Source organism: Paenibacillus solanacearum (genome assembly GCF_910593845.1).
GTDB lineage: Bacteria > Bacillota > Bacilli > Paenibacillales > NBRC-103111 > Paenibacillus_G > Paenibacillus_G solanacearum.
Genome location: NZ_CAJVAS010000046.1, coordinates 1 through 46,411, shown reverse-complemented (window position 1 = coordinate 46,411; position 46,411 = coordinate 1). Strand labels below are relative to the sequence as shown.

Genomic DNA, 46,411 nt, shown 5'->3' with positions numbered 1-46,411 from the left:
TCGACACTCTCACTTTACCAAAGGAAGCGGTGTTTTTCTATTTTTCAATCAAGGTATCTTATCGATCACAAATCCAGTACGCACACGGACTTAGGCTGATTTATTAGATGCGAAAGTTGAGACCATAAGATTTGGTGGGTGGAAGGAATGCGCAAAGCAACGTTAACAGCAAGTATACGAAAATTCAACGTGTATTCGAAATAATCGTACGGGTCAAATGTATTCATTCCCAGGCTGAAGCAGGAGATGTGCCATGACGTTCGAAGAATTGAAAGAACAAATCGTTGCGTGCGAGGCGTGCAAAGCGAAGTTCGGGTTTACACCAACTCCGATTTTCCATGGGAAGGAACAGTCCAAAATTTTTCAAATAAGTCAGGCGCCTTCCCATAACGTGCATCTCACGAAGAAGCCGTTCAACGACCAGACTGGAGCGAAGCTGAAGTATAAATGGTATAACATCACGGACGACGTCTTTTACGACGAAGACAACTTTTATATTACCGCGTTATCGCATTGTTTTCCCGGCAAAAACGCAAGGGGCGGCGACAATTCTCCCCCATTAAGCTGCGCTAAAAAGTGGCTCGTGAAAGAATTGGAAATGGTAAACAATCGATTGTTTGTGATTATCGGGGCGAAGGCTGCCCAGTTTTTGTTTCCGCAGGATCGGTTTGAAGATTTGGTGTTCAAAAACAGTACGCTGCACCAAAAACCCGCGATCGTACTGCCGCATCCTTCGCCGCTGAATGTGAAATGGTTCAAGGACCACCCGCAGTTCGAAGAGAAACGGCTGCCGGAAATTAGGGAGATGATCTGGAGCGTACTGGAGCTTGCCTAAGCCCCGCGATAATGCAGCATTCGAAACTCACTCTGTTTTCATTGACAATGATGCCACAGTGAATTAATCTAATTGTATTAGATTAATTTCAAGAAAATGGAGTGTGACGAATTTTGCGGCTAAATCATTTGAACTTATGCGTCTCGAATATCATCGAAGCGCGCGATTTTTTTCGAGACATATTCGACTTCCGATTAGTGGAGCAGAAGGGGGAGGCGATCGCCGTCATGAACGACGGTCACGGGTTCACGCTCGTGTTAAGCGGGCCGCGGACGAACGGCGATGCGGTTGCGGCGTACCCGCAAGACTTCCATGTCGGGTTTTACGTGGACACGAGGGAAGAGGTTGACCGGTTCTGCGATCGGCTTGTGGCGGCCGACGTTGCGGTAGACCATAGGCCGAGGGAAATTCGGGGCGGTTACACGCTGTATTTTACCGCGCTGGGCGGAATCATGTTCGAGGTCACGAGCTTCGCCTGAGGAATGAAGCAGCTCCTGGCGCCTCGCAGTCGCAACGGCCGAAGGGGGACATGCGCTACCGCTGCTGCCCCGCGCCCCCGGCGTCCTTCACGTATTCCATCGGCGCTCGGCCGACTATCGCCTTAAAGTCTTTAATAAAATGCGCCTGATCGTAGTATCCCAGCTGCTGCGACAAGGCGGACCAATCGGCTAACTCGCCTTTTTCGATCAGCTCTGCCGCTTCCTGGAGACGGTAGCGTTTAATGACCCATTTCGGGCTGACGCCGACGTAACGGCTGAACAGCCGCTGCAGCGTTCGTTTGTTGATGCCAAGCAGTGATACAACGTCTTCCACCTTCGTAATTTCCCGGTTGTCGATCACGGTTTGCACGATCCGGTTCAGCAGCGCGACGTTGTCATCTGGCGCCGGGAGCCTTTCGAGCAGAAACCGTTCAACGAGCTGAACCCCTTTCTCCGCATCGTCCAGTTCAAAGATCTCATGCTGCAGCGCCGTCCCGTCTTCACCGAATATATCACCGACGCTTAAGATTCGCCCGGTGATGGAGGAGATCGGCTGTTTCCAGAAAGGATAAAAGCCCCCAGGCTGAAATTTGACGCCTACGACGACGCCGGTTTCTTGCAGGTGGCGGGTGTAGGGCTCTGACGGCACGCCGTACACGCCTGCAAACATGCCGTGATGCTCTTTCTCGAACGCCATATGGACGCTCGGATAAGATAATACGACCTGGCGATAGGGGGCTTGTCCTCTTAAGTCCCACTGCACGACCCAGTAATACTCAACCAGTTGGGCCAGCGTCTGGGTAGGCTCATAGCGCGCAAGGGAGAAATTTTGCTTGCCCGCTTCCGCCTTCAGGATGCCTCTGTCGGATTGCTTCGCGCTTGGTTTCATGAACACACCTCCCCGAATCAAGTTGTCGCGTTTTTACAATACTTGTGAATCGATTTTATTTATAATGGGGCTAGCTATTGGAAATAAATGAAACTAAATAACGCGGAAAGCTTATCGAATGGAGGACATGATGATGGATCTCAACTATGTTACGTATATTGGAGCGAAGCCGGAGGACGTATGGCATGCGCTCGTATCGCCGGAAGGAACGAGAGCGATCTTTTTCGGATCGACGCTCGAATCGACCTTTGAAGTCGGCGCGCCTTACAAGTACGTTGGGCCGGGCAACGACGGAGACGAGACGGTGCATGTCTATGGCACGATTCTCACCTTCGAGCCGTACCGGCTCATGAGCTATACGGAACATCCGGGGCCGTCTTACCGCGAGAATCATGCCGAGCTGGAAACGCGGGTGACGCTTACGCTGGAGGTCGTGGGCGGCAGCACGAAGCTTACGCTCGTGAACGACCGCTGGCCGGAGGGCCATCCTTCGTATGAGAATACGAAGGATGGCTGGCCGATGATTTTAAGCAATATCAAGTCTTACGTGGAAACCGGGAAAACGTTGGATTTCGGCTGGTAACGGTAATCATAGCGAATATCCGTCGGCTCGGTGAAACAGCCTTTTACGACAAGAGGCTGTTTCACCAGTCCGGCGCACGGCGCACGAGGGCCGGGAATCTCAATCGGGATTCTCGGCCTTCGTGATGCTCCCCGCATCTTCATCTTCGCCGGCAGCGTCAACGTCTACCGTTTCGGTCCAATCCTCGAGCAGCAAGATGACAGGGCAGTGGTCGCTGCCTGTAATCTCCGAGTCGATCCGGGCGTCGATCAACAGCGGATTCAGCCGTGTAGACACGAGAAAATAGTCGATGCGCCAGCCAATATTCCGCTCTCTAACCTTCGGCATATAAGACCACCAAGTATAGGCATCCGTCCGCTCGGGGTACATATGGCGGAACGTATCGGTGAAGCCTGCTTCCAGCAGCAGGGTCATCTTCTCCCGTTCTTCCTCGGTAAAGCCGGAGTTGTTGCGGTTCGATTTCGGGTTCTTGAGGTCGATTTCCTGATGGGCCACGTTCAAGTCGCCGCAGACGATAACCGGCTTGCGGCTGTCCAGCTCCAGGAGATAGCTGCGGAACCGCTCTTCCCATTCCAGCCGGAACGGCAGCCGGGATAAATCCCGACGCGCGTTCGGCGTATACACGTTGACGAGATAGAAGCCTTCAAACTCCAGCGTAAGGATGCGGCCTTCGGGCTCGTCATCCGCTTCCAGGCCGTATCGGACGGAAAGCGGCTTGATCCTCGTAAAAACCGCCGTCCCCGAATACCCTTTCTTCTCCGCGTAGTTCCAGTACGTATCGTATGCCTCGTCCTGTTCCCACTCGAGCTGTCCTTCCTGCAGCTTTGTCTCCTGCAGGCAAAAAATATCCGCATCCGCTTCCTTGAAATAGTCGGAAAAGCCTTTATTGATACAAGCCCTCAGGCCGTTTACATTCCACGATACAAGCTTCATCATTGTCTCTCCTTGCCGTATTGCCGTTAGTTCGGCTTCCTTCATCGGAAGCGTCTCTCATCTAAACGATAGTGTACCATAGATCGTCCTGCACGGCGGCGGTTTCGCGAAAAATATGCCATTCCGCCCATAGATCCACATGAAAAAACTCCCCCGGCCAATCGCTGCCAGGGAAGCCTTCGGATTACGCAGGACGTGCGTCGGCTATACCGCTAGGCGGCCGATGGCGCTGCCGACTGTTCCTCCGTCATCTTGTCATTGGTGAGCATCAGCATGAAACAGATCACGAGCACGGTCGGAATGAGCGCCCATAGAAAGGTGTAGCTGATCGATCCGGACAGTACACCGGTTATTTTCTCCAGCAGCGGTGAAGGGATGGCGGCTCGGCCTTCGGGCGAAAGCAGGACGCGCGGGTCGCTCGAGACACCGCCGGCCGGCTGCCCGCTGCTGCTCAGCGCGTCGGCTAACCCTGAGGCAAAATGGTTCCGCTGCACAATGCCGTACACTGTAATGCCAATGGCCATCCCCAGCTCGCGGACGAAGCTGATCGTTGCATTCGCCGACCCGCGCTGCATCGGGCTCAAATGTTGAATGGCCGCCATGCTCAGGACGGAGAACGAGGCGCCTATGCCGAGTCCCGTGACGATCATGTAGAGGGTGACGAGCCATTTCGGCGTGGAGGCCGTCAAGGTGCCAAGCAAACCGATGCCGAGCAGGAAAATAAAGCCGAAGATGAGCATGACGCTGCGATAGCCGTGTTTGGTGCACAGCATTGCGCCCATTTGGCTGGAGGCGACGACGCCGAGCATCATCGGCAGCAGCAGCAGGCCGGAGCTTGTGGCTGTACCGCCCATGACGCCCTGCACGAAGATCGGGATGTACACCGTCGCCACAATAAAGGCGATTCCGTAAAACAAGCCGATCAGCGCGCTCGCCCGGAACAGACGGTTGCGGAACATGCGGTACGAGACGATCGGCTCTTTCGCCCGGGCTTCCGCCCAAAGGAAGGCGAGCAGTAGGATGGCGAACCCGGCAAACAAGCCTGCGATTTGCGGGGAGCTCCAAGCAAAGGTGTGGCCGCCCAGCTCCAGCCCGAACATCAGGCAGAGGGTTGCGCCGACAAGGGTGACCGCCCCGATCCAATCGATTTTTTGACTGGACTGGCCGACGGACGGCTTATAGTGAAGCAGGATGAACAGGAGAGACAGCAGGCCGATCGGCAGGTTGATGTAAAAGATCCACCGCCAATCGATATAGTCCGTAATGTAGGAGCCGAGCAGCGGTCCGAAAATGCTGGACAAGCCGAAGGTGGCCCCGAACAATCCCATCGTTTTGCCGCGCTGCTCCGGCGGGACGACGTCGTAAATGATCGTGAATGCAATCGGCACGAGTGCGCCGCCGCCGATGCCTTGAATCGCGCGGTACAAGCTGAGCTGTACGATGCTTTGCGCCGTTCCGCACAGGATCGAGCCGAGCAGGAAGACGATCATGCCGAAGAGAAAGAACCGCTTCCTGCCGTACATGTCGGATAGCTTCCCGAAGATCGGCATGCCGGCCATGCTGGCGATCATGTAAGCGGAGGTAACCCAGATGAATTTGTCGAAGCCGCCGAGCTTGCCTACGATCGTGCCCATCGCTGTCGCGACGATCGTGTTGTCCATCGACGCCATGAGAATCGCGAGCAGCAAGCCGGCGAGGATGTAGCCGATCGGCCCGTTATTTGTTTTTGTTCCCATTCGTAAAACCGCTCCTTCTTGTTCTTGTCTTATGGTTTCTTACTTATGGCACTACTATAGAGCTCTTTCGCTGACAGCTGTATGTCAGTGTTTTGGTAAGAACGGCAGTTCATTTTTTGCCGGCGTCATGCTTCACTTTTATGGAAAAGGGCGAATAACGGAGCATGGTCAAGCTTTCATTTTCAGAAAAAGCCGACGGCCCTTTTCAAGACGGGAGAAGCGTAGACACGAACATTTGTTTTTGCGGTTTGACCTTCGGAAAGCACGGCTGTTACAGTAGGTCTACTTACAAATGGTGGAAAGGGGCAGGGGTGAATGCCGGAGTGGCTGTTATTTTTTGCGAAACAATTGGCTCGTTCGCGGGGCGCGCTTTTGGTCGTCGCCTTACTGACTGTAACGGCTTCCTTGTGCGGAGCGGCGGCTCCGCTGCTGATCGGCCGGTTAATGGATGCTGTTATGCTTCGAGGCGGAGAAGGCATGGAGCTGACCGCTCTGCTGCTGCTGGGCGTGATGCTCCTGAGCGAACTATGCATCGCGGCGAGGGTGTACGTGTCGTCGAAGACGATGATTCATCTTTCCTACGCCCTTACGGAGGAAACGTTAGCCGCGGTCATGAGAACTTCGTCCGACTTCATGACGAAGACGGCGCGGGGGGAGCTGCTGCAGCGATGTACGAAGGATACGAAGGTGATTCAGCAGTTCGGGCTGGCGACACTGCCAAGCTTCGTGCAAGAGCTGCTGCTTGCGTGCATGGCGGTCGCCGTCATCTCCCGATGGAACGGGGTGCTTGCAGTCGTTCTGTTGGCGGCGTATATCATATTGTTTATCCCCGTGCATGGGTACGGGCGAAGGCGAGGGCTTGTGCGCAAGCATCTGGCGCAGCATGATTCCCGCATCCGGCAAAGCGTGCTGGAAAAGCTGGAGACAATGAAGCAAATCAAACTGTACGGTACGGAGCGGAAGGAATTTGCGGACGTGTCGCAGGAGCAGGAGCAGTGGGCCGCCATGAAGGTTCAGGAGGGAATCGTCGACAGCGTGTACCGGACGTTCCCCCGCATACCGGATTCCTTGGCTCCCGTTCTCGTGTTCCTGTTTGCCGGGTGGCAGATGATGAACGGGGAAGCGTCCATCGGGCAACTGGTCACGATTCTGGCCTATATTCCTGCCGTTAACGCGCCGGTGCGTTCATTCTTCGGGCTGTATGCCGGCTTTACCGATATCAAGGCGCGGATCCATGGCATTATGGATTACCTGCGCTTGCCGGTGGAGCCGGGAAGGCAGGACGGACTGCTGCGTCCGGAGCATGTCCGCGGGCTGCCGATTGTGTTTGACGGCGTTACGGTAGCGGGAGACCAAGGCGATCTGCTGCACGACATACGTTTGACGGTGCAGCCGGGGGAGCATGTGGCGATCGTCGGGCCGAGCGGCGCGGGGAAAAGCACGCTGCTCAAGCTGCTGCTTCGCCTGCAGGAGCCGGCGGAAGGGGAGATTCGCATCGGCGATTACCCGCTGCGTCAGCTGGATGCGACGCATGTGCGCGGCCGGATCGGCTACGTGATGCAGGAAGCCGTGCTGTTCCGCGGCACGCTGCTGCATAACTTGACGTACTTGGCGGAAGCGGACCGGCAGCATGCGGCTTCGTGGTTGAACGCCTTTGCAGCGCAGGATATTGTGGCCTCGCTGCCGCTTGGTTACGAGACCGAGATCGGCGCGAACGGAGAAGCGCTGTCCGGGGGGCAGCGGCAGCTTGTCGGGCTCGTGCGCACGATGCTGAAGCAGCCGGACATTTTGCTGTTGGATGAGGCGACTTCGTCGCTGGACCAGACGAGCGAGAATGCGGTGTATGCCGCGCTGGCCGCCCGGGCCGCGGGGATCACGAGAATTAACGTGACCCATCGTTTGAAAGGGGCCGCCTTGGCCGATCGCATTGCGGTGATCGACAAAGGGCGGTTGGTGGAGGAAGGCACGCACGGGGAGCTGCTGGCGCTTCAAGGATTGTATGCGCGCATGTGGCACGAAGAGCTTGAACGGTCTCCGGAAAGCACGGAATATGGAATTCGGGAAGGAGAGGAACGCAGTGAACGGCGAATTGCCCTCGGCAGCCGGTAATCGAAAGGCTGTAACATCGTATGCCAAGCGGCAATTGCTGCCTTATTGGCTGAATTTCGTACTCATCGCGATGAAGAATATCGTGGGCAGCTTGCTCTACATGGTGCCGCCGTTTATGTCCAAGTACATTTTGGAGACTGTATTGCCCGAGCGCAGCTGGAGTTTGCTCGTGATCGTCTCCATTTGTATGGTGGCCGCACCGATAACGGGAAGCTTGATGATTATTTTGGAGGTTCACTGGGGGCGGTTTATGGAGCAATTGGCGGGCCGCGGGCGGGCTGCTCTGTATAACGGTGTCCAGCATCAATCGTGGGATTGGCAGTCGCGGCAGCGGGCCGGCGATTTGATGACGCGGATGCTGGACGACACCCGTTTTATCTCCGACAAGGTGAACGGACAAGTCGGGTTCACGCTGTTTCATATCGTGACGCTTGTCGTCGGCGCGGCGATTTTGCTCACGCTTCATGGGGGGCTCGCGGCCTTTGTGCTGCTGCTGTGGGCGGGACAAACCGCCCTGATGGCAGTGCTCGGGCGGCATGTCAAGCGCCGGGCGGAGGAGACGGCGGAGCGCAACTCGCGCGTCGCCGAGACCGTGCGGGAAATCGTATCCGCCGCGGCTTTTATCAAAGCGAGCGGCAAAGAAACGGCTGCCCTTGACACCGTCCGCCGCGGCCTTCGGCAGGAGTGGGAACAGACGAAGCGAGGGATCGTACTGGACCATAAGGTCCGGCTGTTGAACGGAACGCTGAACGCTTGCTTTCTCGTGCTGATGTATACGGCTGGAGGATGGTTCGTGCTCCAGCAGAGCATGACCATCGGCGCCCTTGTCGCCTTTGTCGCCGTATACAACTGGCTGCGGCCGTTCGGCATGCAGCTGATCGAGCTGCTGCTGTCGATCGTGAAGATCATCCCTTCGGTCAACCGGGTAACCGACGTTGCTTTTGCCGTTAACGAGGAGGGCCGTGGAATCGTCCCCGCGGAGCCGGTGACATTGGAGGCGGACGGCTTGTCGTTCCGCTATGAAGCCCGGAGCGTGCTTCGCGATATCCGCTTCTGCGTCCCGTCGGGATCGGTTGTATCTGTCGTCGGTTATCGCGGATCGGGCAAATCGACGCTTGTCGATCTGCTGCTGGGACTGAGAGAACCGGATGCGGGCCATATTCGCATAAGCGGAGTGCCGCTAGGCCAAGTTGACCGCGGCTGGCTGCGCGGGCATGTGCTGTGCGTGACGCAGGAGGTGATGCTGCGCAGCGGGACGATTCTCGATAATATCGCATTCGGGTTGGAGGCGTCTATGGAGGACGTGGAGGCGGCGGTCCGCATTGCGCAGTTGAGCGAGTGGGTGGCACATCTCCCGGACGGTATTTACACGCAGGTAGGGGAGCGGGGATATGCGGTTTCCGGCGGCGAGCGTCAACGAATCAGCATTGCGCGGGCGCTGCTGCGAAGGCCGTCTGTGCTTCTGTTGGACGAAGCGACTTCCGCGCTGGATCAGCGAACGGAGCGAAGGCTGTTGGAAGGACTGCTTGCAGAGCGGAATGACATGATTGTAATCTTTATCACCCATCGCCTTGACGTCGCGCGGCGGTCGGACCTTGTGCTCGTGCTGGACGAGGGCCTAATTGCGCAGCGCGGCGCCCATGACGAGCTGCTGGCGCAGCCGGGTCTGTACCGGGAGCTCTGGACCGCTCAAGCCGCGCGCCGCTAGACGCCGGCTGCGGAAGTTCGCCCATAGGAATCCCGGGGCTGAACAGACCGACCGTTTCGTGGAGCCGAGAAGGCGTAACACAGGCTGGTCGCGTCCGCCGGAGCTGTAGCAATGAATGATCCCGCAGGCCGGCGGTTCCATTGCTGGCGCTGCGCGCTTGTAGCCCTGCCTTCCGCGCCATAGCTTCGAATACAGCAAAACACCGATGTGGGCGTTTATGCAGCCCTCACCGGTGTTTGTATGGTATACCTTATATGCTACAGCTTGAATTTGGACAGCTGGTCGAGCAGCTCCTGCACCATCGAGCTGAGCGATGCTGCAGCCGACGATATTTCCTCCATCGTCGCTAGCTGCTCCTCGGACGAAGCGGCGACGCTCTGCGAGTTCGCCGAAGCTTCGCCGGCGATATGCGCCACTTGCTCCACGGTTGCGGTTACCTGCTGCGAGCTGGCGGACATTTGTTCCGCCGCGGCCGATACTTCTTGAATTTGCATGTTCACGGATTGAATTTCCGCCATAATGGAAGCGAACAGCTCGCCGCTTGCGGAGACGCGCTCGACGCCTTTTTCCACCTCGGCTGTGCCTTGTCCCATCGCTTCCATCGCCTGTGCCGTATCGGTCCGGATCTCTTGAATGAGATCGCCGATTTGCTCCGCGGCTGCTGTTGTCTGCTCGGCCAGCTTGCGTACCTCCGACGCGACGACGGCGAACCCGCGACCGTGCTCGCCGACGCGGGCGGCCTCGATGGCTGCGTTGAGCGCAAGCAAATTCGTCTGCGTGCTGATGCCTGTAATGATGCCGACAATGCCTCCGATCTCCGCGGACCGCTCCTCGAGACGGCGGATGGTCGCCTCCGAATGGCGTACGGTGGAACGGACGACCTCCATCTGTTTCACTGCTTCCTGGATGGACGCATTGCCCTGCTCCGACTGCTTCGCCGCATCGCCGGCCGATTCGGATACGGCCATGGAAGACTCGGCGATGCGCTGGATGCCCAGGGACATGTCTGTCATCGCTTTTGTCGCTTCCGCCACATGATGATTTTGCGTCTCCGCTCCAGCAGCAACCTCTTGGATGGATTGCGCGATTGTCTCCGAAGCGCGGCTCGTTTGCTCGGAGCTTGCCGTCAGCTCCTCGGAGGTCGCGCCGACGGACATGGACAAATCCGTGACATGCCGGAGCATGCGGCGCTGCTTGTCGATCATGGCATTGAAGTGCTGCGCCATCCGTCCGAATTCGTCTTCGCTCGTGACCGTCATCGTTTGCGTGAAATTGCCTTCGGCCAGCTGCTGCATCATACGAACCATTGCCTTGATCTGGCGCAAAATCATATAACGGATGACCAGTGCGATCAGAACCCCGATCGCCAAGAAGGCGCCGATCGAAATAACCACGGACGCGAGCATGCTTTCCTTGTATGTACGGAGTACGATATCCTCCGGAACGACCGTTTCCGAATACCAGATTTCGGTGCTGCCTTTAAGCAGAATCGGCGAGAACATGCGCAGGGAACGGCTGCCATCGGGCTCGTGAGAGTAGTGGGACATTCTCCCGTATTGAATGCCGTTCCATATTTGTTTTTTTTCCGGGCTGTCCGTGTAGGGTTTCGAGACTAGCTCCGGAGAGTGGCCGTTCGCGATATAGGTACCCTGGGACGACACGATGGAAACGTACCCCGAAGTGGAGTCGATGTCGAGCGCTTTTTTCTGCAGCTCAGTCAGCGAGAAGTCGATGCCGACAATGCCGAGGAACGCGCCGGAAGGATCCAGAATCGGCAGAACGACCGAAGTGATCAGCGTCTTCTTGCCGGCAACGGCGTATTCATAAGGCTCAAGCAGCGTCAAGTTTTTGCTTTTCTTGGGAAGAAGATAATAATCCCCAGCGCCGGTTTTGTCGTAATCTTTACTGGATTCCATGATGATTTTGCCTTCGCTGCGAGCGATATAAGGAACGAAACGTCCGGTTTCGTCTTCATACGGAGCTTTGTTTACGTTGGCTTTATCGTTGCCGTCGAACGCGTTCGGTTCCCACAGCGTATACATTGCCAAAATGTTTTTTTGCTTGTCCAAATTATCGGCGAGGATCCGGACGACGTCGTCCCGCGATAACTTTTTTTGCTCTTTCGCATCCAGCAAAGTTATGGAAAGTAATTGGAGCGTGGATTGCGCGCTGATCAGATCGTTCTTGAACGATTGCGTAAAGTTTTGGCCGACTTGATTCGCTTCGAGCTCTCCCTTGCTTAAGCTGACCGAATGAAGCTGCTTCAAGCTCAGGCCGATCAGTGTGCCGAAGGCAGCGATCAGGACAAGTCCGACCGTCGTCACGAGCTTGATGGAAAGATTGAGATTTCGATACCATGCCATTAGTGTAAGTTCCCCCTCGAGTGCAGTATGACATATATCGACACTTTTTGATAAAAACATTAGCGAAACTTTACATATATAATATGAAAAAAGAACTGCATCCGCTGGATAGAAAGTCCTATCAGGCAGAATGCAGTTTCATTGTTCGGTATGGGAACGGACCTTGATCTTTTAACCTTTCAGCGCGCCGATCATGACGCCTTTGACGAAATATTTTTGCACGAACGGATACACGAGCAGGATCGGGACCGTAGCTACCATAATGGTCGCATATTTGATCGTTTCCCCGATTTGGAACTGGTCGCCCGCGCTCGCGCCCTGGGACATGCTGTCCGTGGAATTGGAAATCAAGATTTCGCGCAAAATCACCTGCAGCGGGAACAAGTCACGGTCTTTCAGGAAGATCGAGGCATAAAACCAGCCGTTCCACTTTTCCACCGCATAGTACAAAATCATAACCGCGATGACCGGCATGGACAATGGCAAAATGATTTTGAACAAAATCGTGAAATGGTTTGCGCCGTCGATTTTGGCCGATTCCTCCAGGCTTTCCGGAATCGCCATGAACGCCGTGCGCATAATGATCAAGTTAAACGTACTGATGGAAAATGGGATGATCGTCGCCCACAGCGAGTCGATGAGTCCGACGCCCTTGACGACGAGGTACAGCGGGATGAGGCCGCCGTGGAAAAACATCGTGAACACAATAATGAAAATAAATGCTTTGTTCCACATCACGTTTTTGCGCGACAGCACGTACGCGCCGAGCGCCGTGAGAAACAGGTTGATGGCTACGCCGAAGACGAGAATGAACAGCGTGTTGCGGTAGCCCGTCAGAATGCTCGGATTTTTAAATACGCTCTCGTACGCGGAGAAGCTCAGTCCGAGCGGCTTCCATAGAAAGCCCGTGTGACTGATCAACTGCGAGGCGTCGCTGATCGAAGCGAAGGTAACGTACAGCAGCGGATACAGTGTAATGACGACAAGAGCAAGCAAGACGGTATGAATCACGACATCGAACGTTTTATCGGCCAATCCGGCGTTCTTGTGCATGGGGATCCCCTCCTCAGGGCATTGCGCAGCAATGCCAGCATCGAAAGCATAAGCAGGGCATTGCTTCGCAATGCCTTTCCTTTTACCACAAACTGCTCTCGCTCACTTTGCGGCTGATGCGGTTGGCGAGAATGAGCAGCATCAGATTGATCACGGAGTTGAAGATGCCGACGGCGGTGCTGTAGCTCCAGCCGAACTCGAGCAGACCTTTCCGATAGACGAACGAGTTAATGACATCGGCCGTATCGTATGTGCCCGGATTGTAGAGCAAAATAATTTTCTCAAAGCCGACGTTCAGCAGGTTGCCCATCCGCAGGATGAACATGATCGCGATGGTCGGCAAAATGCCGGGCAAGGTAATGTTGGTGATTTGCTTCCACCGGCTTGCACCGTCCATACGGGCCGCTTCGTACTGCTCCTGGTCGATGCTCATGAGCGCGGCGATATAAATAATCGACTCCCAGCCGATTTTTTGCCAAATTTCAGAAAGAATATAGATCGGACGGAACAGCTCGGGCTTTTGCAGCAGTGCGAGTCCGTCGCCGCCGAAGTGAGTGAGCAGCGTATTGATGACACCGCCGCTGTTCGTAAAATCCTTGATCATCCCGCAGATGACAATCAGCGAGATGAAGTATGGCATGTACGTCACGGTTTGCACAAACCGTTTGAACGCCTGATTCCGCACTTCGTTAATCAGAATCGCCAGAATGATCGGCATCGGAAACTCAAAGCATAACGAGTAGGCACTGATTAATACCGTGTTTTTCAATATGCGCCAAAAATAATAGCTGCTGAAAAAATCGTAAAAGTGTTTGAGTCCGACCCAATCGCTGTCAAGAATCCCTTTCATCGGGGAATAGTCTTTGAACGCAATCATCGCTCCGTACATCGGCCCGTATTGAAAGATAGCGTAATACGCGATGACGGGGAGCATCATCACGTACAAATATTTATTGAGCAGAAAGTCTTTTTTGAATCGCTTCATGAAGGTCGCTTTCCGCGCTTGCTCGGCATGTTTCGCTTCCATTTCAAGCGTCATTGTCTTGGCCATAACTGTTCCCCTCCTTCCGTAGGCTGACAAATGCAATGTCTTAAGCAGGAGGGAGGGCGGTCAGGCCCTCCCGGCATTCATTTACCGTTTGTTATAGCGGTCCAGCGCGGCTTTTTGAATTTGGATCGCCCGGTCCAGCTTGAGCGATTTCATTTTTTCCTGGTATTTCTCGAAGCTGTCGAGCGGCTCGGTACCGAGGATGATCTTGATGGTCATTTCATCGACCAGCGTGTTGACGTCCGTCATGATTTTGGCGAACTCGGAGCTTTCCTCCGGCGTCGGGGTGATCGGCGGCAGCTGGTATTTGGCCATGTCCGTCTTTTGCCACACGCCCACCGCGTCGCGCTGCGTTGGAAGCGCCAAGTATTGCTCGATATAGCGTTTGTCTTGAACGAACGGTCCGTTATAGTTGGCGCGGAAGTACGTCGACATCGCCTGTGCCGGAGCCAGCTTATCCGGGTTTTTCATGATGAGATCGGTGTATTTCGGATAGCCGTTCTCCATTTTGTAGCTGACGCCTTCGGTGCCGAAGTTAAACAGCATATGTCCGGCTTCGCCGTAGCCGTAATCGAGCAGGCGTGCCGCCAATTCCACGTTTTTCGAGTTGGCTGTAATGGCCACCATCCCGCCGTTCGAGAACGGCTGATCGCGTTGGCCGAATTTCGGCGTGTCGCCCTTTTTCAGTACCGGATACGGAGCGGCGACGAGCTTCGCCTTTGGATCTTTCGCTTCGACCAGCGGCTGCCATTTGCCGATGCCGCCGCCGGCATTGCCGACCGTTGCGCCGGTAGCGCCGGACGAGATATTGGCATCCCACTGCTTGTTGTCGACGGTCGCGATGTTTTTATCGAGCAATCCTTCCGCGTACCAGCTGCGGAACAAGCCGAGGAAGTCTTTATAGCCTTTCTCCGCCGGACCGAACTTGATCTGTCCGCCTTCCAGATAGAAGTTGCGCATGACGCCGAACGCGCCGCTGAATGCGCCACTGCTGAAATCGTTGAATACGCGAGGTGCGCTGTTAACGGAGAACGGAGCCGTTGCGCCTTTCTTTTCCTTGAACGCCTTGAGCATCGCAGTCCATTCGTCGATCGTCGTCGGCACTTGAAGCCCGAGCTCGTCAAGCCAGTCTTTACGCACGACCGGCCCTTGGAACACCATGAGCGCCTCGTCACCGCGAATGAACGGGAACGCGAAGTAGTTGCCGTTGTCCGTTTTGACCATTTTGTCGACTTCCGGGTGCTCCTTCAAATATTTCTTCAAATTCGGCGCATATTTATCGATGACGTCGTTCAGCTTCAATATATAACCGTCTTTGATCGCTTTTTCCGGCCCGCCGGGGAACGACAGGAAGTCGTACTCAATCATATCCGGCAGCTCGCCCGAAGCCAGCATCACGTTGAGCGCTTCTTTGGCTTGGTTGGCCGGGGGTGCGGTAAATTTGATTTTGACGCCGGTTTGCTTTTGCCATTCCTGGAAGAACGGCGTTTCCTCATGCGAAGCTTTGACCCCGCGAAGGTTGCTCGTCAGATCGCCCCAGTACGTTAAGGTTTTATCGCTTTTCATCGGATACGTCACCGCAGTGCCCTGCGTAGACGAACCGTTCGGAGTTTTGCTGCCTTCCGCCGCATCCGGCGCTTTTGAAGTACATGCTACCATTAAGCCGCCCATCATCGTGGTTGCCAGCATGACGGGGACGAATTTCTTGGATCTCCGTTTCATATGGTATGACCTCCTGTTTTGGTCCGGTTTGTCCGGATGTCTATGAGACGCTTCTCATGCCCTCATTATATGATAGCGCTTACGCCAAATGAAATCGCAATTATATCCAATCGAGTCGGCAAAATGCCGCAGATTCGTATGCAATATCGCCACTCGCGTCGGCAAAACCTCCAAAAAGGGGACAAGTTTAAGCGAAAAAGCCGCATCGCTGCGGCTTATTCTTCCAACAATTCCTTGTATTTGCCCGGCGTAATGCCTTCGTATTTTTTGAAGGTACGAATAAAGGCGTTCACGTCGTTGAAGCCTACGAGACCGGAGGCATCGGTTATGCTCTTCTTGCCGCCTTCGAGCAGCTGTTTCGCTTTGTCGATCCGAACCTTGTTGATGAAATCGAGCAGTCCTTCGCCCGTATGGTCTTTGAACAGCCGGGACAAGTAGGTCGGCTTCATCTCGAAATGATGCCCGATCATCGTAATGTTCAGGTTCGGGTCGCGGTAATGCTCATGGATGAACCCCGTAATCCGTTCGGACAGCTCGCTGATTGCCTGCTGCCGCGACTGCTGAATGTTTTGCTGCCGCTTGGCGGACGTATAATCGCATACGTTCTGCAGCAGCGCAGTCATTTGCAGCTGCATCTCCTGCAGCGTCTCGCAGGCGCTGAGCCGTTCGATGCGCTTCGTGTTTTGCTGCAGGAAATGCTCCTGCCCGTCGCCGATTTCGCTGACCGTTTTCATCATCGTGCTGACCAGGTCCAGCATCAAGCATCGCGCGATGGCGATGGAGACGACGGGTCGGCTCAAATTCCGCTCGATGATGCCGCTGAGCGTCTCCTTCGACCGCTGGAAATCGCCGATCTTCGCATAATTGATCAGCTGCTGCTCGACTTGCAGCGGATAATAATACGCGGCGGGCTCGCTTTCGTCCGCTCCCGCTTTGTAGATTTGCTCATACGACAATATTTCGCCCCCGCCCATCACCAGCTTGTATTCCATCGCGTCGAGCGCTTCAAGGTACGCCTTGGCAATGTTCTCAATGCCGCTGTGGATCGAGGAGATCGACAAGGTCAAATGCAGATGGTAGTGCGTGTTCAAAAACGACTGCGCTTCTTTGGCGATCTGCAGCAGATCGTCCATACGCGAACCGGCATCCTGCGAATCGGATACGTTGATCAGGCAGGCGAGCGCGTGATCGACCTCGGCCATATAGCCGCGATGCTGTCTTCCGGCCAGCTCCTCGACGACATTGCTTACGATAAATTGCAGCAGCCGCTGTTTATCGCCGGATTCCATGCCTTCCAAGCGCTCATGGAAGGGGGCGCTGGCTTCGACATACAGCATGATGACGGCGAAATCGCTGGAGATCGGCTTCATGTTAAATGTAATGAGCGATTCGTCGACCGGAATTTGACTGTCGATGCGGCCCTTCAGCAGACGCGCGATAAAATTGGAGCGCAGGATGTGCTGCTGGCTCTTCATGCGATCCATGATTTTGTCCATCTCGCTCAGCGTAGTGCCGATCGCCTGCTCGAGGAACTGAAATTCATTGTGCTCCTTGCCGTAGCTGACGTTGGATTTGCCGGAGAACGTCTCTACGAGCCGCCGGACCGGATTGTAATTGCGGCGCAGGAACACGTAGGTTAGCAGACTTCCGCCGGACAGGCTGATTAGAATGCTGACATAAGTCAAGTTACGCACGTGCTGCGCTTTTTCCCAGTACAGGGAGCTCGGGATCATAGAAATATACGTCAGCCCGACGCGCTCCGAACGGATCGAATGAATTTCGTATTTTTCCCCGTCTTTTTTATAGTAGAAAAACTTCGATTCATCGCCGAGCTGGTCGTATGGAAAATCGGCAGGCATCTTATCGTTCGAGTTGGATACGAGCGGCTCGTTATCGCGGTTCAGAATGAGCACATGTCCTTTATTGAACAGCTCCACGTTCTGGATTGCGCCGAGGATGCGCGCTTGGTCGATCATGACGACGTTGGTGGCCAGTGTCCCGTCTTTATCCGTATTGTACGAACTGACGTAAGCGACCGTCTTGCGAATCTTCAAATTTTCATCGATGCGGACCATCGGCACGAAGCCGCGAAAATTTTTGCGGTTGATCAGGGAATGCCATTCCTCATACGGAAACGACGGGTCCGAGTGCAAGGTGCGGTAGGCGAACGGCCCTTCGCGGACGGTGCCTGGAAGCAAGACAGTGTTGTCGCCGCCCAGATACGTATAGAACAAATCGACGGTCGGATAAGCGGACTGATATAAATTGAAATCCTGCGTCAATTTGTACCGGTCATAAATGTACTCGTTTGGAGAAGAAGCGTATTTATTGGAGTTCAGCAGCTCCTGCATTTGCAAGTTCCACGTGAGTTCGAAGTTCAGGCGCTCCATGGACAAGAAGTAATTGTCCATCACTTCCCGCACCTGTTTCAAGAGCGAATGGTTCGCTTGATGAATTTCGCCCTCAAGCGTTGCGCTGGATTCGCGGTATACAATCACGCTGAGCGTGATCGGCAGCAGAAGTACGGCCAAGTAAGATAATAGCCAGGTCAACACGATACTTCGACGATGAATGGAAAGAGTTCTCGGCAACAGCATGCGGTGTTCCTCCTCATGGCGGACAGCTTCGGGCGGGCTTCATTCAGGGCATCGTGATATCGTTTTCTTATATTGTAATTGTAATCGCTATTTCAGGCACCGTACAACTGTAAAAAAATATAGTTTGAATATGTGACACAGCGGGTAATCATTAGCAAATAGGGGACAAGGAGGCTCGGATATCATGCTATACATCTTAAACTATAAGGGAACCTGTTTGGGAAAGCCTATGGAATGGCCGGAGGCCGAAGCGCGCTTGCTGCAGATGAGCCGCTGCTTCAACGGTCTGCAGATTGTGCCATGGCGTTCGAAAGACCATGCCGAAGCCGCACCCGATGCGCAGAAGCTGGGATGAAAAAAAAGAACCGCTAAGCATCAAGTCGATGCCGCGGCTCTTAGCGGTGATTAATTGGCGTCAGTCATCAACTGCGTGTACTGCTCGTCCGATAGAACACGGCGGGCCGTGACGTAACGCTTTGTGTAGTAGGAGTCGCTCATCTTCGTGATGATGACACCCTTGTCCGTAGCGGAGTGATAAAATTTGCCGTCGCCCACGTAGACGCCTACGTGAGAAATTCCTTTGCCGTCCGTATTGAAAAATACGAGGTCCCCGGGACGAAGCTGATCCTTGGACACGGATTCCCCGACAGTGGCTTGGCCTTTGGAAGTATGCGGCAGGTCGATACCCAACTTGTTGAACACCCAAGAAGTATAGCCGGAGCAGTCAAAGCCTTTCGTTGTTGTGCCGGACCATTTGTACGGCGAGCCCAAACCTGCGTTAACCGCTGAGCTTAGTGGGGTTTCAGCAAATGCGCTGCCGACCGAAATGCTGCAAAACATAGTCAAAGAAAGTGCAAAACCGACAAGCTTCTTCAAAGAGGTTTCCCCTTCCGGTGCCTACGAGGTTAGCTTGAGGGTTCGGTTGAAGGTTCCCTATGATCACTGTGTAGCGAGATCAATTCACCCAGATTGTGGTCCCCCGTTTTCCGCGAGCGGAAATTCGGCAAAATTTTCATATTGTGTTACTAGATACAGATATTCGAGCGAAATTGCGTTTTTCCTTCTTTTGTCACACAATTGTAATAAATAAACCGTTAAAACATGAAACCTGCCGATACGCTCCGGGGTTGAGTGTTAGCGCTTACAAAATAAGGAAATTGTGCGGCACAGCTTACGCCCGTTGCGACAAGCGTGTCGAATCCAGACGCCGTGATCGATTGCAGCGCGGCGCGCATATCGAGGCTGTGCCGGAGAACGGCAAAAACGCCCCGTCTCCTCCGATGTAGCAGGGGAGCGGGGCGTTCCGCGTTATGCCGTAAGGGCTTATTTAAGCTTTTTCCGACCAAAGGGCGTATTGGGTGGAGATGGCCCACATCTTCAAGAACATGTGCAAGAGTCTGTACGCCTGAAACAAGATCAGCGCGGCCAGGCCGGCCCAGATGAAGGCGGAGGCCATGACGGCGGCCGATACGATGAAGGTAACGGCCCATACGCATAGAGCGGTCAGGATGATCATGGGCGCTTGCCTCAGCACGAACAGCACGGTGTACAGGGTGGAGCGGCCGTCCGCTTTGCCGACCTGCAAGTACAGGAAGAACAGCTGCAGCAGGAAGACGTATGCGATGAAGCAGCTCGCCGCAGGCAGCAGCGCTTTGCCGAGATCCGCGTAGGACGACTGCTCGCCGAATTGATGCAGGACATGCGGCACGAGCCAGTACAGCGGGGCCAGCGACAGAATCGTCTGCATCGCGTACAAGCCGAGGAAGGGAAGCGCCAGCCTGCGGATTCCTTCCACGAACCGGTAGCCCGCATTCAGTTCCAGGCGGCTCAGCGAATAATAAATGCCGGCATTCAGGATCGGACTGAGCAGCATGCGCAGCCCGACCAGCGCGCCTGCCCACCATACATACGGCACGAGCAGGTCCGTCTTCATGAGCTGAAACTGTCCTTCGACCCAGAACAGCTGCGCCGCTTCGTGAGACAGCTCTTTGCCCGGATACCGGTGAAGCAGCGGGACGACGATGGACTGCACCAGTTTGTAAGTGAGCACGCCCCAAGCCAGGTTATACAGGAAGAGCGCAAATACGGCGAAGGGCTGTTCCCAGGCGATGGCCCAGCCTTTTTTCATCCAATACCACATCATCGCTTCTCACCTCTCACAGAGCGACCCAACCGAACAAGGTCTCCAATATTTTCACGACGCTCATATTCCAGCGGGCCGACAGCTTCGGATCGACATTCGTTTTCATAAAGCCGTTAATCCGTTTGTTCTCCAGCACGATTGTATGCTGCGGATCGATCGCGACCCAATCGAGCGGAGCCGTATACTTGAAGCTCATGATAACCTCGCTGTCCATGCCGTCCCATGTCTTGTCGACTTGCGATCCGTCGGCGAAGCGGAACCGGATGGGCACGTCCCGATACGTTCCGCCCAGCTTGCGCAGCTGCACTTTATTGTCGTAAACCGTCTGACCGCCTTCGGTGAGCTTGCGCGTCTCAATGCCGGTCACGGCGTAATCGACCATCATGCCGCTGTATACGTATTGGTCGAAGAAGTCTTTCCAGCTCGTCTTCGTCACATCCTCCGCCGCTTGCTGGAAATCGGCCGACGTCGGGTGCTTGAACTTCCAGCGCTGGAAGTAGGTGCGCATAATCTTATCCATCGTATCCGGGCCGACCTGCCGCTCCATCGCTTTGAGCACCAGCTTGGCGCGGGTATATACATTCTCCGCGTATTGATGGTGGCCGCTGTAGCTCCAGGAGTTTTTGCGCAGCGCCTCCGGCGAAGTGATGTAACTCGACTCGACGAGCAGGTTCGGGCGTACGCCGTATTCGGAAGCCATCAGCTTATCCTCGGCATACGAGGTAAAGCCTTCGTCCAGCCACGCTTCCTCGAATTCGTTGCTCGCGACCATGCCGTAGAAGAACTGATGGCCGATCTCGTGGACAATCACGCGCTCGAGCTCGAGGCTCGGGTTTTCTTCGGAGGCGCCCCAGGCGGTGACGAGCGTCGGATATTCCATGCCGCCCGCGCCGTTGCCGTCGGCCGGAGGGACGACGATCGACAGGGTGGAGTACGGATAGCTGCCGTACCATTCGGAATAGCGGGCGAGCGCCTTCTTGGCGGCGGTCATGTAACGGGCCTTAAGCGCTTCGTGCTTCGGATCGAGATACAGCTTGATGCGCACGCCGGGCAGCGATTTGGTGGCGTACGGCTCTTCATAATAAATGAAGTGAGGGGAGGCGGCCCAGGCGAAATCATGCACGTCATCAGAATAAAAATTGTACGTCCGCGTCTTCCCGTCATCGGCCACCGGCCGGGTCGGAAATCCGGTCGCGGCCACCGTATAGGCGGAGGGCACCTTCAGCTTGACGTCGAATATGCCGAAATCGGCGTAAAATTCGGAATTGCCGTGGTACTGATGCAGATTCCAGCCCTCGTTCTCGCGGCCGCGCGTGCCCTTCGGCTCGTATACGGCAAGTTTCGGGAACCACTGGCCGGCCATGACGAAATCGCCGGCGTAGCCCATACGCGCAAACACTTGGGGGAGCCGTACCGCGAATTCTGTCATCAGATTAATCTTCTCTCCCGGCAGCACTGCGCGGGGGAGCGGCACCTTGATAAGCGTCTTATCGTCCTTGTTGCCGTCGTCCGGCTGCACGTATTCGATCCGGTCTGCAAGCTCCAGCTCCGCGCCGTCCATCGTACGGATCGACTTGATCGACATGCTGCCGTGATTGCCGTCCTTGCTGGCGTCGCTGCGCAGCTTCCCGCCGGATTCTTTCATGAACGTCGTCTTCTTCGATTCGAACGCATTCGGATAGAGATGGAAGTATAATTCCTTGACCGGCGCGCTGCCGGGGTTCTTCCAGGTCAGCGAGGAGGTGCCGGTAATCAATTTGCCGTCAGCGTCCAGCTCGGCATTCAGATGGTATTCGACGATGCGGTCGCTCAGCGGCTTGGGTGCCGGCTTCTCGGCCGGCTTGGCGGGCAGGCTGGGCGGCGCCGGGGGCGGCGCTGCGGGCTCCGTCAGCCGCAGCGAAGCGGAAGCGCTTGTCGCCTCGCCGGAAGGCAGGAAGATGCCCGTCGACGAGCCGTCTGCTAGCCCTTTGGACAGCGGCCAAGCGGGAGCTTCCACCGCCGAGCGGGCGGCAGCCGATTTCACCGGCTTCAGTTCCAGCGGATTCACGGTGTAGTCGGCCATAGCGATGCCCGGGTAGGCGGCTGGGGATACGGCGGGCAGCATCCACCCGCCTGCCGTCGCTCCCGGCTGCTTGGCGTCGGGAAAGAGGCTGCCCGTGAGCAGGGTCACGCCGCAGGCAAGCACGAGGACGGTGCTCCATTGTGCGGTTCGATTGCCGAGTCGTTTTTTCATTCCATTTTTCACCCCGTTGACAAGCATCTACAGCATGTATATGTTTGTGGGACGAGGATTATTTCTGCGCGCCGGAAAAAATCGCCGGCCCCGCGGCAGCCCGTCTCCGCAAGGCGGGGAATCGCCGCAGCTCCCGGGGAGAGCCCGCAAAGTTTTTTTGTGAAACGTTTGAAATGAGGGGCCTGAATTCGTTAGAATTAGAAGGAAGCGGATGCTTCTGCAATTCGATGACCGAGAATCACTCGAAGGATGGTGCACAATGAGCACGAATGAAACGAATGCACAGCCCGGAGCGGGGGAACAGGGCAAGAAGCTGCCTTCGCTCAATATTATAAGCAGCAAAGAAACGAAGCATCGGGGGTTCGGGCAAGGAGCGATCGACCTGAGCCAGCTGTCCAGCGTCATCATCGACGGCGACGAAGCGTATCTCGACATGGGCGCGCTGCACGCGAAGAGCAAGGTCGAGAAGGGCATCAAATTTTCGACCGACAAGTCCGCGGCAGAGAACGGGCGTCCTTGCTGGATCGTATGGGTTGCGGTCGACTTCAAGGAGGAAGGCAAGTATTACGCGGGCATAACCTCCTGCGAAATGCTGATCGATACCGAGGCGAGAAAAGGCTGGAAAGTTCTTGCGGACCATGTCAACCGCATGGATTACGCGCTCAAGCGCCGCGTCATGGTCGACAATTTGGGAGACGCACAGAAGGCTGTGCTAAAGCAGTTGCTCATCGAAACGGATGCGCAAATGTGGGAGCTTTCGGAGCCGATTGTAAAGGAAGCACTTGGATAATAAAGAATTTGTCTATTATGTGACGGTCATTGTACGGCATGGCATAACGATGTATACTATACGCTAGTATATGCATCATATACTAGGACAGCAAAAAGGCAGACCTTCAGGTCTGCCTTTTTGTGTTGCCGGGAACGCCCGGCGCGGGGCGGAATGGGCCTCGTTCTCAGTTCGTCCACCAGCGTTTCAAGTCTTCCCACCAGGTGCCGTTCTGCTTATCCTTGCCCGGCTTCGGATCGTCCTTCGCCGGCTGCTGCGAGCAGTATTCCGTCGGCTCCGTCCCTGCGACGAACGATTCCAGCCGCGGGTTCGGGCAGCCTTCGCCTGCCAGCTTGCCCGACGCCGGGTCGATGTAGACGCTGACGACGCCTTCCGGCACCTCGAACAGCTTCGGCGGCACCGACTCGAGCGTACGCTCGGTGAACTCGGCGAAGATCGGCGCCGCCAGATGCGATTCGATCGTCCCGATCGTGCGGTCTTTGTCGTAGCCGACCCATACGGCCGTAGACAGCTCCGGCGTGTAACCGACCAGCCATGCATCCGTGTTCGTCGTTCCCGTCTTGCCGGCGACCGGGCGCTTCATGACGCTGGAGACCCGGCTGCCTGTGCCGCCCTGGTCAAACACGCTCTCCATGAGCTGCGTCAGCACATACGTGTACGCCGGCTCGATGATCGTCTCCTGCTTCGGATTCGCTTCGTACAGCACGCGCCCCCGGCGGTCTTCGATCCGCAGGATGGCCGTCGGCTCGACCCGTACGCCTTGATTCGCCAGGATACCGAACGCCGACGCCATCTCATACGGGCTGACCGGGAAGGTGCCGAGCGCGAGGGAGGGCACAGGCTTCATCGGACTCGTAATGCCCATTCGTTTCGCCATCTCGATAACGCGCTCCGGTCCCGCTTCCATTATCGTATGCACAGCGTAAATGTTATCCGACTTGGAAATCGCCGTTCGCATATCGATCATGCCGAAGAACAAGTTGCCGAAGTTGCTCGGCGTATACGTCTGCCGGTCCTGATCGTACGTGAACGTCGTCGGTTCGCTCTTGAACCGGTTGAGCGGCGTGAAGCCTTTCTCCTTCAGCGCCGTTAAATAGACGAAAGGCTTGAAGGAAGAGCCGGGCTGGCGCGTGCTGGCAAAGGCGCGGTTGAACTGGTTCTCCGCGTAATTGCGCCCGCCGACCATCGCTTTCACATATCCGCTCCGCGGATCGATCGCCACGAGCGCGGCCTGCAGCTCCGGAAACTTCTCGAGCTGCTCCTTCACGACGTCCTCCGCTTGCTTTTGCGCCTTCAGATCGAGCGTCGTATAGATGCGCAGCCCCATATCTTCGAACTGATCCTCTTCGATGCCCAGCAGCTCCGTCGCCGTATTGCGCACGTAATCGCGGAAGTACGGCGCGGTGATCGGCTTTTTGCTTTCCAGCGGCAAGATGTTCAGCTTTTCGCGGGCCGCGGCATCCGCTTCCCGCTGCGTAATGTAACCCGTTTCGACCATCGTGTGCAGCACCGTTTTTTGCCGGTTGAGCGCGCCTTCCATGTCGTAGTACGGGGAGTAGTAGCGCGGTCCCTTCGGGATCCCGGCGAGCAGCGCACTTTCGGCGAGCGTCAGGTCGCGTGCGTTTTTGCCGAAAAACAGCTGAGCCGCCGCCTGTATGCCGTACGTGGAATGTCCGTAATAAATTTGGTTCAAATATTGCTCCAGAATTTGATCCTTGCCCATCTGCAGCTCCATCTGCACAGCGTAATACGTTTCCTTCAGCTTGCGGGTCCAGGTCCGCTCATGCGTAAGATACAGATTGCGCGCGAGCTGCTGGGTGATCGTGCCGGCGCCCTGCACTTTGGCCATATGCTGCAAATTGACGAGCGCGGCCCGGGCGATCCCTTCCGGATCAAAGCCGTAATGGTTGTAAAATTTCCGGTCCTCGACCGAGAGCGTCGCCTCGATCAGCATCGGGGATATATCGCTGAGCGCCACCGCCTGACGGTTCTTCCCCCCGCCGTATGCTTCGATCATCGTGCCGTGCACGTCGTACATTTCCGAAGCCATGGTCATCTTGGATACGGGCAGCGATTGCGACCGCATGAAGAGCAGCATCACGATCGCCCCGGCCGCCGCAAGAATCAGGCAGGACAACGAGAGGGAGGTCCATTGCTTCAGTCGGCGGATCCACCGGGCATCGCTTGCGTCTTCCGCCTGTTTTCGCTTGTCGGCCATGCCGGTCAGCCCCTTTGTCTCGTGAAATACGGTTCCTTATATAATGAATCATAAAGCCCCTATTCTCCATTATGGTAAAACATAGAAACCGCTATTCACCTGCGGGTGAACAAATCGTTACATTTTTGTTTTTGCGCGGTTCGGAGGCCGGTCGGCGGGTTGCATTTTGGGGGATATCCTCTATAATACAATTTGACGCTACAGGCGTCCCTGAAACAAGGGTTTGGATGTGTCCTTAAGTCACGGTATCCCCGGATGCCGACATATATTGCTGCTAAAAGAAAGGTGTGTGCGACAGTGGAATTGTGGTATACGGAGAAACAGACGGAGAACTTCGGCATTACGGCGAAAATTCGCGAAACGCTCGTGACGGAGAAAACCGATTTTCAAGACTTGGCAATGATCGATACGGTAGAATGGGGCCGCATGCTCGTGCTCGACGGCATGGTCATGACGACGGTGAAAGACGAATTCGTATATCATGAAATGGTGGCGCATCCCGCCCTTAATACACACCCGAATCCGAAGCATGTGCTTGTCGTCGGCGGCGGCGATGGCGGCGTCATCCGCGAAGTACTGAAGCATCCGCAAGTGGAAAAAGCAGTGCTCGTTGAGATCGACGGCAAAGTAATCGAATATTCGAAGAAATTTCTCCCGGAAATCGCCGGCGAGCTGGACAACCCTCGTGTGGAAGTCATCGTGAACGACGGTTACATGCACATTCATGATCACAAAAATACATACGACGTCATCATGGTCGATTCGACGGAGCCGGTTGGCCCTGCCGTCAACCTGTTTACGCAAGGCTTCTATAAAGGAATCTTCGACGCGCTGAAAGAAGACGGCATTTTTGTCGCACAAACGGACAACCCTTGGTTCAAGGCCGACTTGATCCAGACGGTGAACCGCGACGTGAAGGAAATTTTCCCGATCGTTCGCGTCTATTGCGCCAACATTCCGACTTACCCAAGCGGTCTGTGGACGTTCACGATGGGCTGCAAAAAGTACGACCCGTTGCAAGTGGACGAAACGAAAATCGAAGAGATCGACACGAAATACTACACGCCTCGACTGCATAAGGCTGCTTTCGCGCTGCCGAAGTTCGTCGAAGACTTGACGAAGTAATCCAAGTAGCTAAGGAGATTCCATACGATGCGACTCGATCAAAAATATTCCGGCAACGTCTATATTCTCAGCTCGGATGACTATGCCGCTTCCAAAGCGGTCATTTACGGCATGCCGATGGACTACACCGTCAGCTTCCGTCCGGGCTCCCGCTTCGGCCCGGCGCGCATCCGCGAAGTGTCGATCGGGCTGGAGGAATACAGCCCGTACCTGGATAAAAGCCTGGAAGACATCAACTACTTCGATGCGGGCGACCTGCTGCTGCCGTTCGGCAACGCGGGGCGCAGCCTCGAGGTCATCGGCGAGTACGTGAAGGGGCTGCTGGACGACGGCAAGTTCCCGTTCGGCCTTGGCGGCGAGCACCTGGTCAGCTGGCCGGTCATTCAGCAGGTGTACGCGAAGTATCCCGACCTGGCGCTCATTCACATCGACGCGCATGCCGACCTTCGCGAGCAGTACGAAGGCGAGCCGCTGTCTCACTCGACGCCGGTGCGCAAGGCAGCCGCGCTCATGGGCGGCAAAAACATATATCAATTCGGCATCCGCTCGGGCTCCCGCGAGGAGTTCCAGTTTGGGCGCGAGAACATCAACTTCTATCCGTTCGAGGTGCTCGAACCGCTCAAGAAGGTGCTTCCGGAGCTGGCGGGCCGTCCTGTTTATTTGACGATCGACATCGACGTGCTCGATCCGAGCTGTGCGCCGGGCACCGGCACGGCCGAAGCGGGAGGCATCACCTCGAAGGAGCTGCTTGCGGCCATTCACGCCATGGCGCAGTCGGAGCTGAACTTTGTCGGAGCCGACATCGTGGAAGTAGCGCCGGCGTACGACCCTACGGAGCAGACGCAGATCGTAGCGAGCAAGCTCATCCGCGAGATGCTGCTCGGGCTCGTGAAGTAGCCTTTCGTTTCATCGCAGGATACAAGCCGATCCGGTTGGCCGACCAAGCCGCCGCATCGGCTTTTTTGTTGCATAAGTGTCATAACTTTGTATAGGGATAGAAAGGGATAGGCGTGACGACGTAGAATTAATAGGGCAAGGCACGACAGGGAAGAGAGGAGAGGAAGTTTATGAAATCGGTTACGGTACAGCAATTGGTGGACCGTTTTTCATTGGAAGTGTTAACGGGGGAAACGGGACTCGACCGGATGATCCCGAAAGCCAGGGTCCATCGTCCGGGATTGGAGTTTGTCGGGTACTTCGATTTTTTCTCTCATGCCCACGTACAGGTGCTGGGAAGCAAAGAAATTACGTACTTGCATACGCTGAGCGAAGAAGAACGCAATCTGCGGATCGGCAACATCGTGAAATACCATCCGCCGTGCTTTGTAGTGACCCGTAATCTTGAAGGGCTCAAATATTTGAAGAAATATTGCGAGGAAGAAGGCATCGCGCTTCTGCGCACGTCGGAGCCGACCAATCGATTCACCGAGCTGCTGGATGCATACTTGTCCAAGGCGCTCGCGCCCGAAATTGCGATTCACGGCGTATGCGTCAACGTATCGGGCATCGGCATTTTGCTGCGCGGACAATCCGGCGTAGGTAAGAGCGAAACGGCGCATACATTGATCCGCCGGGGGCACCGGCTCGTGGCTGACGATGTCGTCGTCCTGAAGAAGATCAGCCCCGAGACGATATTGGCTACGCATAACGAAATCAACAAAGAATTTCTGGCGCTGCGCAGCATTGGACTTGTCAACGTATCCCGCCTATACGGGCGCAAGGCGTTCCAGGACGAAACGCGTATCGTCCTGGACATCGAGCTGTCCAAATGGCAGGAGAACGCCCTTAACAACGAGCTGGAGAAGGAGCAGCAATATTCGAGCTATATGGACGTGAAAATTCCGAGGATCGAAATTCAGCTGCAGCCGGGCAGAGACGTAGCGGGCCTGGTCGAAGCGGCGGCGAACAACTGGTATTTGCAAAGGCAAGGCTATAGCGCGGTCGAGGATTTCATGAAACGCATCGAGAATCAAATATAGCTCGGCAGGCCGCGAGGCCGAGAAAAGGGCAGCACCGCAACAGGGGGCTGCTTCTTTTCTGTCTTATCGGGCGGATCAAGGGCTGCGGAGCGTGAAGAGCGTCAATTCCGGCCGGCACCAGAACCGGACGGGGTATTGAGAAACGCCGATCCCTCGATTCACGTACAGCTGCAGCTTGCCGCCGCCGAGCGCATAGAGCCCTAACACGTAATTTCGGGCGTATTTGGGCACCACGATATGTCCGTAGAACGGCAGCCGGACTTGTCCGCCGTGGCTATGTCCGGATAGCTGCACATCCACAGGATACTGCGCGGTCACGTCGGCGTAATCGGGACAATGGCTCAGCAGCACGACACAGTCGTCCGGATTCGGCTTCTTTAGCGCTTGTCGGATGTCGGGCTTGCCCTGCCATTGGTCCTCGACTCCGGCGATCCAGACGGCGCCCCCGTTCCGCTCCGCGCGCACTGCGTCGTTGCGCAGCACCGTGAATCCGCCGGCTGTCAGCGTTCGGACGACGTCGGCGGAGCTCGAATAATAATCGTGATTGCCGAGCACCGCGAATTTGCCGAGCGGCGCCTCCATAGAGGCGAGCGCCTCGATCGCTCCGCGGGTCTCCGCCTCGCTGCCGATGGCGTAATCGACCAGGTCTCCGGTGAAGCAGAGGATGTCCGGCTGCAGAAGGTTGATTTCGGCGCCGAGTCGAAGCAGATCTTCGGCCATGTAATGGAACCCGAGGTGCACGTCGCTGAATTGCGCGATTCGCAGACCGTCCATCGGCTCCGGCAGGCGGTCCAGCCGGAGCGTTACCGACGTGCGTTCAAGCCATCTCGGCTCCGCATAGCGTGCATAGCCGAAGCCGGCCGGGGGCAGCGCGGCGATCGCGGCGGCCGAGAGCATCGTTTTTTTGAGAAATGTTCGCCGGGTCAGCTTGGCCGGGCTTGTCTTCGGTGGATAGTTCATGCGGCCCTTCCTTTCGCGATCGGTGTTCTATGGAGAGTAGACGCAGCGAAGCGCCGCAGGGTTTCCTTTTTTGCGAAAAAAACAGGTCTCCCGGTTTTGCCGGAAGACCGCTCTGTGCAGTACAATGAAACCATCGAATACAATCCATACACGGGAGCGGAGCTTTGATCATGACCGATACACATTCGACAGCCGGGCGGGAACGCGTCCGTATCTCCTTATCCAGCGCGAACGGCAGCGAGCCGGCAACGCGGCAGCAGCTGGCTGGAGAGCTATACCGGAAAGGAAGCAGCACGTATTTGCGGTATGAGGAGCTGCCGGATGCCGGCATGGGCCGCACGGTAACGACGATGCGCATCGATCCGTCCGGACTGCGCATCATTAGGCAAGGCGATGTGCAATTCGAACAAACGTTCCGCGCGGGAACGCGCCATCTCGGCTATATTCAGACGCCGCAAGGCAGACTCGAGATCGAGACGGTTACACATTCCTTCGCATTTAGGGAGGGGAGCGGGAGTCTCCTTCCGCTACATGTCCAGTGGAGCTACGATCTATCCGTCATGGGCGAGGAGGCCGGGTGTTTCCGGATCGAATTGACGGCCGCCCGCGAGTTGACTCCATAGCGGCTGTCTTGGCTGCGGCGGATTACGCCAAGGCGATGTCCGGCGGCGGCTACTTCGATACGGACGACACGGCCCGCAGCGCGTGAATTTCTTTGACGCCGCCGATGCGTTTGCCCGGCTTGATCAGCAGGCGGGCGTGCTTGCGCAGCAGCGTTTTTACCCGCAGCGGGCTGAGTCCCGGATTTTTCGCCAGCATGAGCGCGACGACGCCGGATACGTGCGATGTGGCCATCGACGTGCCGCTGAGCTCGCTGTACTTGCCCCGCATCCATGTGGAAAATATGTTTTCGCCGGGCGCATATATATCGATCTGCTTGCCGACATTGCTGAACGGCGCCACACTGCCCCGGCGCGTCGTAGCACCGACGGCGATGACTTGGCGCAGCTTGGCGGGATAATCGATCTCGGCCTGCTTGCCCTCGTTGCCGGAGGAAGCGACGATGATGATGCCTGCCTGGTGTGCGCTGAGTACGGCCGCTTCCAGCGCCCGGCTGTACGCCCGCATGCCAAAACTCATATTGATAATGTCGACTTCGTTTTTGATGCACCATTCAATCCCGCTGATAATATCGGATACGAAAGCACCGCCTTGATGATCGAACGCTTTGACCGGATGAATGATCGCCTGGGGCGCGACGCCGATGATGCCGTGATGCTTCGTGAAGGCGGCGATCGTTCCGGCAATATGGGTGCCGTGCCCGTTGTCATCGATAGGCAGCATATGCCGCTGAAGAATGTTGACGCCCCACGACAAACAATGCCGCAAATCCGGATGATTGTGGTCGACGCCGGTGTCGACGACGCCGATGCGGATGCGGTCTCCTTTGGATTTGGGCCATGCCTGGGGCGCGCGAATGTGGCGTACCCCCCAAGGGATTAGCGTTTTCGTCGGCGCGCTTCGGCTGCGCCGAAGTCCGCTGGTCGGCAGCGCCGTCGTGCGGGGCTGGATGGCGTGAACGTCAATGCGCGTATCCGTTTCGATCGATTGGATGAACGGGACGGAAGCGATTTGCGCGGTAGATCGAAGCGTACAGGAGATGGCGCGGATGAGATGGAGCGGTTGAATCTGTTTCAGGAGCGGCAGCGACTTGCTGTAGCGGCGGATACGCCGTACAAAGGCTGCGTAATCCCGATTGTTGCTGAAGCGGATGATGTGCCGCTGATCGGAGCCGGCATGCGTCTCCAAAGCCTCATTCAGCCAAAGAGCGAAAGTCGATGGATTCACGATCGATTCCCCCTAGTACGACATCGGAATTCCTTTTTTCATCGTATGTGGGACGATGTCCATCCGTATAAGCATATGGCTATAAATCAAAAAATGGGTGGATTGCCGTGTCAAAGCGGAAACGGCGACATACGATATGTTAGGGGGAATGTCTTGACTATTTGAAGCCCGTTACGGTTTAACTTGCCGCAGCTATGTCATTTCTCCGGTTTTACCCAGGGGCTGAAGTCTCTGGCGGATACAGTCGGGGCGAAGGAAGCGTGAATTGTTGGCGGGGCGTGCTGCGCTCTTGCGGACAAAATGCGCGTTCCTTTGCTTTTTTTGGCGGCTTCCGGGAAGACAGTTGCATTTTTACATAAAATAAGGTTTACTAATGGAGATAATCGTTAAGTTGACAACCGTTAGCGGCGATTGACGTTGCGGCAGTTGCAAACTGGGAAAGGACGTGCCCCGAAATGAGTGCTCAATATCAACTTAAAATCAACTCAGAACAGGCCAAAGAAATGCCGATGGTGGATCTGGCTTTCGAACTGCTCAAGACTGCGAATACGCCGTTCTACTATCGGGATCTAATGTCTGAAATAGCCAAAATCAAAGGTCTGTCCGACGATGAAGTCATGCAGGTCATAGCCCAACTATATACCGAGATTAACATCGACGGCCGTTTTGCTTGCGTCGGGACGAATTTGTGGGGGCTTAAGCGCTGGTACCCGGTAGAGAAATCCGAGGATGCCGTCGGCAGCGGGAAGCGTCCGCGCATCATTAACGATGAAGACGACGATCTGGACGACGAGGATTTGTTCGCGGAAGAAGAGGATACGTTCACGGAGGAAGAAGAATACGATTCTTACGACACCGTGCGCGACGAAGACTTCGAGGCCGAGGAAGCGGAAGAAGAGACCGAGTTCTTCGAGGATGAAGAGGTTGACGAAGAAGAGATTGACGAAGTCGGCATAGACGAAGAAGATGCCGAACTGGAAGAAGGAATGGAAGACGAAGACGGCGAGGAAGAGGAAGATCTGGACGAAGAGGAAGACGAAGGCAAATAACGTTGCAGCTTGCTGAACCTTCTCTTGACACTACGTGCCTGTTCAGAGTAAACTATTTTCTGGGCTTTGGATGAACGTTGCGGACCATGTGGTCCTTTTCGAATGATAAGACGGCCGGATTTGTGATCGAGGAATGGCTTTCTTATCGCGGAAAATTAACCTTTATGTCGCGATCGCTCATTCTCGGATGCATCCGCTAGCGGATTCCCATCGTCGGGAACGGTTCGCCGGGCAGAGGATGATCATCCGATTCGGACTTCGATAGAAGTTTTTTCATTAAAGTGCCCCGTTGCTGCGGGGGACTTTTTCTTTTTTTTAGGGAATACTAACCAGGGGGGTTACATAATGACCAAGTATATTTTCGTGACGGGGGGCGTCGTTTCCTCGCTCGGCAAAGGAATCACGGCCGCTTCGCTCGGTCGGCTGCTCAAAAATCGCGGGCTCAAAGTCACGATTCAAAAGTTCGATCCGTATATTAACGTGGACCCGGGAACGATGAGTCCTTATCAGCACGGCGAAGTATTCGTAACGGATGACGGGGCGGAGACGGACCTGGATTTGGGTCATTACGAACGGTTTATCGACATCAACTTGTCCAAGAACAGCAATGTGACGACCGGGAAAATTTATTCCTCCGTCATTGCCAAGGAGCGCCGCGGCGAATACTTGGGCGGGACCGTTCAGGTCATTCCTCACATTACGAACGAAATCAAAGAGCGGGTTTTCCGCGCGGGGCGCGAAGCGCACTCGGACGTTGTCATTACGGAGATCGGCGGGACCGTCGGCGATATCGAGAGCCTTCCGTTCCTTGAAGCGATTCGCCAGATCAAGAGCGATATCGGCCGCGATAACGTCATGTACATCCATGTTACGCTCATTCCGTACCTCAAGGCTGCCGGCGAAGTGAAGACGAAGCCGACGCAGCATAGCGTCAAGGAGCTGCGCAGCATCGGCATCCAGCCGCATGTCGTCGTCTGCCGTACGGAGCATCCGCTTGCCGAAGACATGAAGCGGAAGCTTGCACTGTTCTGCGATATCGATCCGGGCGCCGTCGTGGAATGTCTGGACGCCGAGACGTTGTACGAAGTGCCGATGATGCTTCGCGAGCAGGGGCTCGACGACATCGTCGTGAACCATCTTGGCTTGAAGGCGGATCAGCCGGATATGACCGAGTGGGAGAAGCTCGTCGGCCGCGTCAAGTCGCTGAAGGAAACGACCGAAATCGCCATCGTCGGCAAATACGTGGCGCTCCACGACGCTTACCTCAGTATCGTCGAGGCGCTTGGACATGCAGGTATCGATTGCAACACGGAAGTGAAGATTCGCTGGGTCAATGCGGAAGAAGTATTCGAGCATAACGTCGATGAGCTGCTCTCTGGCGTACACGGCATCCTGGTGCCCGGCGGTTTCGGCGACCGGGGGATCGAGGGCAAAGTGACGGCGATCCGTTATGCGCGCGAGCAGCGCATTCCGTTCTTCGGCATTTGCCTCGGTATGCAGGTGGCTGTCGTGGAATACGCGCGTTCGGTGCTTGGACTGGAAGGGGCCAACAGCTCGGAGATCAACCCGACGACGGCTTACCCGGTCATCGACCTGCTGCCGGAGCAAAAGGATATCGAGGACCTCGGAGGCACCATGCGTCTGGGCCTGTATCCTTGCAAATTGAAGGAAGACTCTTTGGCGATGCGCTGCTATAGCGACGAGCTGGTGTATGAGCGCCACCGCCACAGATACGAATTCAACAACGAGTACCGCGACGCGATTGAAGCGGCAGGTCTCATCATTTCCGGGACGAGCCCGGACGGCCGTCTGGTGGAAATTATCGAATGCCCGGATCATCCATGGTTCCTGGCCGTTCAATTCCATCCGGAATTTACGTCCAGACCGAACCGTCCGCAGCCGTTGTTCAAGCATTTCGTGCAAGCTGCATACAGCCACACAAGATAACAGACGTCAAGAAGGAAGAGCCCTATCGGCCTTCCTTTTTTTGTGTGTAAATAGCTTTGGACCAACGGATACAGCGGCCGGCAGCGGGCCGAAAAGCTGGGCCGATCTGTAAAAGTTTTCAACTTTTTTGAAGTTCAGTTGCAGGAATCTGCTTCTTCGTAGCGAATAGTCCATATAGTAAAGCTTGAAGGTCGGATTCCTGACACCATGAAGGCACGTAAGTATACACGGAGATTTCACAGCGAAAACTCCAAGAGGAGGGGTACCTAGTTGAAGAAGAAATTGCTTATTGTCGATGATCAGAATGGCATTCGCATTTTGCTGATGGAAGTGTTCAGCAGCGAAGGCTACGAAACGTACCAGGCGTCTAACGGGAAACTCGCGCTCGAGATCGTCAGGAATGCATCGCCCGATTTGGTACTGCTGGATATGAAGATTCCGGGGATGGACGGGCTCGACATTTTGAAGCACATCAAAAGCATCGATTCTTCGATTAAAGTGATCATGATGACGGCTTATGGGGAGCTGGATATGATCAAGGAAGCGACCGATCTGGGAGCCATCATGCATTTTACGAAGCCCTTCGATATCGATGAGCTTCGCCAGGCCGTCAATCAGCAGCTTCGTTCGCCCAATAGCAATTCATTCGCCGTGGGATCCTGAATAGGGTCTCTTTTTTTGAGATTAACGTTTGTTATTTTCTATGGTATAATAGCTCAGTATGACAAGTGAGCGGTTTTTGCACTCAACATGTTTAATTCATACCAGGAGGAGAGAAACAAAATGCCATTGGTTTCGATGAACGAGTTTTTGCCAAAAGCAAAAGCGAACAAATTTGCAGTAGGCCAGTTTAACATGAACAACCTGGAGTTTGCCCAAGCGATTACGGAAGCGGCGGAGGAATTGAAATCGCCGTTTATTTTCGGCGTATCCGAAGGTGCGCTCAAATACATGGGTATTGATTTTACGGTAGCGATCGCGGAAGCGGCCGCCAAGAAATCCGGTTTGCCGATTGCGCTTCATCTCGACCATGGAAGCAGCTTTGAAGTGGCGATGAAATGTATCCGCGCTGGCTTCAGCTCCGTCATGTTTGACGGTTCTCACTACTCCTTTGAGGAAAATATCCGTTTGACCAAAGAGGTCGTCAAAGCGGCTCGCGCGATGGGCGTATCCGTGGAAGGCGAGCTCGGAACGATCGGCGGCGTTGAAGACGACATCAGCGTGGATGAGGAAGATGCGAACCTCGCGAAGCCGGAAGAAGCGATCCGTTTCTACGAAGAAACGGGCGTGGATTGTCTGGCGATTGCCGTAGGTACAGCGCATGGCATGTATGCCGGCGAGCCGAACATCCGTTTCGACATCATCGAGCAAGTGTCCAAAGCGATTCCGGTACCGGTCGTACTTCACGGCGGATCGGGCGTTCCAGACGAAATGATTCGCAAGTCGATTCAAGCCGGCGTTGGCAAAATTAACGTCAATACCGAAAACCAAGTCGCTTGCACCGACGCGATTCGCGAAGTGTTGAACAAAGACGCGAAAGTTTACGATCCTCGTAAATACCTCACTCCTGCCCGCAAAGCTATGGTAGAAGTCGTTAAATCCAAAATTTTGCTGTTCGGCAGCGCCGACCAAGCTTAATCGATCGATTGCGTTCTGCTCGGGAAATATGCCTGCAAAGGCGTATTTCCCTTCACTTCTATTTATTCACCCGTTGGATTCTCGAAATGACAGGAAGATTTTCGCGATTTTTCTGCGCTTATTTATTAAAGCGTTAAAGCAGTGAAGTGGGAGGAAAAAGAACGAATGGAGAAATTGATGATCGCCGGCGGGCGACCACTTCGGGGAACGGTCCAAATCAGCGGAGCCAAAAATAGTGCGATTGCGCTTATTCCTGCGGCTATTTTGGCGGAAACGGCAGTGACGCTGGATAATCTGCCTCTCCTGAGCGATGTGTCGATTTATACGGAATTGCTCACGGAATTGGGCGCCACCGTTGAACGGGATCATGACCAGATGGTGATCGATCCTCGTCAGTTGGTATCCAAACCGATGCCTAACGGCAACGTCAAAAAACTTCGCGCTTCCTACTATTTGATGGGAGCGCTGCTCGGCAGATTTGGGGAAGCAACAATTGGTATGCCGGGGGGCTGCAATTTCGAGCCGCGGCCGATCGATCAGCATATTAAAGGATTCGAAGCATTGGGGGCTCAGGTGACGAACGAGAACGGTGCCCTGCACATCAAGGCGAAACAGCTGCGTGGAGCGAAAATTTATTTGGACGTTGTCAGCGTAGGCGCAACGATTAATATTATGCTTGCGGCCTCTCGGGCCAAGGGCGTCACAACGATCGAAAATGCGGCCAAAGAGCCAGAAATTATAGATGTAGCAACTTTATTGAATTCCATGGGCGCGAAGATCAAAGGGGCCGGAACGGAAACGATCCGCATCGAAGGCGTAGACAACTTGCATGGCTGCCGTCATTCGATTATCCCCGACCGCATTCAGGCGGGAACCTACATGATCGCGGCGGCGGCTACCCGAGGCGATGTCATCGTCGACAGCGTCATTCCGAAGCATCTCGAAGCGTTGACTGCCAAATTGCAGGAAATGGGCGTACATATTTATGAAATGGACGAATCCATTCGCGTTGTAGGTCAGCCGGAATATATGAGCGTGGACGTAAAAGCGCTCGTCTATCCTGGGTACGCGACCGATTTGCAGTCGCCGATGAGCAGCTTGCTTACACAGGCGAGTGGTGTCAGCGTGCTGACCGACTATGTGTACAGCAACCGCTTCAAGCATATCCCCGAGCTTGTCCGGATGGGGGCGAAAATCCGGGTGGAGGGTCGTTCGGCCATCATCGAAGGCGGCATGCTGAGCGCAGCCAAAGTGAAGGCGACCGATCTGCGCGCAGGCGCGGCGCTTGTCGTAGCGGGTCTTACGGTGCCGGGCGGCATTACGGAAATTACCGGCGTGGAGTACATCGACCGGGGGTACGATCATCTGGTCGCCAATCTATCAAACTTGGGTGCCGAGGTATGGCGCCGGGACGAATGATTTGTATAGATTGGAATCTTTTTGGGTAATGCTAGAATGTATCTTTGCCGAGCAGCCTTGAAAATTTAATAGTTTGGTGGTTGAATACTATGGATATGCATTTGGCGCAGCTTGAAGCGCTAAAGCTCACAGAGCTTTACAAATTGGCCAAGAAGCATCAGATCGCTTCGTACGGCACGCTTAAAAAAAGAGAACTTATATTTGCCATTCTTCGTGCTCAGGCGGAACAGAGCGGATTGATGTTTATGGAAGGCGTGCTCGACATTTTGCAGGAAGGCTTCGGCTTCTTGCGGCCGATCAATTACTTGCCGAGCTCGGAAGACATTTATATTTCGGCTTCGCAAATCCGAAGATTTGATCTGCGGTCCGGCGACATCGTTTCCGGCAAATGCCGCCCGCCGAAAGAAAACGAGCGATATTTTGGATTGCTGCATGTGGAAGCGGTCAACGGCGAGAGCCCGGAATCGGCTTCGGAACGTTTGCACTTCGCGGCGTTGACTCCTCTTTATCCTCAGAAGAAACTCGTGCTGGAAACTTCCCCGACGAATTACTCCACTCGGTTGATGGATCTTTTGGCTCCCGTAGGCTTCGGGCAACGCGGTCTGATCGTGGCGCCGCCGAAAGCCGGTAAAACGCTCCTGCTCAAAGAAATCGCGAACAGTATTTCCGCGAACCATCCGGATGCTCATTTATTCGTTCTGCTGATCGACGAACGCCCGGAAGAGGTAACCGACATGCAGCGTTCCGTTAAGGGCGAAGTGGTCGCCTCGACGTTCGACGAGCTGCCGGAGAACCACATTAAAGTGGCGGAGCTGGTGCTGGAGCGGGCGCAGCGGCTGGTGGAGCATAAGAAGGACGTCGTCATTTTGCTTGACAGCATTACGCGGCTGGCCCGTGCTTACAATCTGGTCGTACCGCCTACAGGCAGGACGTTGTCCGGCGGGATCGATCCAGGCGCGTTTCACCGTCCGAAACGCTTTTTCGGCGCGGCGCGCAATATCGAGGAAGGCGGCAGCTTGACGATACTCGCTACGGCGCTGATCGAAACAGGCTCGCGCATGGACGAAGTCATTTACGAGGAATTCAAAGGAACCGGCAACCTGGAGCTGCATCTGGACCGCAAGCTGGCGGAACGCCGCATCTTCCCGGCGATCGATATTCGCCGTTCCGGCACGCGTCGCGAGGAAATGCTGCTGACCAAGGAAGAGCTGGATAAAGTATGGGCGATTCGCAAAGGGATGAACGATTCCCACGATTATATTGAAGCATTCATCAAGAAATTGGCCGATACGAAGACGAATCAGGAGTTTTTGGAGAGTCTCGAAGGCGGCGGCGCGCCGAAGACCGGAGGCGGCAGCGGCAGCGGCGCTTCCCGTCGCGTGAAGCACTCGGTCTCGTAGAAGGAGGACATCATGAATCTGGTTTATGCGGATCAGAGTGGCAGCGTGTTCGATCATCCCGACTTCATCGGGCTGGGACGCAGCGGCGAGATGGTGACGGACATTCTGGAAGAGGAGCTGATTCCTCTTCCGGAAGGTGCGACCCTTGTCAGCTTGCCGGATACGCGGCCGGTCGGCGTGCATGCCGCTACCGGCGAGATGCGCGTCGTTCCCGGCGAAGTGAACGCTGTCGGAGCACTTTTGCCGCAAGGCTTCACGAGACTGATGCTTCCCGGCTACGCCAAGGCGGATAAGTCCGCCGTGCTTCCGCTTTTTGGCTACACGGCGGTCGTATGGAAAGACGGAGGGTTCTACGTTGCGGCGGAAGCAACGGACGATCCGGAGCGGTGGAACCCGCGGAATTGCGATCCGGACGAGCTGGAGCTGCAGGTAAACCGTCTGCTGACGCGATATGAGGATAATCGGCTGTATAAGCATTTGTCCAACTGTGCGCTGGAATACGAATGCTTGACCGCTTCCAATACGTTTTTGAATCGCTGGGAGGGCGCAGTACCGGTCTCGTTTTCCTGTAACGCCGGCTGCTTCGGGTGTATTTCGGAGCAGCCGGAGGACAGCGGCTTTCTTGCGCCCCAAACCCGGATGAACTTCAAGCCTACCGTGGAAGAAGTCGTTCAGGTGATGCTGGAGCACTTGAAAACGCCGGAGAGCATTATCAGCTTCGGCCAAGGCTGCGAAGGGGAACCGTCCACGCAAGCCAAGACGATCATCGAGGCCATTCGCGAAGTGCGCAGACAGACCGATATTGGGTACATCAATATCAATACGAACGCGGGACTTACCGATCATATTCGCGGCATCGTCGATGCCGGTCTCGATTTAATGCGCGTCAGCACGATCAGCGCGCTTGACGATCATTACAATGCTTATTACAAGCCGCGCGGCTATACGTTGAAGCATGTAGAGAAGTCGCTTCGCTATGCGGCCGATAAAGGTGTTGTGACCTCCATCAATTACTTGATTTTCCCCGGAGTCACTGACCGGGAAGAAGAGATCGAGGCGATGATTGAGTTTGCCCGCCGCACCGATCTCAAGCTCATTCAATTGCGCAATTTGAATATCGACCCTGAAAGCTATCTTCAGTTGATTCCTCCGGCGCGGGGCGAGCGTTACGGCATGAAACAAATGCTGGACATTTTCCGCGAGGAGCTGCCGGACGTCGTGCTCGGCTCGTACACACACGTGCCTGGGGAACTTTTGGACAAGCGGAACAAACACTTGCAACGTTGATTGGCGGCGTGCTATAATCGTCACGGTATGTATAACTCTGATTCACATGGTGTTTCAGGGCAAAAGAGGTGAAAGGGCAATGAAACAAGCAATCCATCCGACTTATCATCAAACGACGATTACTTGCGCATGCGGTAACACGTTTGAAACGGGTTCCGTTAAGCAAAATCTTCGCGTAGAGATTTGCTCCGCTTGCCATCCGTTCTTCACGGGTAAGCAAAAATTCTTGGATGCCGGCGGTCGCGTTGATAGATTCAAGAAGAAATACGGCATGTAATTTGTTGCCGGCTTCACTGAGGCATAAGCACACCTCCTGTGGTCATCCTAAGATTGTAGATCTTAGCGCCACAGGAGGTGTTTTTATGTCCAAATGGATTCGATGTATGATCGGCGCATGCCTCATATCGGTCTGTGCGACGGCGTGTCAGAAGCAGGATACCCATCACGAGGTGCAGTCGCACGCCCGCGACGGACTGCTCGGCATTACCGACGTCAATCCGAACAATCCGATGGGAGCGACTTACCGTACGTATACGGATGATCTTCGAGTTATGGATCAGGCGGTCAAAGCGCAGCTGCCTGTTGTTACGCGGACGAATATTAGCTTGAACGGACCGACTGCGCATGTGCGGCTCGACGTTCCGGCGGGTACCGATCAGTCGACAATCGAGCGAATTCGCACGCAGGCGCAAGAGGCGCTGGCCGCGGCTGTACCCCGATACAAGTATAAAGTTAGCGTTGCTGTTAAATAAATCCCCAAGGTTGCTATTTAAGGACGAATCGTCTATACTTATCTTTGCCGTGCTAGACGGGGAGGTAGCGGTGCCCTGTAACCCGCAATCCGCTACAGCGGGGTTGAGCGCCTATTCGCGGTATTATGATGTGAGGTTTGGGTTTTAAAGTTGGTGTTGAGAGTCGGGTCCTCCGCAATGGAAGCTTGTGAATCCGGTCAGGTCCGGAAGGAAGCAGCCGTAAGCAAGATGTTCCATGTGCCGGAGGGGAGCCTAACTTGAGCTGACGATAAAAATTCCACTCGGATCATACTATCAAGGTAGGTGCACGGTTTTCCTACATACAGATACACCGGTGATTGACCTTTGCGGTCAAGCGAACCGGTGTTTTTTTATAAGATCAGAATGTATAAGTTTTCAGCGAAGCTGAAGAATGAGGATCTTTCAAAAAAAGTTTCCGCTAAAACACGAATGTATCTTCATCGAAAGGCTTCGACTAGAAGCTTTTTTATATGCCTGGAAGAAGGAAAATGAAAAATTTAGGAGAATTGTATACTAAAGTTAACCAAATCAGGAAGCGCTGTTCACATGAGCGGGCCTCGTTCATGTCGCTTGCAAAAACAGTTTTTCTTTAGGCGAAAAACCTTGGGGGGAGAAAACGGTGCAGCATGAACTAAGTTTGCTTCAGCAATTCGCAGGCACATTCCTGAAAGACGTCAATTTGGGCGTCATTTTGCTCAATACGTCTTTTGAGCTTATCGACATCAGCGATATGGCCTGCCGCGTGCTCGGACTTCACCGGGAACAAGTTCTTCATCTTCCTATGGAACGGGTATTTGCCGCATTGCCCGCCGAGCATCAGCTCTTCAATCGGAGCATTCTCGACGGAATGGTTGTCCGCAATCATGCTTTATCCTGGACGCTTGGCGAAGAACGGTACGAACTGTTGATGGATTCAAACGTATTGCGCGATGGTACGGGGGACGTTGTAGGCGCTTATATCATATTCAAGGACGTGACGAATCTGCGTTCCCTGGAAGAACAAGTGCAGCGCAGTGACCGGCTGGCCATGATCGGGCAGATCGCCGCGGGAACCGCTCACGAAATCCGCAATCCGCTGACATCGATCAAAGGTTTTTTGCAGGTGCTGCGCAAAACGTTCGAGGATCAAGGCATGCGGCGCGAAAGCGGGTATACCGATGTGATGCTAGCCGAAATCAATCGCATCAACGAACTGGTAAACGAATTTTTACTGCTCAGCAAGCCGAAGCATGCCGCCATGGAGGAAGTCGATGTATCCCAAGTACTGCGGGATATACTGCCGATCATTAATAATGAAGCGATATTGCACGGTGTTATCGTCCGGTATGAGGCGATGCTTGATCTGCCCCGCGTGATCGCAGACCGCGAGCTGCTGAAGCAAGTGTTTCTCAATATAGGCAAAAACGGAATTGAAGCGATGGGTGAAGGAGGGTATCTGACCTTATCTGAACGAGTCGATATGGAAGAAAGAAAGGTGAGCATTGATATACATGATACAGGACCGGGTATTCCGATGTTCGTCATCGATAAAATATTCGATCCTTTCTTTACGACAAAGGAACAGGGGACCGGACTCGGGCTGTCTGTCTGCCAGCGCATCATTCACGATATCGGAGGATACATCCGCGTATCTTCCAAAGGGTACGGCACGACCTTTACAGTGAGCATTCCGTTCCCATAACGCGCCCTCAATGCCGTTGACGCCCGCCCCGCAGCACCGCTCCCCTTCAAACCGCTTGCCGTTTATAGTATAATGAATAAGATAAACATTCATTGGAGAGGGCAAGATGGCACATATCGCCTTATACCGTACGTGGAGACCACAGTCGTTTCAGGATATGGTCGGCCAGAAGCATATTGTTCAGACCTTGCAGAACTCGCTTCGGGAAGGCCGCTACAGCCATGCTTATTTATTCAATGGGCCCAGAGGGACGGGCAAGACGACGACGGCGAAAATTTTAGCCAAAGCCGTGAACTGCCTGAACGGTCCCGGCATTGAACCGTGCAATCAGTGCGACGCATGCATTCGAATCACGGAGGGCGCCGTGATGGACGTCGTCGAGATTGATGCGGCATCCAACCGCGGCGTCGAAGAAATTCGCGATATCCGCGATAAGGTCAAATACGCGCCTACGGAAGTGCGTCAGAAGGTGTACATTATCGATGAGGTGCACATGCTGACGACGGAGGCGTTCAATGCGCTCCTCAAGACGCTTGAAGAGCCGCCGGCGCATGTGATGTTCATCTTGGCTACAACGGAGCCGCACAAGCTGCCGGCCACCATTATTTCCCGCTGCCAGCGGTTCGACTTTCGCCGGGTGGCGCTGGAAGAACAGGTGGAAAGGCTGCGGGAAGTATGCGAGGATGAGAACATCCAGGCCGATGAAGATGCCCTGGCTTTTATCGGCAGGCTATCTGACGGCGGCATGCGCGATGCCATCAGCTTGCTCGATCAGATCATCGCCTTCTCGGGCGAACGCATTACGTATGAAGATGTGCTGTCGATTACCGGGGGCATGGCTTCCGATCAATTCGAGCGGCTTGTGATTGCCGTACAGAACGCTGATGTAGCATCCGCGCTCAAGCAGGTTGATGAATTCATGCAAGAAGGCAAGAGCGCCGACAAATGCATGGAAAATTTAATTTATTATTTCCGGGATCTATTGATGGTGAAGATGGTGCCGGGCTCGCAAGCCGTAACCGAGCGCATTCTCGATGTGAAGCGGTTTGCCGAGGTGGCGCAGCGCTTCAAGACGGAAACGCTTATCTCCATGATCGACACGCTGACGTACTACCAGACGGAGATGAAATATTCCGTTCAGCCGCAGACGCTGCTCGAAGTGGCTTTGATGAAGCTTTGCAGCGGAGCATCCGCATCGCCGCAAGGAATCGATCCGCTAGCGGCGGCATCCGGTTCGCCGGAACGGACCGATGGCGTGGTGGGGCAGCTCATGAACCGCATTCAACGGCTAGAGGAGCAGCTTGCCCAAGTGTTGAAGAATGGGATAGTCCCTTCGGCGGGAGCAAACGCTTCGGCTTCGGCCTCCGCGCCTAGGAGCGCACCCGCGGCGCCTGTCATCAACAAGAAGACGATCGAGAAGCTCGAAGGCTACTTGAAGGGCATCGAAGATCCGGCGTTCCGGACCGTTGCCCAACAATGGAGCCAAATCATGGGACGCGTCAAGGAGCTTAAAATTACGGTTCACGCTTGGCTTGTCGATGGGGAGCCGGTATCCGCTCATGACGGCAATGTGCTTGTTGCCTTCAAAAGCGCAATGCATCGTGAAACGACGGAAAAGCCTGCGAACAAACAATTGATCGAGCAGGTGATGGGTGAGCTTCTTGGCGAGCCCTATCGTTTACTCACCATCATGATGAAGGATTGGAAAGCCGCCGCCGAGCAGCGCAAGCCGGACGACGCGCCGAAGGAAGAGCTCCAGCTCGTGCCAGAGGACGAGCAGCCATCCGGCGAAATCAAGGAGGATTGGATCAACGAAGCGATCCAATTGTTCGGTGAAGATTTGGTGAAAATAAAAGAAGACTAAAACTTGACCCTTTAGGAGTGTGAGTTCGAATGAACAACATGAACCAAATGATGAAGCAAGTGAAAAAAATGCAGGAACAAATGATGAAAGCGCAGGAAGATTTGGCGAATCGTACGATAGAAGGTACGGCCGGAGGCGGCGTTGTAACCGTAACGGTAAGCGGACAGAAAAAAGTCACCGCTGTCGTTATCAAGCCGGAAGCCGTTGATCCGGATGATGTTGAAATGCTTCAAGACCTGGTGCTCACTGCGATCAACGACGCTATGGCAAAAGCCGAAGAATTGGCTGGCAAAGAAATGTCCAAATTAACCGGAGGCATGAACATTCCGGGATTGTTCTAGGCGGCGAGTACCGATTTCACCGATGTGAGGAGCTGCTTCCTTGTTTTATCCGGAGCCCTTAGCCAAGCTGATTGACTCATTTTCGCGCCTGCCGGGGATCGGACCGAAGACGGCGGGACGTCTGGCTTTCCATGTGCTTAGAATGAAAGAAGACGATGTTATCGACTTCGCCAAAGCGCTGGTCAACGTCAAAAGAAATTTGCATTATTGCTCCGTTTGCTGCAATATAACGGATACCGATCCATGCCGCATTTGCCAGGACAAGAGCAGAGACGCATCAATTATATGCGTTGTGCAGGAACCGAAAGATCTGGTCGCGATGGAGCGAACCAAAGAGTTTAACGGATATTATCATGTGCTGCATGGCGCAATTTCGCCAATGGAAGGCATCGGCCCGGACGAAATCCGGATCGCCGACCTGCTGAAACGGCTCAGCGACGAAACGGTCGAGGAGCTGATTCTGGCGACGAATCCGAATATCGAAGGGGAAGCAACGGCGATGTATTTATCCCGACTCGTTCGATCGTTCGGCTTGAAAGTAACGCGGATCGCCCACGGACTTCCGGTTGGCGGCGATTTGGAATATGCCGATGAAGTGACCTTGACCAAAGCGTTGGAAGGTCGCAGAGAGCTGTAAAGCAGCAGGGAGGAGCCTCTTGAAGAAGAGGCTTCTTTTTTTTGGTTCTAACCGTCTCCCTTGTCTTATATCTATATAAAGAATAGGACAAACCGGGAGGATGATCGATATGGCGGCTTGGCTGAGAAGGTGGAGAAAAAATAATGGGGAGCTGAAACTGGCGCCCTCCGTGCAGCAGGACCGTTACTTATTAGTGCAGGAAATTCGCAAAGCGCATCTGGAATGGGAAATTGCGCAGAAACGCTTTGAGTACGTAACAGAAAAAGAACAAATCGATTATTCCATTTATGCGCTGGAAGCGGCGGAGAAACGGTTTGAAATGCTGCTCAAACAAGCGAAAAATATGAAAATATCTGCGGGAGAAGTGGCTGCGAGCCGTACGACGGAGGGATTGTTATAATGCAGTACATGTTGTGGGGCGTTTTCTTGGGGTCAGGTCTATTGCTTGCATTTGTGCTGCTGCGCCGGCGCTTTGCATTCCAGTGGCTTGGACATGCTTGCCTGCATATTGCATTTGCGTCCATTTTATTGTATATTCTTAATCTGTTCAGTTCGTACACGCATCTGGAGCTGCCGCTTAACGCGGTGACGATAGGTACGGTCAGCATTCTTGGCCTTCCTGGACTGGCGGCATTGGCCGCTTTAAAATTGTGGGTGCTCGTGTAAAATATTTTTTGAAAAAAACACTTGCATTGAACTGGGCGAATGTGATATATTAATCAAGTCGCCGCTGAAACGGTCGACAACAACCGACACCAAATGATGTCGGAAAATGAAACGAATTGCCCTTTGAAAACTGAACAACGAGTGAGTGAAATAGAGAATGCAAATTCTCGCTAGCAGTAAATTTTGAGCTCAATCAGCTTACATTATAGCGGACATGATCTTCGGATTGTGCAAGCGACCTTAATGGAGAGTTTGATCCTGGCTCAGGACGAACGCTGGCGGCGTGCCTAATACATGCAAGTCGAGCGGACCCTTCGGGGTTAGCGGCGGACGGGTGAGTAACACGTAGGCAACCTGC

40 protein-coding genes, 1 rRNA gene, 1 other RNA gene and 1 riboswitch are annotated in these 46,411 nt (G+C 54.7%); of the genes, 28 read left to right on the top strand and 14 right to left on the bottom strand.

Going from position 1 to position 46,411, the window contains the following annotated elements; translation table 11 throughout:
- The first annotated feature begins 253 nt into the window (after window positions 1-253).
- Together KXG62_RS28945 and KXG62_RS28940 are read left to right on the top strand one after the other, a co-directional pair.
- Complete coding sequence (locus KXG62_RS28945; protein ID WP_218095483.1) at window positions 254-835, top strand: uracil-DNA glycosylase family protein; 582 nt, start codon at window positions 254-256, stop codon at window positions 833-835.
- A 113-nt stretch (window positions 836-948) separates the two neighbouring features.
- Window positions 949-1,314, top strand: a complete 366-nt coding sequence (locus KXG62_RS28940; protein WP_218095482.1) for a VOC family protein — start codon at window positions 949-951, stop codon at window positions 1,312-1,314.
- A 55-nt stretch (window positions 1,315-1,369) separates the two neighbouring features.
- Here KXG62_RS28940 and KXG62_RS28935 read toward each other — a convergent pair whose 3' ends face one another.
- A complete protein-coding gene (locus KXG62_RS28935) occupies window positions 1,370-2,203 on the bottom strand; it encodes a helix-turn-helix domain-containing protein (protein ID WP_218095481.1) in 834 nt (277 codons plus the stop codon).
- Window positions 2,204-2,336: 133 nt separating this feature from the next.
- Between KXG62_RS28935 and KXG62_RS28930 the strand changes: the two genes are divergently transcribed.
- Window positions 2,337-2,786, top strand: coding sequence for an SRPBCC family protein (locus tag KXG62_RS28930; protein WP_218095490.1), 450 nt, complete (start codon window positions 2,337-2,339; stop codon window positions 2,784-2,786).
- A gap of 99 nt (window positions 2,787-2,885) precedes the next feature.
- On the opposite strand, the gene KXG62_RS28925 is transcribed toward KXG62_RS28930, so the two are convergent.
- Complete coding sequence (locus tag KXG62_RS28925) at window positions 2,886-3,719, bottom strand: exodeoxyribonuclease III (protein ID WP_218095489.1); 834 nt, start codon at window positions 3,717-3,719, stop codon at window positions 2,886-2,888.
- 212 nt (window positions 3,720-3,931) lie between these two features.
- The gene (locus tag KXG62_RS28920) at window positions 3,932-5,455 is read right to left on the bottom strand and encodes an MDR family MFS transporter (RefSeq protein WP_218095480.1); all 1,524 of its coding nucleotides are present in this window, start codon (window positions 5,453-5,455) and stop codon (window positions 3,932-3,934) included.
- A 315-nt stretch (window positions 5,456-5,770) separates the two neighbouring features.
- Between KXG62_RS28920 and KXG62_RS28915 the strand changes: the two genes are divergently transcribed.
- Both KXG62_RS28915 and KXG62_RS28910 read left to right on the top strand, forming a co-directional pair.
- Entirely contained in the window at window positions 5,771-7,564 is a 1,794-nt protein-coding gene (locus KXG62_RS28915; RefSeq protein ID WP_218095479.1) for an ABC transporter ATP-binding protein, read from the top strand.
- Window positions 7,533-9,272 carry an ABC transporter ATP-binding protein gene (locus tag KXG62_RS28910; RefSeq protein WP_218095478.1) on the top strand — a complete coding sequence of 580 codons (1,740 nt, stop codon included), beginning with the start codon at window positions 7,533-7,535 and terminating at the stop codon, window positions 9,270-9,272. Before KXG62_RS28915 ends, KXG62_RS28910 begins: the two co-directional genes overlap by 32 nt.
- A gap of 257 nt (window positions 9,273-9,529) precedes the next feature.
- Here the strand turns inward: KXG62_RS28910 and KXG62_RS28905 are convergent, their stop codons facing one another.
- From KXG62_RS28905 to KXG62_RS28885, 5 genes are all read right to left on the bottom strand, one after another.
- Entirely contained in the window at window positions 9,530-11,635 is a 2,106-nt protein-coding gene (locus tag KXG62_RS28905; RefSeq protein WP_218095477.1) for a methyl-accepting chemotaxis protein, read from the bottom strand.
- 171 nt (window positions 11,636-11,806) lie between these two features.
- Window positions 11,807-12,688 carry a carbohydrate ABC transporter permease gene (locus KXG62_RS28900; protein WP_218095476.1) on the bottom strand — a complete coding sequence of 294 codons (882 nt, stop codon included), beginning with the start codon at window positions 12,686-12,688 and terminating at the stop codon, window positions 11,807-11,809.
- A gap of 82 nt (window positions 12,689-12,770) precedes the next feature.
- A complete protein-coding gene (locus tag KXG62_RS28895; protein WP_425517387.1) occupies window positions 12,771-13,715 on the bottom strand; it encodes an ABC transporter permease in 945 nt (314 codons plus the stop codon).
- A gap of 105 nt (window positions 13,716-13,820) precedes the next feature.
- Complete coding sequence (locus tag KXG62_RS28890) at window positions 13,821-15,458, bottom strand: extracellular solute-binding protein (RefSeq protein WP_218095475.1); 1,638 nt, start codon at window positions 15,456-15,458, stop codon at window positions 13,821-13,823.
- 215 nt (window positions 15,459-15,673) lie between these two features.
- Window positions 15,674-18,055: a helix-turn-helix domain-containing protein gene (locus tag KXG62_RS28885; RefSeq protein WP_218095474.1), complete on the bottom strand. Its 2,382-nt coding sequence runs from the start codon at window positions 18,053-18,055 to the stop codon at window positions 15,674-15,676.
- A 184-nt stretch (window positions 18,056-18,239) separates the two neighbouring features.
- On the opposite strand from KXG62_RS28885, the gene KXG62_RS28880 reads away from it, so the two are divergent.
- Window positions 18,240-18,410, top strand: coding sequence for a hypothetical protein (locus KXG62_RS28880; protein WP_218095473.1), 171 nt, complete (start codon window positions 18,240-18,242; stop codon window positions 18,408-18,410).
- A 50-nt stretch (window positions 18,411-18,460) separates the two neighbouring features.
- Here KXG62_RS28880 and KXG62_RS28875 read toward each other — a convergent pair whose 3' ends face one another.
- The 3 genes from KXG62_RS28875 to KXG62_RS28865 form a co-directional block, all read right to left on the bottom strand.
- A complete protein-coding gene (locus KXG62_RS28875) occupies window positions 18,461-18,931 on the bottom strand; it encodes a C40 family peptidase (RefSeq protein ID WP_246627686.1) in 471 nt (156 codons plus the stop codon).
- A 3-nt stretch (window positions 18,932-18,934) separates the two neighbouring features.
- Window positions 18,935-19,071, bottom strand: a riboswitch (cyclic di-AMP (ydaO/yuaA leader).
- Between the two features lie 311 nt (window positions 19,072-19,382).
- On the bottom strand, window positions 19,383-20,198 hold the full coding sequence (locus KXG62_RS28870) for a hypothetical protein (RefSeq protein ID WP_246627685.1): 816 nt from the start codon (window positions 20,196-20,198) through the stop codon (window positions 19,383-19,385).
- 13 nt (window positions 20,199-20,211) lie between these two features.
- A complete protein-coding gene (locus KXG62_RS28865; protein WP_218095472.1) occupies window positions 20,212-22,431 on the bottom strand; it encodes a M1 family metallopeptidase in 2,220 nt (739 codons plus the stop codon).
- A gap of 259 nt (window positions 22,432-22,690) precedes the next feature.
- Here KXG62_RS28865 and KXG62_RS28860 point away from each other — a divergent pair, with 259 nt between their 5' ends.
- Entirely contained in the window at window positions 22,691-23,221 is a 531-nt protein-coding gene (locus tag KXG62_RS28860) for a YwhD family protein (RefSeq protein WP_218095471.1), read from the top strand.
- Between the two features lie 166 nt (window positions 23,222-23,387).
- On the opposite strand, the gene KXG62_RS28855 is transcribed toward KXG62_RS28860, so the two are convergent.
- Complete coding sequence (locus KXG62_RS28855; RefSeq protein ID WP_218095470.1) at window positions 23,388-25,439, bottom strand: transglycosylase domain-containing protein; 2,052 nt, start codon at window positions 25,437-25,439, stop codon at window positions 23,388-23,390.
- 297 nt (window positions 25,440-25,736) lie between these two features.
- Here KXG62_RS28855 and speE point away from each other — a divergent pair, with 297 nt between their 5' ends.
- The 3 genes from speE to hprK all read left to right on the top strand — a co-directional run bounded on the left by speE (window position 25,737) and on the right by hprK (window position 28,543).
- Window positions 25,737-26,564, top strand: a complete 828-nt coding sequence (speE, locus tag KXG62_RS28850) for a polyamine aminopropyltransferase (RefSeq protein WP_218095469.1) — start codon at window positions 25,737-25,739, stop codon at window positions 26,562-26,564.
- Between the two features lie 27 nt (window positions 26,565-26,591).
- Complete coding sequence (speB, locus tag KXG62_RS28845; RefSeq protein WP_218095468.1) at window positions 26,592-27,461, top strand: agmatinase; 870 nt, start codon at window positions 26,592-26,594, stop codon at window positions 27,459-27,461.
- Between the two features lie 170 nt (window positions 27,462-27,631).
- Window positions 27,632-28,543, top strand: a complete 912-nt coding sequence (hprK, locus tag KXG62_RS28840) for an HPr(Ser) kinase/phosphatase (RefSeq protein WP_218095467.1) — start codon at window positions 27,632-27,634, stop codon at window positions 28,541-28,543.
- A 75-nt stretch (window positions 28,544-28,618) separates the two neighbouring features.
- Here hprK and KXG62_RS28835 read toward each other — a convergent pair whose 3' ends face one another.
- A complete protein-coding gene (locus KXG62_RS28835; RefSeq protein ID WP_218095466.1) occupies window positions 28,619-29,503 on the bottom strand; it encodes a metallophosphoesterase in 885 nt (294 codons plus the stop codon).
- Window positions 29,504-29,673: 170 nt separating this feature from the next.
- Between KXG62_RS28835 and KXG62_RS28830 the strand changes: the two genes are divergently transcribed.
- A complete protein-coding gene (locus tag KXG62_RS28830) occupies window positions 29,674-30,126 on the top strand; it encodes a YwiB family protein (RefSeq protein WP_218095465.1) in 453 nt (150 codons plus the stop codon).
- Window positions 30,127-30,175: 49 nt separating this feature from the next.
- Here KXG62_RS28830 and KXG62_RS28825 read toward each other — a convergent pair whose 3' ends face one another.
- Complete coding sequence (locus KXG62_RS28825) at window positions 30,176-31,351, bottom strand: S8 family peptidase (protein WP_343223540.1); 1,176 nt, start codon at window positions 31,349-31,351, stop codon at window positions 30,176-30,178.
- Between the two features lie 455 nt (window positions 31,352-31,806).
- Here KXG62_RS28825 and rpoE point away from each other — a divergent pair, with 455 nt between their 5' ends.
- The 17 genes from rpoE to KXG62_RS28740 all read left to right on the top strand — a co-directional run.
- Window positions 31,807-32,400 carry a DNA-directed RNA polymerase subunit delta gene (gene rpoE, locus KXG62_RS28820; protein ID WP_218095464.1) on the top strand — a complete coding sequence of 198 codons (594 nt, stop codon included), beginning with the start codon at window positions 31,807-31,809 and terminating at the stop codon, window positions 32,398-32,400.
- Window positions 32,401-32,745: 345 nt separating this feature from the next.
- Window positions 32,746-34,347, top strand: coding sequence for a CTP synthase (pyrG, locus tag KXG62_RS28815; protein WP_218095463.1), 1,602 nt, complete (start codon window positions 32,746-32,748; stop codon window positions 34,345-34,347).
- A gap of 270 nt (window positions 34,348-34,617) precedes the next feature.
- Complete coding sequence (locus KXG62_RS28810) at window positions 34,618-35,010, top strand: response regulator (protein WP_218095462.1); 393 nt, start codon at window positions 34,618-34,620, stop codon at window positions 35,008-35,010.
- A gap of 120 nt (window positions 35,011-35,130) precedes the next feature.
- Window positions 35,131-35,985: a class II fructose-1,6-bisphosphate aldolase gene (fba, locus tag KXG62_RS28805; RefSeq protein WP_218095461.1), complete on the top strand. Its 855-nt coding sequence runs from the start codon at window positions 35,131-35,133 to the stop codon at window positions 35,983-35,985.
- A 165-nt stretch (window positions 35,986-36,150) separates the two neighbouring features.
- Window positions 36,151-37,404: a UDP-N-acetylglucosamine 1-carboxyvinyltransferase gene (locus KXG62_RS28800; protein WP_218095460.1), complete on the top strand. Its 1,254-nt coding sequence runs from the start codon at window positions 36,151-36,153 to the stop codon at window positions 37,402-37,404.
- A gap of 89 nt (window positions 37,405-37,493) precedes the next feature.
- The gene (gene rho / locus KXG62_RS28795) at window positions 37,494-38,804 is read left to right on the top strand and encodes a transcription termination factor Rho (RefSeq protein ID WP_218095459.1); all 1,311 of its coding nucleotides are present in this window, start codon (window positions 37,494-37,496) and stop codon (window positions 38,802-38,804) included.
- A gap of 12 nt (window positions 38,805-38,816) precedes the next feature.
- Window positions 38,817-40,091 (top strand): radical SAM family protein, encoded by a 1,275-nt coding sequence (locus tag KXG62_RS28790; protein WP_218095458.1) that lies wholly within the window; start codon window positions 38,817-38,819, stop codon window positions 40,089-40,091.
- Between the two features lie 79 nt (window positions 40,092-40,170).
- On the top strand, window positions 40,171-40,368 hold the full coding sequence (gene rpmE / locus KXG62_RS28785; protein WP_218095457.1) for a 50S ribosomal protein L31: 198 nt from the start codon (window positions 40,171-40,173) through the stop codon (window positions 40,366-40,368).
- 85 nt (window positions 40,369-40,453) lie between these two features.
- Window positions 40,454-40,843: a hypothetical protein gene (locus KXG62_RS28780; protein ID WP_218095456.1), complete on the top strand. Its 390-nt coding sequence runs from the start codon at window positions 40,454-40,456 to the stop codon at window positions 40,841-40,843.
- Between the two features lie 47 nt (window positions 40,844-40,890).
- An RNA gene (gene ffs, locus KXG62_RS28775) (signal recognition particle sRNA large type) lies at window positions 40,891-41,154 on the top strand.
- Between the two features lie 329 nt (window positions 41,155-41,483).
- Window positions 41,484-42,545, top strand: a complete 1,062-nt coding sequence (locus tag KXG62_RS28770) for an ATP-binding protein (RefSeq protein WP_218095455.1) — start codon at window positions 41,484-41,486, stop codon at window positions 42,543-42,545.
- A 106-nt stretch (window positions 42,546-42,651) separates the two neighbouring features.
- Window positions 42,652-44,409, top strand: a complete 1,758-nt coding sequence (dnaX, locus tag KXG62_RS28765; RefSeq protein WP_218095454.1) for a DNA polymerase III subunit gamma/tau — start codon at window positions 42,652-42,654, stop codon at window positions 44,407-44,409.
- A 29-nt stretch (window positions 44,410-44,438) separates the two neighbouring features.
- Window positions 44,439-44,750 (top strand): YbaB/EbfC family nucleoid-associated protein, encoded by a 312-nt coding sequence (locus KXG62_RS28760; protein WP_218095453.1) that lies wholly within the window; start codon window positions 44,439-44,441, stop codon window positions 44,748-44,750.
- 40 nt (window positions 44,751-44,790) lie between these two features.
- Window positions 44,791-45,387 (top strand): recombination mediator RecR, encoded by a 597-nt coding sequence (gene recR, locus KXG62_RS28755; RefSeq protein ID WP_218095452.1) that lies wholly within the window; start codon window positions 44,791-44,793, stop codon window positions 45,385-45,387.
- 109 nt (window positions 45,388-45,496) lie between these two features.
- Window positions 45,497-45,787 (top strand): DUF2508 family protein, encoded by a 291-nt coding sequence (locus KXG62_RS28750; protein WP_218095451.1) that lies wholly within the window; start codon window positions 45,497-45,499, stop codon window positions 45,785-45,787.
- Window positions 45,787-46,053 (top strand): pro-sigmaK processing inhibitor BofA family protein, encoded by a 267-nt coding sequence (locus KXG62_RS28745; RefSeq protein ID WP_246627684.1) that lies wholly within the window; start codon window positions 45,787-45,789, stop codon window positions 46,051-46,053. The genes KXG62_RS28750 and KXG62_RS28745 overlap by 1 nt, the downstream gene beginning before the upstream one ends.
- 240 nt (window positions 46,054-46,293) lie before the next feature.
- Window positions 46,294-46,411, top strand: a 16S ribosomal RNA gene (locus KXG62_RS28740); the annotation flags it as partial.

Excerpts from the sequence above, each read along its gene's own strand:
- KXG62_RS28855 (WP_218095470.1), bottom strand. The coding sequence starts at position 25,439 with ATGGCCGACAAGCGAAAACAGGCGGAAGACGCAAGCGATGCCCGGTGG.
- KXG62_RS28935 (WP_218095481.1), bottom strand. The coding sequence starts at position 2,203 with ATGAAACCAAGCGCGAAGCAATCCGACAGAGGCATCCTGAAGGCGGAA.
- KXG62_RS28865 (WP_218095472.1), bottom strand. The coding sequence starts at position 22,431 with ATGAAAAAACGACTCGGCAATCGAACCGCACAATGGAGCACCGTCCTC.
- dnaX (WP_218095454.1), top strand. The coding sequence starts at position 42,652 with ATGGCACATATCGCCTTATACCGTACGTGGAGACCACAGTCGTTTCAG.
- fba (WP_218095461.1), top strand. The coding sequence starts at position 35,131 with ATGCCATTGGTTTCGATGAACGAGTTTTTGCCAAAAGCAAAAGCGAAC.
- KXG62_RS28895 (WP_425517387.1), bottom strand. The coding sequence starts at position 13,715 with ATGGAAGCGAAACATGCCGAGCAAGCGCGGAAAGCGACCTTCATGAAG.
- KXG62_RS28780 (WP_218095456.1), top strand. The coding sequence starts at position 40,454 with ATGTCCAAATGGATTCGATGTATGATCGGCGCATGCCTCATATCGGTC.
- rpoE (WP_218095464.1), top strand. The coding sequence starts at position 31,807 with ATGAGTGCTCAATATCAACTTAAAATCAACTCAGAACAGGCCAAAGAA.
- KXG62_RS28890 (WP_218095475.1), bottom strand. The coding sequence starts at position 15,458 with ATGAAACGGAGATCCAAGAAATTCGTCCCCGTCATGCTGGCAACCACG.
- KXG62_RS28930 (WP_218095490.1), top strand. The coding sequence starts at position 2,337 with ATGGATCTCAACTATGTTACGTATATTGGAGCGAAGCCGGAGGACGTA.
- KXG62_RS28885 (WP_218095474.1), bottom strand. The coding sequence starts at position 18,055 with ATGCTGTTGCCGAGAACTCTTTCCATTCATCGTCGAAGTATCGTGTTG.
- pyrG (WP_218095463.1), top strand. The coding sequence starts at position 32,746 with ATGACCAAGTATATTTTCGTGACGGGGGGCGTCGTTTCCTCGCTCGGC.
- KXG62_RS28750 (WP_218095451.1), top strand. The coding sequence starts at position 45,497 with ATGGCGGCTTGGCTGAGAAGGTGGAGAAAAAATAATGGGGAGCTGAAA.
- KXG62_RS28745 (WP_246627684.1), top strand. The coding sequence starts at position 45,787 with ATGCAGTACATGTTGTGGGGCGTTTTCTTGGGGTCAGGTCTATTGCTT.
- KXG62_RS28860 (WP_218095471.1), top strand. The coding sequence starts at position 22,691 with ATGAGCACGAATGAAACGAATGCACAGCCCGGAGCGGGGGAACAGGGC.
- KXG62_RS28945 (WP_218095483.1), top strand. The coding sequence starts at position 254 with ATGACGTTCGAAGAATTGAAAGAACAAATCGTTGCGTGCGAGGCGTGC.
- KXG62_RS28905 (WP_218095477.1), bottom strand. The coding sequence starts at position 11,635 with ATGGCATGGTATCGAAATCTCAATCTTTCCATCAAGCTCGTGACGACG.
- speB (WP_218095468.1), top strand. The coding sequence starts at position 26,592 with ATGCGACTCGATCAAAAATATTCCGGCAACGTCTATATTCTCAGCTCG.
- KXG62_RS28900 (WP_218095476.1), bottom strand. The coding sequence starts at position 12,688 with ATGCACAAGAACGCCGGATTGGCCGATAAAACGTTCGATGTCGTGATT.
- KXG62_RS28870 (WP_246627685.1), bottom strand. The coding sequence starts at position 20,198 with ATGATGTGGTATTGGATGAAAAAAGGCTGGGCCATCGCCTGGGAACAG.
- KXG62_RS28790 (WP_218095458.1), top strand. The coding sequence starts at position 38,817 with ATGAATCTGGTTTATGCGGATCAGAGTGGCAGCGTGTTCGATCATCCC.
- KXG62_RS28760 (WP_218095453.1), top strand. The coding sequence starts at position 44,439 with ATGAACAACATGAACCAAATGATGAAGCAAGTGAAAAAAATGCAGGAA.
- hprK (WP_218095467.1), top strand. The coding sequence starts at position 27,632 with ATGAAATCGGTTACGGTACAGCAATTGGTGGACCGTTTTTCATTGGAA.
- KXG62_RS28920 (WP_218095480.1), bottom strand. The coding sequence starts at position 5,455 with ATGGGAACAAAAACAAATAACGGGCCGATCGGCTACATCCTCGCCGGC.
- rpmE (WP_218095457.1), top strand. The coding sequence starts at position 40,171 with ATGAAACAAGCAATCCATCCGACTTATCATCAAACGACGATTACTTGC.
- KXG62_RS28830 (WP_218095465.1), top strand. The coding sequence starts at position 29,674 with ATGACCGATACACATTCGACAGCCGGGCGGGAACGCGTCCGTATCTCC.
- KXG62_RS28925 (WP_218095489.1), bottom strand. The coding sequence starts at position 3,719 with ATGAAGCTTGTATCGTGGAATGTAAACGGCCTGAGGGCTTGTATCAAT.
- KXG62_RS28835 (WP_218095466.1), bottom strand. The coding sequence starts at position 29,503 with ATGAACTATCCACCGAAGACAAGCCCGGCCAAGCTGACCCGGCGAACA.
- rho (WP_218095459.1), top strand. The coding sequence starts at position 37,494 with ATGGATATGCATTTGGCGCAGCTTGAAGCGCTAAAGCTCACAGAGCTT.
- KXG62_RS28800 (WP_218095460.1), top strand. The coding sequence starts at position 36,151 with ATGGAGAAATTGATGATCGCCGGCGGGCGACCACTTCGGGGAACGGTC.
- KXG62_RS28915 (WP_218095479.1), top strand. The coding sequence starts at position 5,771 with ATGCCGGAGTGGCTGTTATTTTTTGCGAAACAATTGGCTCGTTCGCGG.
- KXG62_RS28880 (WP_218095473.1), top strand. The coding sequence starts at position 18,240 with ATGCTATACATCTTAAACTATAAGGGAACCTGTTTGGGAAAGCCTATG.